Source organism: Pseudomonas qingdaonensis (genome assembly GCF_018398475.1).
Taxonomy (GTDB): domain Bacteria; phylum Pseudomonadota; class Gammaproteobacteria; order Pseudomonadales; family Pseudomonadaceae; genus Aquipseudomonas; species Aquipseudomonas palmensis.
Genome location: NZ_CP074676.1, coordinates 57,672 through 114,103 on the forward strand (window position 1 = coordinate 57,672; position 56,432 = coordinate 114,103).

A 56,432-nucleotide genomic window follows, 5' to 3' on the forward strand; every position below is an offset into this window, starting at 1 on the left:
GCTGATTCTGATCCTGCTGGTGGTGGTGGGGCCGATGATGCTCGCCACCGGCATGTACAAGCTGCAGTTCTGGGTGCCGGAAAGCCGCAGCTACCACGGCGAACTGATCGGCAACGGCCAGGGCCGCGCCGAGCTGGGGGTCTCGACCGACGAGGCGCGCTGGCAACTGCTGGTCAGCACCCCTGGTGACTGTGACGCAGACTGCCAGCAACTTGTGTACCTGGCGCGCCAGGTACAGATCGGCCTTGGCCGCGACGCCGCCCGTGCCAGCCACGCGCTGGCCGCCGGGCAACCGCTGAGCGAGGCGTATCAGGCCAGGCTTGCGCGCGAGTACCCGCAACTGCAGCGCTATGCGCTGGAGCTGGCGCAGTACAGCAGGGCCGCCGGGAGCCTGAAGGGCGCGCAGCTGTGGATCGTCGACCCCCACGGCAACCTGGTGTTGCGCTACGACGCACGGGTCAAGGGCAAGGACCTGCTCAACGACCTGCGCCATCTGCTCAAGCTGTCCAACATCGGCTAGGAGGCACGCACCATGGCCAGACCCGGATACCGCCTCGCCGTGTTCGCCACCTTCCTCGCGCTGGTGGTGGTGCTGCTGGGGGCCTATACCCGCCTGACCCACGCCGGCCTGGGCTGCCCCGACTGGCCGGGCTGCTACGGCTTCATCAGCGTGCCCAAGACCGAGGCGCAACTGGCACATGCCGAACGCCACTACCCGGACACGCCGGTCGAGGCCCACAAGGGCCGCAACGAGATGGTGCACCGTTATTTTGCCGGCACCCTGGCGCTGGTGATCGCCATGCTGGCGGTGCAGGCGCTGCGTCGGCATGGGCACAACGGCCAGCCGTACCGCCTGCCGCTGCTGCTGTTGGCGGTGGTGTTCTTCCAGGCCGCGTTCGGCATGTGGACGGTCACCCTCAAGCTGTGGCCGCAGGTGGTCACGGCGCACTTGCTGGGCGGCTTTGCCACCCTGAGCCTGCTGTTTCTGCTGAGCCTGCGCCTGTCGCGCGCGTTCATGCCCCTGCCCGGCCTGCCGCTGCGGCTAAGGCGCCTGGCGGCACTGGCGTTGCTGCTGGTGATCGGGCAAGTCGCCCTGGGCGGCTGGGTGAGCGCCAACTATGCCGCGGTGGCCTGCGTCGACCTGCCGACCTGTCACGGCCAGTGGTGGCCCGAGGCGGATTTTGCCAACGGCTTTCACCTCACCCAGCACATCGGCCCCAACTACCTGGGCGGACAGCTCGACAGCGAGGCGCGCACCGCCATCCATATCACCCACCGCCTGGGGGCGCTGCTGGTCACGCTGGTGTTGCTGACCCTGGCCTGGCAGCTGCACGCTATCGGCCTGCGGCGCCTGGCCAGGCTGGTGCTGCTGGCGCTGGCGGTGCAGGTGGGGCTGGGCATCAGCAATGTGGCATTCGGGCTGCCGCTGGCGGTGGCGGTGGCGCACAACGCCGGTGGCGCGGCGCTGCTGCTGACGCTGGTGCTGGTCAACTACCGCACGCGCCTGGCTACGCAGCCCAAGGCGCGCAGGGTCAGCCAGGGCTGGCGCCTGACGCCGCTGCGCCCGGTGGGCGTGATGCATTATCTGAGAGAGAACCCATGGCAACGCTTCTGAACCCCGCGCGCCAGCAGGCGCTGTGGCGCGACTACCTGGAGCTGACCAAGCCCAAGGTGGTGGTGCTGATGCTCATCACCTCGCTGGTGGGGATGTTCCTGGCCACCCGCGCGGGCGTGCCATGGACGGTGCTGGTGTTCGGCAACCTGGGCATCGGCCTGTGTGCGGGCGCAGCGGCGGCGGTCAACCATGTGGTGGACCGGCGCATCGACGCACTGATGGCGCGCACCCACAAGCGGCCGCTGGCCGAGGGGCGCGTCGCACCGCTGGCGGCGCTGGCGTTCGCCTTGCTGCTGGCGGTGCTGGGCATGGTGCTGCTGCTGAGCTTCACCAACGCACTGACCGCCTGGCTGACCCTGGCCTCGCTGCTGGGCTATGCGGTGCTCTACACCGGCTTTCTCAAGCGGGCCACGCCGCAGAACATCGTGATCGGCGGGCTGGCCGGGGCGGCGCCGCCGCTGCTGGGCTGGGTGGCGGTGACCGGGCATGTGGGCGCCGAGCCCCTGTTGCTGGTGCTGATCATTTTCGCCTGGACCCCGCCGCACTTCTGGGCCCTGGCCATCCATCGCAAGGAGGAGTACGCCAAGGCCGATATCCCGATGCTGCCGGTGACCCACGGCGAGCACTACACCAAGCTGCACATTCTGCTGTACACCGCCGCCCTGCTGGCGGTGAGCCTGTTGCCTTACGTGATCCACATGAGCGGGCCGCTGTACCTGGCTTGCGCCGTGGTGCTGGGCGGGCGCTTCCTGCACTGGGCCTGGGTGTTGTACCGTGGCAGTCGGCCGCACGCGGCGATCAGGACCTTCAAGTACTCTATCGCGTACCTGTTCCTGCTGTTCATCGCGCTGCTTGTTGACCATTACCTACTGTTGAACCTATGACTCGAACCCAGAAAACCGTTTTCATCCTCGTTGCCCTGGTCGCACTGATTCTCGGGCTTACCATCAACAAGGTGCTGAGCAATCGCAGCCAGGGCGACCCCACGGCGCTGATCGATGCCGGGATCATCCTGCTGCCGAAGAGCCGCCAGGTGCCGGCGCTGCAGATGACCGACGAGAACGGCCAGCCGGTGGTGCTGGACCAGCTCAAGGGCAAGTGGTCGCTGCTGTTCTTCGGCTACACCTTCTGCCCGGACATCTGCCCGACCACGCTGGCGCAACTGCGGCAGGTCAAGAGCGAGCTGCCCAAGGAGGCGGTGGACCGTCTGCAGGTGGTGCTGGTGAGCGTCGACCCGAACCGGGATACACCGGCGCAGTTGAAGACGTACCTGGGCTACTTCGACAAGGATTTTCGCGGGGTGACGGGGTCGCTGGAGGATACGCAGAAGCTGGCCAATGCGGTGAGCATCCCGTTCATTCCGGCCGATACCAGCAAGCCGAACTACACGGTCGATCACAGTGGCAACCTGGCGCTGCTCGGGCCGGATGGTACCCAGCGCGGGTTCATTCGGGCGCCGTTCAACAACCAGAAGCTGGTGGCGCAGTTGCCGGGGCTGGTCAAGCGCGACTGAAAGCTTCGCGGGTCAAGCCCGCTCCCACAGGTACAACCCTGGTTTCAAGGGCGGTGGAGAACTTGTGGGAGCGGGCTTGACCCGCGATGGGCTGCGTAGCAGCCCTTGGCATTTCTGAATCAGAACGCTGGCTTGACCGCGCCCTTGTACTTCTCTTCGATGAACTTCTTCACTTCAGGCGTGTGCAGTGCTGCTACCAGCTTCTTCACCGCGTCCGAATCCTTGTTGTCCTCGCGGGTCACCAGGATGTTCACATAAGGCGAATCGCTGCCTTCGATGACCAGGGCGTCCTTTTCAGGGTTGAGCTTGGCTTCCAGCGCATAGTTGGTGTTGATCAGCGCCAGGTCGACCTGGGTCAGTACGCGCGGAATGGTGGCAGCTTCCAGCTCACGGAATTTCAGGCCCTTGTCGTTACCGGTGATGTCCTTCACGGTCGACAGGATGTTGGTGTTGTCCTTGAGCTTGATCACGCCAGCCTTGTCCAGCAGCAGCAAGGCACGGCCGCCGTTGGTGGCGTCGTTGGGGATGACCACGGTGGCGCCCGATGGCAGTTCGTCGAGCTTCTTGAGCTTGTTCGAATAGGCGCCCAGCGGCTCCAGGTGCACGCCGGCAACGCTGACCAGGTGAGTGCCCTTGGCCTTGTTGAACTCGTCCAGGTACGGCTGGTGCTGGAAGAAGTTGGCATCCAGGCGCTTCTCGGCCACCTGCACGTTGGGCTGGACGTAGTCGGTGAACACCTTCACCTTCAGGTCCACGCCTTCCTTGGCCAGCGCCGGTTTGACGAACTCGAGGATCTCGGCGTGCGGTACCGGGGTGGCGGCAACGGTCAGGGTCTCGGCCGCGTGGGCAGAGAAGGCCGCGACGGCGGCAACAGCAGCAAGCAGTCTTTTCATCTAATCGCTCCTTGTGAGGGCCGTTCCGGCCCCCGGCGCGTCGGCGTGGCCGACCCTTGGTTACTTACGGGAAAAATGCACAACCAGTTTGTCGCCGACACTCTGCAGAACTTGAACCAGCACCAGCAGCAGTACCACGGTGACTACCATCACGTCGGTCTGGAAGCGCTGGTAGCCGAAGCGGATGGCCAGGTCACCCAGCCCGCCGGCACCCACCACACCCGCCATCGCGGTGTACGACACCAGGGTGATGGCCGTCACGGTGATGGCTGCGAAGATGCCCGGCCGCGCTTCGGGCAGCAGGGCGTTCATGATGATCTGGCGCGTGGTGGCCCCCATCGACTGGGTGGCCTCGATGATGCCGCGGTCGACCTCGCGCAGGGCGGTTTCCACCAGTCGCGCGAAGAACGGCGTGGCACCGACCACCAGTGGCGGGATGGCCCCGGCCACGCCCAGCGAGGTGCCGGTGATGAGCACGGTGAACGGGATCATCACGATCAGCAGGATGATGAACGGCAGCGAACGCAGCACGTTGACCACCAGCGACAGCAGCGCATACACACGCTTTTCTTCGAACAGCTGGCGCGGGCCGCACAGAAACAGCAGCACGCCCAGTGGCAGGCCAAGCAGTACGGTGAACAGCAGCGAGCCGAACAGCATGATCATGGTATCGATCGTGGCCAGCCAGATTTCGGCCCAGTCGATGTTGGCAAAGAAACTCAGGGCGTCCATCAGCGCAGTACCTCCATATGAACATCTGCCGCAATGAAGCGGGCAAATGCCGCCTCGATGTCGCCACCGGTGATGGCCAGGGTCAGTTGACCGTAGGGGGTGTCCTTGATGCGGTCGATACGCCCGGCGAGGATGCTGTAGTCCACCCCGGTTTCACGGGCCACGGTGCCCAGCAGCGGCGCATAGGTGGCGTCGCCCTGGAAGGTCAGGCGCACGATGCGCCCCGGTACATGGGCAAAATCGTCGCGCTGTTCGCTTTCGTCGACCTGCTCGTCTTCCTGCACGAAACGCTTGGTGGTCGGGTGCTTGGGGTGCAGGAACACCTGCGCCACCGGGCCCTGTTCGACGATCTGCCCGGCGTCCATCACTGCCACCTGGTCGCACACGCGGCGGATCACGTCCATCTCGTGGGTGATGAGCACGATGGTCAGCTTCAGCTCGCGGTTGATCTCGGCCAGCAATTGCAGCACCGAGGCGGTGGTTTGCGGGTCCAGGGCGCTGGTGGCTTCGTCGCACAGCAGGATCTTGGGCTTGGTGGCCAGGGCGCGGGCGATGCCGACGCGCTGCTTCTGGCCGCCGGACAGCTGTGCCGGGTATTTCCTGGCATGCTCGCTCAGCCCTACGCGGGCCAGCAGCTCGCCGACGCGCTGGTCGATCTCGGCGCGCGACATGCGCCCGGCCAGGGTCAGCGGCAGCGCCACGTTGTCGGCCACGGTCTTGGAGGCCAGCAGGTTGAAGTGCTGGAAGATCATCCCGACCTGCTGGCGAAAGCGGCGCAGGTCGTTGGCGTTGAACGCCGTGACGTCTTCGCCGTCGACGATGATCTTGCCGCCGCTGGGGGCCTCGAGGCGGTTGATCAGGCGCAGCAGGGTACTTTTGCCGGCACCGGAATGGCCGATCAGACCGAACACCTGGCCGTCTTCGACGCGCAGGCTGGTCGGGTGCAGTGCGGGGATGTCCCTACCGGCGACGCGGTAGGTTTTATGGACTTGTTGAAACTCGATCACGTAGCGAACCTTGTGGGGCGCATGAAATAGGGTCAGCTGTTAGCCGGGGGGCGCATTTTAGCCTGTTCGTATATAGGTTCTTAGCATTTATTTCGTGTTTGACCAACGCTTGAGGAATAACGCGATCAGTGGTTGCTCGCTGGTCATTCGAAAGGAACGCCCGGCACTCCTGTCAGTCACTACCTGAAGAGCCCCATCCAGGGGCCCCGCGTACGATGATGAGGAGTTGCAGACCCATGCCCAGCAAGAAGAATGCGCCCCAGGAAAGTCAACTCGCCGGCGCCCAGACGCCCGACAAGGCCAACACCAACGCCAAGCTGCAGAGCCTGGAGCCGTTTCGCAGCGATGCCACCGGCCAGGCGCTGCGCACCAACCAGGGGGTCAAGGTTGCCGACAACCAGAACACCCTCAAGGCCGGTGACCGCGGCCCCTCGCTGCTTGAAGACTTCATCATGCGCGAGAAGATCACGCATTTCGACCATGAGCGCATTCCCGAGCGCATCGTGCATGCCCGCGGCACCGGCGCGCATGGCTACTTCCAGGCTTACGAGTCGCATGCCGCACTGACCAAGGCCGGCTTCTTGCAGGACCCGGACAAGATCACCCCGGTGTTCGTGCGCTTCTCCACCGTGCAGGGGCCGCGTGGCTCGGGTGACACGGTGCGCGACGTGCGCGGCTTTGCCGTCAAGTTCTTTACCGATGAGGGCAACTTCGACCTGGTTGGCAACAACATGCCGGTGTTCTTCATTCAGGACGCAATCAAGTTTCCCGACTTCGTGCATGCGGTCAAACCCGAACCGCACAACGAGATCCCCACCGGCGGTTCGGCCCACGACACCTTCTGGGACTTCGTCTCGCTGGTGCCCGAGTCGGCGCACATGGTGATCTGGGCGATGTCCGACCGCGCGATACCGAAAAGCCTGCGCACCATGCAGGGCTTTGGCGTGCACACCTTCCGCCTGATCAACGCCGAAGGCGTGGCCAGTTTCGTCAAGTTCCACTGGAAGCCCAAGCAGGGTGTGCATTCGCTGTTGTGGGACGAGGCGCAGAAGCTGGCGGGCAAGGACACTGACTATCACCGCCGCGACCTGTGGGAAGCGATCGAGACCGGCAACTACCCGGAATGGGAACTGGGCGTGCAGATCGTGCCCGAGGCCGACGAGCATAAGTTCGAGTTCGACCTGCTCGACCCGACCAAGATCATCCCCGAAGAGCTGGTACCGGTGACGCCGCTTGGCAAGATGGTGCTCAACCGCAACCCGGACAACTTCTTTGCCGAAATCGAGCAGGTGGCGTTCTGCCCCGGTCATATCGTGCCGGGCATCGACTTTTCCAACGACCCGCTGCTGCAGGGCCGGCTGTTCTCCTACACCGACACGCAGATCAGCCGCCTGGGTGGCCCGAACTTCCACGAGATCCCGATCAACCGGCCCGTGGCACCCAACCACAACGGCCAGCGCGATGCCCAGCACCGTACCACCGTGCACAAGGGCCGGGCTTCCTACGAGCCCAACTCCATCGATGGCGGCTGGCCGAAGGAAACCCCGCCGGCGGCGCAGGATGGCGGCTTCGAGACCTACCCCGAGCGCATCGAGGCGCACAAGGTGCGCCAGCGCAGCCCCTCGTTCGGCGATCACTTCTCCCAGGCGCGGCTGTTCTTCCAGAGCATGAGCCCGACCGAGCAGGAGCACATCATCAGTGCCTACAGCTTCGAGCTGGGCAAGGTGGAGCGCGAGCATATCCGTGCCCGCGAGGTGAACGAGATTCTTGCCAACATCGACCTCAAGCTGGCGGCGCGGGTAGCGCAGAACCTTGGCCTGCCGGCGCCCAAGGCCGGCACCGTGGACGTCAAGCCACAGTCGCTCAAGGCTTCGCCGGCGCTGAGCCAGATGAACCTGCTGGGAGAAGGCATCAAGGGGCGCAAGGTGGCGATTCTGGTGGCCGATGGCGTGGATGCCACGCTGGTGGACCCGCTGGTGAAGGCGTTGCAGGCCGAGAGCGCCCAGGGCGTGCTGCTGGGGCCGACCTCGGCGCCGGTGAAGACCGCTGCCGGCAAGACCCTGGCGGTGGATGCCTCGATGGAAGGCATGCCGTCGGTGGTGTTCGATGCGGTATGGATCGCCGGTGGCAAGGCCAGCCTGCAGGCCCTGAGCGGCGATGGCGTGGCGCTGCACTTCGTGCTGGAGGCCTACAAGCACCTCAAGCCGCTGGGTACCGACAGCGATGCCAAGGCCGTGCTCGACAAGCTGGGCCTCAAGGCGGATGAAGGCATGGTGGTGGGCAGCGATCAGAAGGCCTACAAGGCGTTGATCGCGGCGATTGCCAAGCACCGGGTGTGGTCGCGGGAAGCGGCCGCCAAGGCCATTCCGGCGTAGTCAAAAAGGCCGGCTCCTGCAGGAGCCGGCCTTGCCGGCGAAGAAGGCACCGCCGACATCACTCGGCGCGCCGCGGCGTAAGCACCACCTGCGCCGGCTGGTTGCGATGAATCTCGTGGGCCTGCTGCAAGGCGAAGCTCGCATCGCGCTTGCTTACCCGCTTGGCCAGCAAGGTCTGTAGCCACGGCGCGTCATCACGGCGCGGCACCTGGAACACCACGTCACACTGGTAATTCACTACATCGGTGGCGATGTCATCCAGTTGTCGGCGAAGTTCTTCTATTTTCGTGATTTTCAACGCCACTACGGTGCTCGGCGCCGTGGGGTCGATGACTTTTGCCGGCGGCTTGGCTTCCGCCGCCTTGAGCGCGGCCTCGGCCTTGTCCAGCTCGGCCTTGCGCGCCTGGGTGATGGCACCATTCACGCCGCCGGTCAGCGCCGGGGCCTTGGGCATCAGCGCACGGGCACGTGCCAGCGCGGTGGCTGCGGCATTCACATCGCCCTTCTGCAGCACGATCTGGCTGCGTTGCAGGTAGGCTTCGGCCAGCTGGCGCTGCATGGGTTCGAGGCGTGCATCGTCCGGCGACTGGGCCTGCAAGGTGGCCAGCTGGTCTTCGGCGGTGGCCAGCTCGCTGCTGGCGATGTTCTGCTCCAGCAGCTGCCAGGCATCGGGCTGCGCGGGCGGCGGCGGGTCGACCGGCGCGCTGGAACAGGCGGCCAGCAACACGGAAAACGCGGCAAGGAGCAGATAACGGGAGGCGAACGGCTTCATTCCTGCGACTCTCTATTTGCGCAAAAAGCGAGCAAGTCTACACCCAGCGCGCTGGCGCGAAAATAACTCTTCAGGATGTAGCGGCGATTAAAATGTCGCAGGGCGCGACCCTGTCGGCCGCACCCTGCCCATGGGGCTGCGCGCTCAGCGCCGGGGCAGCGCCAGGCTCACCAAGAATAGCACTGCCGCACACACCACGATGGATGGGCCGGCCGGGGTGTCCTTGAACCACGACAGGGCCAGCCCGCCACACACCGCCACTACGCCGATCAGGCTGGCGCCCAGGGCCATCTGTTCCGGCGAGCGCGCATGCCGCTGTGCGGCTGCGGCGGGGATGATCAGCAGCGAGGTGATCAGCAGCACGCCGACGATCTTCATCGCCACCGCGATCACCACCGCAATCAGCAGCATCAACGCCAGGCGCAGCGCAGCCACCGGCAGGCCTTCGACCCGGGCCAGTTCCTCGTGCACGGTCACCGCCAGCAGCGGGCGCCACAGCGCCACGATCAGCAACAGGACCAGCGCACTGCCGCCCAGGATCCACGCCAGGTCGCCCGGGCTGATCGCCAGCAGGTCGCCGAACAGGTAGGCCATCAGGTCGATGCGCACATCGTGCATGAAGCTCAGCACCACCAGGCCCAGCGACAGCGTGCTCGGCGCGAGAATCCCCAGCAGGGTGTCGGAGGCCAGCGGCTGGCGCTGCTGCAGGGTCACCAGCAACAGCGCCAGCAACAGGCAGCCGACGGTCACCGCCAGCGTCGGGCTGACGTCCAGCACGAAGCCCAGGGCCACGCCCAGCAGCGCCGCGTGGGACAGCGTGTCGCCGAAATACGCCATGCGCCGCCACACCACGAACGAGCCCAGCGGGCCCGCCACCAGCGCCAGGGCCAGGCCTGCAAGCAGGGCATACAACAGAAAATCAGCCATGCTTGCAGTGGTCTCCGTGCACATGCCCGCCAGGGGCCGGGGTGACCACCGACCCGTGCAGGTCGTGGGCGTGGTCGTGATGATGGTGGTAGATCGCCAGGCTTGGCGCGTTGTTGCCGAACAGCTCGACGAAGGCCGGGTCGCCGCTGACCTGCTCCGGGTGGCCCGAGCAGCACACGTGGCGGTTGAGGCACACCACCTGATCGGTGGTGCTCATCACCAGGTGCAGGTCGTGGGAGACCATCAGCACGCCGCAGCCGTAGCGGTCGCGCAGGCGCGTGATCAGGCTGTAGAGCTCGGCCTGACCGGCCACGTCGACGCCCTGTACCGGCTCGTCGAGCACCAGCAGTTCTGGCTTGCGCAGCAGCGCGCGGGCCAGCAGCACCCGCTGCATCTCGCCGCCGGACACGGTCTGGATGGGGCTGTCGATGACGTGTTCGGCGCCCACTTCGTTGAGGGCCGCCAGTGCTGTCTTGCGGTCCACGCCCGGCACCAGGCGCAGAAAGCGCAGTACCGACAGCGGCAAGGTGGCGTCCACCTGGATCTTCTGCGGCATGTAGCCGATGCGCAGTCGCGGCTTGCGCCATACGCTGCCGGTATGCGGCGCCAGCAGGCCGAGTACGGCGCGCACCAGGGTGGTCTTGCCGGCGCCGTTGGGGCCGATCAGGGTCACGATCTGCCCGGGCTCCACGCACAGGTCGATGCTGTCGAGCACGGCCTGGCCGCCGAAGGTGACGCCCACCTGCTCGAGGCGGATCAACGCGTTGCTCATCAGGCGCTCCGGCAGGTGCCGCACAGACCGACCACTTCGACGGTCTGGGTCTCGACACTGAAACCCACATCATTGGCGCTGGCCACGATGGCGTCGCTGATGGAGGCTTGCTCCAGTTCGATTGCCACGTGGCATTGGCGGCAGATCAGGAACTGGCCCTGGTGGGCATGCTCGGGGTGGCTGCAGCCCATGAAGGCATTGAGCGACGCAATGCGGTGCACCAGGCTGTTTTCCAGCAGGAAATCCAGTGCGCGGTACACGGTGGGCGGTGCGGCGCGGCGGCCGTCCTGCTCGCTGAGCACGGCAAGGATGTCGTAGGCGCCCAGCGGCTTGTGGCTTTGCCATACCAGCTCCAGCACGCGGCGGCGCAGGGCGGTCAGGCGCAGGCCCTGACGCGCGCACAGCGCATCGGCCTCGGCCAGCGCGCTGTGCACGCAGTGGGAGTGGTCGTGGGGACGGTTGGCCAGCGGGGTATTGGGCATGGGCAGCGACGGTTCTGTTGAGAGACGTTATTATGTTACCCGTTCCTGCCCCGATGAGTGCCTATCGTGTCCCGATTTTTTGCCCTTTTTGTCGCTTTTGTCACAAGCAGCCTGTTGATGACCCCGGCGCAGGCCGAGGTTCAGGTGCTGACCAGCATCAAGCCGCTGCAGCTGATCGCCGCAGCGGTGCAGGACGGTGTCGGTACGCCGGATGTGCTGCTGCCACCGGGCGCTTCGCCGCACCATTACGCCTTGCGCCCTTCCGATGTGCGCAAGGTGGGCCAGGTGGACTTGCTGTACTGGATCGGCCCGGACATGGAGGGTTTTTTGCCCCGTGTGCTGGGTAGCCGCAGCAAGCCGACGGTGGCGGTTCAGAGCCTGCCGGGCCTGACCTTGCGCCATTTCGGCGAGGACAGCCATTCCCACGCGCAAGACGCCGACGAGCACGACCATGACCACCGCCCAGGCAGCCTGGATGCGCACCTGTGGTTGTCGTCGGTGAACGCGCGGGTGATTGCGGCGAAGATGGCGGCGGACCTGGGCGCGGCCGATCCGCAGAACCAGGCGCGCTACACCGCCAACGCCAAGGCATTCGGCGAGCGCCTGGATGCCTTGGATGCGCGGCTCAAGGCGCGGGTGAGCGCTGTTGCGGGCAAGCCGTACTTTGTCTTTCATGAAGCCTTCGATTACTTCGAGGCGGCCTACGGGCTCAAGCACACCGGCGTGTTCAGCGTGGCGGCGGAGGTGCAGCCGGGCGCGCAGCACGTGGCCGCGATGCGCAAGCGCCTGCAGGAAGTGGGCAAGACCTGTGTATTCAGCGAGCCGCCGCTACGCCCGCGGCTGGCCGAGACGCTGACAGCGGGGTTGCCGGTGACGCTGGCCGAGCTGGATGCGCTGGGCGGCACGATGCCAGCGGATGCCAATGGCTATGAGCGGTTGCTGGAGAACCTGGGCAATGGGTTGGCGGGGTGCCTGGAAAAGCTCTGACCCACCGATCTGTAGGAGCCGGCCTTGCCGGCGAAGGGCTGCGCTGCAGCCCAACGGCTCCGCCGGCAAGGCCGGCTCCTACCTGGAGTGGCTCAGTTACAACGCGAACGGCAGGGCGATGTCCACCTGCTGACGCGCCGCCAGGCGCACCTCGAAATCCGCCGGGTCGTGAATCAGCACGTCCATCCCGGCAAACGACTCGGCCGCAATCAGCCGCGACAGCCAGAACCGCACGCAGGCCACCCGCAACATCACCGGCCACAGGTGTGCCTCGGCTGCGGTGAACGGGCGCAGCGCCGCATACGCACCCAGCAACGCCCGCGCCCGCGGCGGGTCGATCTGCCCGGCATCGTCGCAGCACCAGTCGTTCAGGGTGATCGCCAGGTCATACAGCATCGGCCCGGAGCACGCATTGTAGAAATCGATCAGCCCGGTCAGGTGGGTGCCTTCGAACAAGGCGTTGTCGCGGAACAGGTCGGCGTGCAGGTTGGCCCGCGGCAGCGCCATGATCTGGCCCTGGTGCGCGACGATCTCGTCCAGGCAGCCCTGCAGCAGCGCCTGTTGCGTCGGGTTCAGGCGCGGCATCAGTTCGGCGCCGGTCGCCAGCATCCAGTCCAGGCCACGGTCGGTCTTGCGCTCCAGCACCTTGTGCTGGGTCGCGGTGTGCAGGTGGCCGAGCAGTTCGCCCACCTGTACGCAATGCTGGTTGTTCGCCACCTTGATGTGCTTGCCCGGCAGGCGCGGCTGCAGCAGCGCCGGCTTGCCGGCCAGCTCGCGCAGGGCCACGCCGTCGCGGGTGCGCAGCGCATAGGGCACCGGCAGGTCGGCCTCGTGCAGCACGTCGAGCAGTTCGATGAAGAACGGCAGGTCCTGGATCGGCCCGCGTTCGACCAGTGTCAGCACGAACTCACCCTGTTCGAGGCTGACGAAGAAGTTGCTGTTCTCGGTGCCGGCGGCAATTCCCTGGAAGTCCCGCAGGCGACCCAGTCCATAGGGCGCCAGAAAGGTTTCCAGCTCGGGCCGGGTCAGTGGGGTGAAGACAGACATGGTCAAAAACTGCTCATTCGGGCACTTCCCACAGGAAGTGCCAGGTGGATGGTAGGGGCCCGCATTACCACTCGAAGATTTTCCAGGAAGGAATCAGCATGTCGGGTTGGTCGGAACGGATGAAGTTGCCTTCCGAGCCGTCTGCGCGCACCAGAAAGTAAGGCTTGCCCCCTTTGGGGGTGACCTTGATGGCATACAGGAAACCGTTCTGGCGGTATTCCTGGATGGTCTTGTCGCCTTCCGTGCGAATGGTTACATCCGGATCGGCCGAAGGCGCTTCATCCGCCGCATTGGCTACCAGTGGAGCGGCAGCCAACACACCGAGCAGCAACAGGCGATTTAGTCTACGCATGATAACCTTGTCCCTTTGTCGTCAATGTTCCGGACATTCTAGCGCCGGGCCCGTTGAAAAGGTTGATTCTGCTCATGAGCCAAGCTCCCCTCGTCCTGGTGGACGGTTCGTCCTACCTGTACCGCGCGTTCCACGCGCTGCCACCGCTGACCAACTCCAAGGGCATGCCCACCGGCGCGGTGAAGGGTGTGCTGAACATGCTCAGGAGCCTGCGCAAGCAGTACCCGGACAGCCCCTTCGCGGTGGTGTTCGACGCCAAGGGCGGCACCTTTCGCGACGAGATGTACGCCGAGTACAAGGCCAACCGGCCGAGCATGCCCGACGACATGCGTGTGCAGATCGAGCCGCTGCACGCCAGCGTCAAGGCGCTGGGCTTCCCGCTGCTGTGCGTGGAGGGGGTCGAGGCCGACGACGTGATCGGCACCCTGGCCCGCAGCAGCGCCGCGGCGACCCGCCCGGTGGTGATCTCCACCGGTGACAAGGACATGGCCCAGCTGGTGGATGCGCACATTACCCTGGTCAATACCATGTCGGGCTCGTCGATGGACATCGAGGGCGTGAAGGAGAAGTTCGGCGTCGCACCCGAGCAGATCATCGACCTGCTGGCGCTGATGGGCGACTCATCCGACAACATCCCCGGGGTCAAGGGCGTGGGCGAGAAGACCGCCGTCGGCCTGCTGGTGGGCGTCAATGGCGGTATCAAGGAGCTGTACGAGAATCTCGACCTGGTGCCGAGCCTGCCGATCCGCGGGGCCAAGACCCTGCCGGCCAAGCTGCTGGAGCACAAGGAGCTGGCGTTCCTGTCGTACCAGCTGGCCACGATCAAGGTCGACGTGCCGCTGGAGGTCGGGCTGGACGACCTGCACCTGGGCGAACCTGACCGCGAAACGCTGCTGCAGCTGTACACCGAACTCGAGTTCAAGGGCTGGATCGACGAAGTTCAGCGCGAGAACAAGCGCCTGGAGCTCGCCCCGCCCCCTGCCGCCACACCCGACGCCGAGGCGCCCCCGGTGGCCGTTGCCGAGCCGGTAGCCCCTGTCGAGGCCGCCTATGAAACCATTCTGGACAAGGCACGTTTCGACGTGTGGCTGCAAAAGCTCAAGGACGCCGAGCTGTTCGCATTCGATACCGAAACCACCGGGGTCGATGCACAGCAGGCCCAGCTGGTCGGCCTGTCGTTTGCGGTCAAGCCCCATGAGGCCGCCTACATCCCGCTGGCACACGACTACGAAGGCGCTCCGCAGCAGCTGGACCGCGAGCTGGTGCTGAACGCGCTCAAGCCGCTGCTGGAAGACCCGAACAAGGCCAAGGTCGGGCAGCACGCCAAGTACGACATCAACATCCTGGCCAACTGCGCGGGCATTACCGTGCGTGGGGTGGCCTTCGACACCATGCTCGAATCCTATGTGCTGAATTCCACGGCCACCCGCCACGACATGGACAGCCTGGCCAAGAAGTACCTGGACCACACCACCATCGGCTTCACCGACATTGCCGGCAAGGGTGCCAAGCAGCTGACCTTCAACCAGATCCACCTGGACAAGGCCGGCCCCTACGCCGCCGAAGATGCCGACATCACCCTGCGCCTGCACCACAAGCTGCACGCCGAGCTGGCGGCGCTGCCAAGCCTGGCCAGTGTGCTGAGCGATATCGAGATGCCGCTGGTGCCGGTGCTGGCGCGTATCGAGCGCGAGGGCGCGCTGGTGGATGCCGACCTGCTCAAGATCCAGAGCGGTGAGCTGGGCGACAAGATGGACGCGCTGGAGCGCGAAGCCATCGAGCTGGCGGGCGAGCCGTTCAACCTGGGTTCGCCCAGGCAGCTGGGCGCCATCCTTTATGACAAGTTCGGCCTGCCGGTACTGAAGAAGACCCCCAGGGGCCAGCCGTCGACGGCTGAAGAAGCCCTCGAGGCGCTGGCCGAGGAAGGTTTCCCGCTGCCCAAGGTGCTGATGCAGTACCGCTCCATGAGCAAGCTCAAGAGCACCTACACCGACCGCCTGCCCGAGCAGATCAACCCGCGTACCGGGCGTATCCACACTTCCTACCAGCAGGCGGTGGCTGCCACCGGCCGCCTGTCGTCTAGTGACCCGAACCTGCAGAACATCCCGGTGCGTACCGCCGAGGGCCGGCGCATTCGCCAGGCCTTCATCGCGGCGCCCGGCTACAAATTGCTGGCGGCGGACTACTCGCAGATCGAGCTGCGCATCATGGCCCACCTGGCCAAGGACGAAGGCCTACTCAGCGCCTTCCGCAACGGCCTGGACGTGCACACTGCCACCGCGGCCGAAGTGTTCAAGGTGGAGCTTGGCGACGTGACCTCCGACCAGCGGCGCAGCGCCAAGGCGATCAACTTCGGCCTGATCTACGGCATGGGTGCAAAGAAGCTGGGCAAGGACATCGGCGTCGACAGCAAGACGGCCAAGGCCTACATCGACGTGTACTTTGCCCGCTACCCGGGCGTGCGCGACTACATGGAGCGCACCCGCAAGCAGGCGGCCGACCAGGGCTACGTGGAAACGCTGTTCGGGCGGCGCCTGTACCTGCCGACCATTCACTCCAACCGTCCGCAGGAGCGCGCTGGCGCCGAGCGTACCGCGATCAACGCGCCGATGCAGGGCACCGCAGCTGACATCATCAAGCGCGCCATGGTCACGGTGGACAACTGGCTGGCGAGCACTGCGCTGGATGCCCGGGTGATCCTGCAGGTGCACGACGAACTGGTGCTGGAAGTGCGCGAGGACCTGGTGGAACAGGTGGCGCAGGAGATTCGCGTGCACATGAGCGGTGCCGCGCAGCTGGATGTACCTCTGGTGGTGGATGTGGGCGTGGGGGCGAACTGGGACGAGGCGCACTGAAAAGCGTGCTTGGCGCCTACCAAAAACAGAAATTTGCTGCGGCATAAGGTCGCGGCAATTTCTGCTTTTTCGGCCTATGGAAAATAGTTTCCCGCGCCGAGGAACTAAACCGGTGAACCACGACTCAGAGTAACTGAATGGCTGGTGAAGCCCTTCGATGCTCCTATGTTGTGTTAAGTGTTGGCAGATATCTGGACCCCGCCCTAGCGGTCCGGAACTTGAACCCCGAACTTCCCCCTCCCCATACGAAGTCCGGGGTTTTTTTTGCCCGGCATTTGCCGGGCAGCCCTTATTCTGCGGGCTTGTCCGGCAGTTGCAGCCAGCGAGCCAGTACCGTGTAGGCCTCTTCCAGCCCCTGGCGCTTGGGCGCCGAGAACAGCTGGATGGTCACGCTGTCGCCCCACCCCTTGCGGATTTCGGCCTGTACCTTGAGCAGCGTGCCCTTGGCCGCGCCGAAGGTCAGCTTGTCGGCCTTGGTCAGCAGGATGTGCATCGGCATGCCGCTGGCCACGGCCCAGTCGAGCATCATCTTGTCGAAGTCGGTCATGGGATGGCGCACGTCCATCATCAGGATCAGGCCCTTGAGGCTCTCCCGGCTGCCCAGGTAGGCCTCCAGGTGGCGCTGCCAGTGCTGCTTGAGCGGGATCGGCACCTTTGCATAACCGTAGCCCGGCAGGTCGACCAGACGCCGATCGTCGTCCAGACTGAAGAAATTCAACAGCTGGGTACGCCCCGGGGTTTTCGAGGTGCGCGCCAGGCTCGCGTGGGTCAGGGTGTTGAGGGCGCTGGACTTGCCGGCGTTGGAGCGGCCGGCAAAGGCCACTTCGAAACCTTCGTCGTCCGGGCACTGGTCGACTTTGGCGGCACTGAGGGCGAATTTGGCCTGCTGGCAGAGTCCGAGGATGGGGTTTTTGACTTGCATGGTATTTCCGATTGGGCGTTGCTCGAGGGGGTCTCGGCAAGCGGTGTCGTTTCCGTTTCAGGCACGGGAGTATATAATGCCCCAGTTTTTGTGTGCGCATTATCCCAGCGTAGGAGGATGTGCACGGGAGCTGCTTGACCAAGCTTGCGCAGTAGACGCAGTGCAGCCCCAACCCTGAAAGGGTCGTATTCGGCGCTCAGGCTACACAGGATCCCTACAGCGTGGAAGTCACGCCTGACATAAGGGACCGCAGAGGCTGTCGAAACAGCTCCCCAGGGTTTCAAGGCTATGCCGCCGCGTGGTTTGTGCATGGACTGCAGTAACGAGGACGATCAGACCACCCTGACCGGGTGAGTCAACAAGACAGGTTGCCTCGATACATAACTCTTTCACCCTTAGCCGTAGTTGGATTAGCTGATGAACAAACTATTCGTGAGTCTGCTGTTGACCTTAGGCATCACCGGGGCTGCCAACGCTGCCGGCAATATCGTTGGGGATGCTGCTGCCGGTCAGGCAAAAACCGCTGTATGTGGCGCGTGTCACAACCCCGACGGCAACAGCATGGCGCCGAATTTCCCGAAACTGGCCGGCCAGGGCGAGAAATACCTGGAGAAGCAACTGCACGACATCAAGTCGGGCAAACGTACCGTGCTGGAAATGACCGGCATGCTGGCCGCGTTCAACGATCAGGACCTGGCCGATATCGCGGCCTATTTCGCCAGCCAGAAAGGCAGCGTGGGCGCCGCCGACCCGGCGCTGGTCGAGCGTGGTCGCGCACTGTTCAACGGCGGTGATCTGGAAAAAGGCCTGCCGGCCTGCACCGGTTGCCACTCGCCCAACGGCGCAGGCATTGCCGCCGCCGGCTTCCCGCACCTGGGTGGTCAGCACGCAAGCTACGTGGCCAAGCAGCTGACGGACTTCCGTGAAGGCAATCGCACCAACGATGGCGATGCCACCACCATGCGCACCATCGCCAGCAAGCTGAGCAACAAGGACATCGACGCGTTGTCCAGCTACATCCAGGGCCTGCACTGAGCCCCGTTTTAACGCTGGGTTAATACAGCGGCGCAAAAATGAAAAGGGTGGCCCGGGCCACCCTTTTTTGTGCCCGCTGCCGTTACACTAACGAACTCGGGCCTGCCCCGGCCTGTCTGAACCCAGGTCGCGACGAGGCGACACATCACTGCTCAGGAGTAACGCATGCGTAATCTGATTCTCGGCGCCGCGCTGGTCGCCGCCAGCGCCTTCGGTATGACGGTCCAGGCCGCAGACCCTGTGATCGCCGGCAAGGAATATGTCGAGCTGAGCAACCCGGTACCGGTGTCCCAGCCTGGCAAGATCGAAGTGGTCGAGCTGTTCTGGTATGGCTGCCCGCATTGCTACAGCTTTGAACCGACGATCAACCCGTGGGTCGAAAAGCTGCCTGACGACGTGAACTTCAAGCGTATCCCCGCCATGTTCGGCGGCCCATGGGACGCCCACGGGCAGATGTTCCTGACCCTGGAAGCCATGGGCGTGGAGCACAAGGTGCATGCGGCCGTGTTCGATGCCATCCAGAACCAGCGCAAGCACCTGACCAAGCCTGAAGAGATGGCCGACTTCCTGGCCACCCAGGGTGTGGACAAGGACAAGTTCCTGGCCACCTTCAACTCGTTCGCCATCAAGGGACAGGTCAACCAGGCCAAGGAACTTGCCAAGCAGTACAACATTAAGGGCGTTCCGAGCATGGTCGTCAACGGCAAGTACACCTTCGACCTGGGCACCGCAGGTGGCCCGAACGGCGTACTGAACGTTGCTGACCAACTGATTGCCAAGGAACGCGCCGCCAAATAAGAGGCGAAACTATGCGCCGCTGGAAATCCGAGCGCCTCGTCGGCCTGCACGAACCGCAGGTCAACGAGCACCATATCGATGCAAGTGGTCTACCGTCCGACGGTCGCTTGCGTCTGCTCAGCTTCAATATCCAGGTAGGCATCAGCACCGAGCGTTACCGGCACTACCTGACCCGCAGCTGGCAGCACCTGCTGCCGCACATGGGGCGTGCCGGCAACCTGCAGAAGATCGGCAACCTGCTGGGCGACTTCGACCTGGTGGCCCTGCAGGAAGCCGACGGCGGCAGCCTGCGCTCGGGCTACGTCAACCAGGTTGAACACCTGGCGCAACTGGGTGCTTTCCCCTACTGGTACCAGCAGCTCAACCGCAACCTCGGGCGCCTGGGCCAGCACAGCAACGGCGTGCTCAGCCGCCTCAAGCCGCAACTGCTCGAAGACCACCCGCTGCCCGGCCCGGCCGGCCGCGGTGCGATCCTGGTGCGGTTCGGTGAAGGCGAGGATGCGCTGGTGGTGGTGATGATGCACCTGGCGCTTGGCGCGCGAACCCGTGCCCTGCAACTGGGCTACATCCGCGAGCTGATCGGCGGCTATCGTCACCAGGTGCTGATGGGCGACATGAACACCCATGCCACCGACCTGCTGCAGCACTCCCCGCTGCGCGACCTGGGCCTGATTGCGCCGCAGGTCGAAGCGACCTTCCCCAGCTGGCGACCACAGCGTTGCCTTGATCATATTCTGCTCAGCCCGAGCCTCACCCTGGAACGGGTCGAGGTGCTGTCCCAGCCGATTTCCGACCATCTCCCCGTGGCGGTCGAGATTCGTTTGCCTGATGCCCTGACTGTCGATACCCTTCCGGCCTTGCGTTAGTCCCCTTATCTGCGGACCTTGGCATGACCGACGAAGCTCAACGCTGGAAAGAAAAATACCTCAAGAGCATCGAGCAGCAGGAAAAGCTCGAACGCCGGTGGGACGCCCGTCTCGACCTGCTGCGCCGCGGCCTGGTGCGCAGCACCCTGGCGGCCGAAGGCAGTGACCGCGCGGTAGACCAGTGCATGAAGGAAATGCGCGAGGTCATCCGTACCGACAACATGGACGCCGCCCTGGCCGGGTTGATCCCGCGCCTGGAAAAGGCCGTGCTCGATTCCGAGCAGCGCCGTGAAACCCGGATCGCCCAGGTAGGCACCGCGCTCAACGCGCTGGTGGCCCAGTTGCAGAAGCTGCCGTTGCCCAGCGAGGTCAGCCGACCGCTGAAGAAATTTGCCAAGCAGCTGGATGCGCGGGCCAGCCAGTCACGCGAGATGCCGTTGCTGCTGAGCGAGCTCAGTGGCTTGCAGGGCAAGGCGCTGGCGGTGCTGGAGCACCCAGAAGAGGCGAGCAAGCCGGGGTTTCTGCAGCGCTTGTTTGGCGGGCGTGAAGAAGAGACGCAGGTCGCTCAACCCGAGGCGCAGGCCCTGGAGCCGGTGGCGCAAGCAGCGGTCGAACCTGTGCATGAGCAGCCTGCGCCGGCTGCGGCGGATGTGGATGAACTGCAGCCGTTGCCCGAGCCCCAAACCTTGGTCGACACAGAGGACGCCGAGGCTGCTGCGCAGCCCATCGCCGGCAATGCCGGCTCCTACACTGTAGGCGCCAGCCTTGCTGGCGAAGAGGCCCCAGCGCTCACACCGCCACCCACGCCTGCCCCGGTGCTGACCGAGCAAGCGGACGCTGTCGAAGTCGATGGTGCACCCGAACCCACCCCCGAAGAACTCCTCTACGCCCTCCCCGACGGAACCGAGCCTTCCTATAGCTCCGTCGCCACCCATATCGAGCAGACCCTGCTCGGTTTGCTCGACGACCTGACCCTGCCCGAACGCCACAAGCCCCAGGCCCTGGCGGTGCGTCAGCGCTTGGAGCACGGGCTGAACTGGTACGAGCTGCTGCCGGTGCTGGATGACCTGGCGGTACTGATGCTGGCCATCACCGACAGCGGCCAGCATGAATTCGAAGCCTACCTGCAACAGCTCAACGAGCGCCTCGAGACGTTCCAGAGCCACCTGCAGGAGGCCAGCGAAGGGCATGCCGACAACAGCTCCGTCGCCCGCGACCTCAATACCCAGCTGCGCGAACAGGTCGACGGCCTGCAAAGCAGCGTGCAGGGCGCTGCCGACCTCGACAGTCTCAAGCACATCCTCGAGAACCGCCTCGAGGGCCTGCTCGGCACCATGGACGAGCACCAGCATCAGCGTGACCTGCGCGAGCAGGAACTGGCCAGCCGCCTGCAAGGCCTGGCCGAGCGGGTCGCGAGCATGGAGCAGGAAGCCCTGGGCTACCGCGAGCACCTTGAAGAACAGCGCCAGAAGGCCCTGATCGACCCGCTCACCGGCTTGCCCAACCGCGCCGCCTGGGCCGAGCGCCTGGAGCAGGAAATGCTCGCCTGGCAGGAAAACGGCGGCCACCTGCTGATGGCCATGCTCGACCTCGACCACTTCAAGCGCATCAACGACAGCTACGGCCACCAGGCCGGCGACAAGGTGCTCAAGATCGTTGCCAACGAGCTGCGCAAGCGTCTGCGCAGCCGCGATTTCATCGCCCGCTTCGGCGGCGAGGAGTTCGTCCTGCTGGTGCCGCAGACCGCGCTGGGTAGCGGTATCGAGCTGGCCGAGACGCTGCGCGGCGCCATCGAAGCCTGCCCGTTCCACTTCAAGGGCGAACGGGTGACCATCACCCTGTCCATCGGCATCACCGCGTTCCGCTCCGGCGAGCGCAGCGACGCAGTGCTCAAGCGCGCCGACGAGGCGCTGTACCGCGCCAAGCACCTGGGTCGCAACCGCGTCGAACAGGGGTGAACGGGTTTGCGCAGGATACGTTATGCTATTGCATTACCGACTGCCCAGGCCCTGCCCCATTTCCATGAAAGCCTTCCTTACCGCGCTTGTGATGCTGACATTGGCCGGTTGCGCCACCGGCCTGAAGATCGACCGTAGCCACCCCTCGGTCAACCAGGACAACCGCATCCAGTTCGTGGTGCTGCATTACACCAATGCCAACCTCGAGCGCTCGCTGGCCCTGCTGACCCACGGTGAGGTCAGCAGCCATTACCTGATCGGCGACAACCCGGCAACCATCTATCAGCTGGTGGATGAAAGTCGTCGCGCCTGGCATGCCGGCGACAGCCAGTGGGAGGGCCGGACCTGGCTCAACTCCACTTCCATCGGCATCGAGATCGTCAACCCGGGCTTCACCGACACCCCCACCGGGCGCGTGTGGCACCCCTACAGCGAGGCGCAGATCCAGGCGCTGATCGTACTGCTCAAGGATATCGTGCAGCGCAACGGCATCCAGCCGCGACACATCATCGGCCACAGCGACATCGCGCCCCTGCGCAAGCTCGACCCGGGCCCGATGTTTCCCTGGAAACGCCTGGCCGACGCCGGCCTTGGCGTCTGGCCCAACGCTCAGGCGGTGGCGCAGCAGCGCGCGCGCTTTGACGTCAACCCGCCAAGCATCACCTGGTACCAGCAGCAACTGGCGCGCTTTGGCTACGCCATCGAGCAGACCGGCGAGCTGGACGTGAGCACCCGGCATGTACTGGCAGCGTTCCAGATGCGCTTTCGGCCACAGCTGTTCGACGGCCAGCCGGATGCCCAGACTGCCGCGATTCTGCAGGTGCTGAACAGCCAGCGCTGAGCGGTACCGCCCAACGGGCAGGCTGATTCGTCCGGCAGTTGCTATACCTCATGGTATTCAACGGGATGATTCTTGATGTCGCCTGCCCTTGCCACGTTGCGTCGCCTCCTCTATCGACCCTGGCTGCTGGCCACGCTTGCGGCCACGGCGAGTGCAACCCTGTTGCTGCTGGCCAGCCTCGGCGTGGCCATGCACCAGGTGCAGCAGCGCGAAAGCGCGCAGATGAACGCCAAGGGCGAGCGCTTTCTCGAACGCCTGGAGCAGATCTTCGGCCAACTGCGCGAAAGCGTCGACGCCCTTCAGGCACAGCCCCTGCGCGGGTGCAGCAGTGCGATGCAGGCAGCCTTGCAGCAGGTGACCTTCGACAACCGCTTCGTGTTCGAGGCCACTTACCTCGACGGCACGCAGTCGTGCTCCAACCGGCTGGGCAGCAGCAACTTCGACCCGCTGCGGGCACCGGACATCCAGGGCCCCACCTACAGCTACTGGCTCAATACCACCACCGAACCCGACGACAACCGCGCCGCACTGGTGCTGGGGCGTGGGCACTTTCGCGTGTCGACGTCGCGCGGGCACCTGACCGACGTGGTCGACCTGCCGCCCGGTGGCAGCCTGCTGGTGGTGCTCGACCACGGCGCGCGTGCCGTGCCGGTACTGGGCCCGGAGCAGCCGTGGCCGCCCGGCGACCAGTGGCCGCCACCGCCCAGAGTGGACCTGATGGAACTGCCCGATCGCCTGGTATACCGCATGCCCACCAAATCGCCTGACTACCAGCTGGTGCTGATCACCCCGCGCGAAAGCCTGTCGCTGAAGATGAACGGCGTGCTCTGGCTGCTGTTCCCCGGCAGCCTGCTGTTGGCCTGGTGCATCGGCTGGCTGGTGCTGCAGCTGGTGCGCCAGAGCCGTTCGATGAGCTCGGAGCTGCAGGGCGCGCTGCGCCGTGGCGAAATGCAGGTGCTGTATCAGCCGATCTTCGAGCTGGCCAGCCGGCGCTGCGTGGGCGCCGAGGCCCTGGTGCGCTGGCGTCGCCCCGACGGCACGCTGACCAGCCCCGACCTGTTCATCCCGCTGGCGGAGAACACCGGGCAGATCCGCCAGATCACCGACTTCGTGCTGCAGCGTGTGCTCGAACAGCTGGGCCAGCTGCTGCGCGCCAACCGCCAGTTGTATATCTCGGTGAACCTGGCGGCGTGCGATGTGATGGTGCCGCGCATCGGCCGGGTGGCGGCGCGCCTGCTGGCCTTGCACCATGTGTCGGCCAGCCAGATCGCCTTCGAGGTCACCGAGCGCGGGCTGATCGACGTGGTGGTGGCGCGGGACAACCTGCAGGCATTGCGGGCGGTGGGGCACCAGGTGCTGATCGACGACTTCGGTACCGGCTATTGCAGCCTGGCCTACCTGCAGACCTTGCCGGTGGACTGCCTGAAGATCGACAAGGCGTTCATCGATGCCCTGGGGCACGACGCGGCCAGCAGCGGCGTGGCCCCGCACATCATCCGCATGGCCCACGCCCTGCAGTTGCGGGTGATCGCCGAGGGTATCGAGTACGAGGACCAGGCGTTGCTGCTCAACAGCGAGGGGGTCAACTATGGCCAGGGCTGGTTGTTCGCGCACCCGCTCAGTGCGCGCCAGTTCGTCGAGCTGGTGACCCGGGGGCGGCGGCTGGGGCCGCGGCGGATCGATGACGAGGCGTAGCGCCCCTTCGCCAGCAAGGCTGGCGCCTGCAGGCGAAGGCGGTTACACCGGCAGCGCCATGTAGAACTGCGTGCCCTGCCCTGGCCGTGAGTACACGCCCATGCGCCCGCCATGCAACTGCACGATCTCCTTGCACAGTGCCAGGCCCAGCCCGGCACCGCCTTTCTTGCGCCCAACCTGCACGAAGGGCTCGAAAATCCGCCCCTGCTGGCCATAGGCAATGCCTTCGCCATTGTCCTCGATACTGATGATCACCCGTTCGGCATGCCGCCGGGCATTGAGGCGGATACTGCCCGCCACCGGCGTATGGCGGATGGCATTGTCCAGCAGGTTGTCCAGCACCCGGTCCAGTTGCGCCGGGTCGGCCTGGATGCGCGGCAGTGGCGCGGCAAGCTCCACGCGCAACTCGATCTGCTTGTCGGCCAGCGCCGTTGCGAAGCGCTCGCGGGCCCGCGACAGCAACTCGTCGATCGCGCAGGGTTGCAGTTCGAGCTTCTGCAAGCCGCTCTGGTAGCGCGAAAAGTTGAGCAGGTCGTTGATCAGCTGGGTCAGCCGCTGCATCTCCTCGCCAATGGTGTCGAACAGGTCCGCCTCGCGGCTCTCGGCTGGAAACGTCAGGCGCTCGCGCAACAGGCCGAAGGCCATGTGCATGCCGGTCACCGGGGTGCGCAACTCGTGGGAGGCGCGCAGCACGAACTCGCTGCGCACCCGTTCGAAGGCGCGCTGTTCGGTGACGTCGTGCAGCACCATCACCGCGCCCAGGATCTGCCCCTGTGGATGGCACACCGGGGTCAGGCTGTAGGCCAGCAGGCGGGTTTCTTCATCTATTTCCAGGCTCAGGTCGTCCGGCACGCGGTCCAGGCTGCCGCCACGCAATATCAGGCGCAGCTGATCGTCCAGCTCCGGGCGTTGCAGCGCCTTGCCCAGGCCCTGGCCCAGGCGGCTGGCGTCCCAGCCCAGCTGGCGCTGGGCCACCGGGTTGAGGTGTTCCAGATGGCCTTCGCGGTCAATGATCAGCAGGCCGTCGTCGATGCTGTCGAGCACCGCCTGCAGGCGCTGCTGGCCGGCCAGCAGTTCGTCGACATTGGTGGCCTGATGCTTGCGCAGTGCCTCGGCCATCAGCCCGAAACGGCGGGTGAGCTGGTTGATCTCCACGGCCGGGGTTACCGGCAGGGTGACCTCGAAGTTGCCCTGGCCGATCTGGTCGGCGGCCTTGGCCAGCGCCTCGATCGGCTGGCCGAAGCGGCGTGCGATGCCGTGGGCAGTGATGAAACCCAGCACCAGCACGGCAAGCCCGAGCAGGCCCAGCATGCTGGAGACCAGCAGGGCACGTTCGCGGGCCTTCTGTTCACTGTGGTTGATATGCGCCAGGGCCTGCTTGTGCGAGTCGATCAGGTCGGTGCGCAACTGGTTGAAGGCTTCGCCCAGGGGTTGGTCCGGGCCCAGGTTGCGGCTGGGCTCGGGGCTGTCGCGAAAGGCCTTGAGGAAGGCCTGGTAATCACGGTTGGCGGTACTGAAACCCGCAAACCCCTCGGCCTGGCGTTCATGGCTCAGGCCCTCGTCGAGCAGTTGCTGAAACTTGTCCTGCAGCGGTTGCAGCGCCTGCACCTCGCTGTCCGGGTCCAGCAGCAGGGACAGCTGTTCACCCAGGTTCTGACGCAGCTTCAGGCCCAGGTCGAGGATGTAGGAGTTGTCGCTGATCAGCTTCTGCTGCGAGCTGGCCATCTGCTGCACGCTGACCAGGCCCAGAATCAGGCCCAGCAGGGCCACGGTGATCAGCGCCGAGATGCTGAGAAAAAGCCGCGTGCGCAGCTTCATTGCCAGCTTCACAGGTTGTACTGCTTGCGCTTGCGGTACAGCGTCGAGGCATCGATGCCCAGTGTCTTGGCGGCCTGGTCAAGGGTGTCGCTGGTGGCCAGCACTGCACCGATGTGCGCGCGCTCCAGCTCGTCGAGGCTCAATGCAGCCCCCACCCGCGGCGCGTTGCTGGTGGGTTGTTCGGCCATGCCCAGGTGGCTGACCTCTACCCGCTCCTGCGGGCAGATGATGCTCGCCCGTTCGATCACGTTGCGCAGCTCGCGAATGTTGCCCGGCCAGCGGTAGTTGAGCAGCGCGGCGCGGGCCTCGTCGCTGAAACCGCGGGCGGGGCGCGCGTATTCCTTGACGAAGCGGGCCAGGAAGCGGTCGGCCAGGGTCAGGATGTCTTCGCTGCGTTCGCGCAGCGGCGGCAGGTGCAGGGTAATCACGTTCAGACGGTACAGCAGGTCTTCGCGAAAACGCCCGTCGCGCACCATGTCCTCTAGGTTGAGGTTGGTGGCTGCCAGAATCCGCACGTCGGCGCGGCGCGTGACCGGGTCGCCGACCCGCTCGTACTCCTTGTCCTGGATGAAGCGCAGCAGCTTGGGTTGCAGGGTCAGCGGGAAGTCGCCGATCTCGTCGAGAAACAGGGTGCCGCCGTCGGCCTGGTTGACCCGGCCCAGGGTGCTTTCACTGGCCCCGGTAAATGCCCCGCGACTATGGCCGAACAGCTCGCTTTCCATCAGTTCGGCCGTCAGCGAAGGGCAGTTGATGGTCACGCAGGCCTTGCGCGAGCGTTTGCTCCAGCCATGAATGGCACGTGCCAGCTCGCCTTTACCGGTACCGGACTCGCCAAGGATCAGAATGTTGGCGTCGGTGTTGGCCACCTGGCGCGCGGTTTCGAGTACCACCATCATGGCCGGGCTGTGGGAATCCAGGCCGTCCTTGGGTTTGCGCACTTCCCCTTCCAGGGCCTCCAGACGCGCCGAGAGCTGGCGCACCTCCAGTTGTTTGGCAGTGGCCAGGCGCAGCTGGTCGGGGCTGCACGGTTTGACCAGGTAATCGGCGGCGCCGGCCTGGATCGCATCGACTGCGGTGTCGACCGCCGAATGCGCGGTCACTATGACCACGCGCATCCATGGCGCCTGGATACGCATCTGCGCCAGTACGTCCAGGCCGTTGTCTTCGCCCAGGCGCAGGTCCAGAAAGCACAGGTCGAACACCTGGCGCTGCAACAGGGTTTCGGCCTGGGCGGCGCTGTTGGCCGTGGCCACGCTGTAGCCTTCATCTTCCAGGCAATAGCGGAAGGTACGCAGGATTGCGGACTCGTCGTCTACCAGCAGAATGCGGCCCTGATGTTCCGTGGCAGATTCCATTTTCCTACGCTCCTTTAAGAATGTTCTTGGTTAGTCTCGGAAAAATCGGGCAAGTTGCATGGTCGATTCTGATTGATTCCGCGCCCTGCATGCTAGCTCCCTGCTGCGAATATGACTAACTCATTGAAAATAATGAGTTTGTTTATTTTTTGAGCACTGGCACAACGATTGCGATGATGTTCCTTCTGACCAACAGGAGGCTTCATCATGCGTGCAATACGCCCGTTGGCAGTTCTGACTGCCGCACTTCTGCTCACCCCGCTGGGTGTCACCAGCGCCTCGGCGGCCGAACCCGGCCTACAGCAGGCCCGTCAGGAAGGCGCCTTGCAGACCGCCCTGGCGCTCAACCGACTGCTCAACCCGTTCAAGATCGAAGTGGCCATCCAGGGTCAGACCGCCCGCCTGCAGGGCGAGGTGGAAAACGAGGTGGAGCGCGAGCTGGCGGCGCAGGTGGCACTGGCCACCGCCGGCATCGAGCAGGTCGACAACCAGTTGCAGGTCAACCCCGAGCTGGTGGATGAAACCCTGCAACGGCGCGCCTATGCCCAGCGCCTGGAGGACGCCACCCTGGGGGCGGTTATCCGCGCCCGCCTGCTGTGGAGCAGCCAGACCCAGGGCCTGCCCATCGAAGTCGACAGCCGGGCCGGGGTGGTCACCCTGCGTGGCCGGGTGACCAGCGCAGAGGCCAAGCAGATGGCCGGCAGCGTGGCGGCCTCTACCGATGGCGTGTACCTGGTCAACAACCTGATCAGCCTGGGCGTGAGCGACCCGGCCCAGGCCCGCGAGCAGGCCGCTGCGGCAGCGGCCGAGGTGCAGAGCGACGCGTGGATCAACGACAAGGTGCAGACCAGCTTCTTATATAGCCGCAACCTGGACGGGCCCAACATCAAGGTGGCGACCCAGGAGGGCGTGGTGCGCCTGTCCGGGGAAGTCATGAGCAACGAGCAGAAGACCATCGCCCAGGAGATTGCCCGCCAGATCCGCGGCGTGCGCGGGGTGGACGCCGACATGCTCAAGGTGGCGATCAAGGTGGAGGGCTGATCGTGCAAATCGCACGAGGCCCTGGGGGGCATCGTGCAGGATGCGTCCTGCAGCTGCCCTCAGTACATACCTAAGATGTTGATTTATAAGCGTTTTATTTGATTTCAAAAGCTGGCATGCAGGCTGCAATGACTCTATCAGTCAATAACAACGATGCAGCAGAGGAGCCCGGCATGAACCTGTTAACCGCCGCCCTAGTGCAGATTTCCCCGCTTCACGTACGCCAGTTGCTGTTTCTCTGCCTGGCGGCGCTTCTGACCCTGGTTGCAGGGCAGATGTACAGCATCTGGCAGTCCAAGCAGATCGCCAACCAGATGTCCGTACAGGCTTATCACGTGGCCCATGTGCAGGCCACGCGTGCTTCGATGCTGGAAGCCAGGACCGCGCCACGTACCCACTCGGTCGATGCGGCCACCGTGGAAACCGTCGTGCCGCAGGAACGCTGGGTGTTCTGACCGAGCAATGCCCCACATCTGACACAACCGCTTTCAAAAACGGTAAGGAGAAACACCATGTTAAGTTGGGCCATCACCTTCCTGATCATCGCCATTGTCGCTGCCGTACTGGGCTTCGGTGGTATCGCCGGCGCCGCTACCGGTATCGCGAAGATTCTCTTCATTGTCTTCCTGGTACTGTTCGTCGCTTCCTTCTTCTTCGGTCGTCGCGGTAGAGGTTGACTATGAAAGGGACGCTCTACAGAGCCCTGGCAGGCGCCCTGATGGTGGGGGCCTGTACAGCGGCGATGGCGGCCAATGACGGCCAGGTCCGGACCAGCCAACTGCTTGGTTCGGACCCCGAGTACCGGGAAACCTGGCAGAAAGTGGTCAAAAAGCAGGAGCGGCTGCCCGATTGGGTCATCAACCTCAGTGGTGCTTCCACCGAGCAGATGACGGCGATCGAGGAAGACGGCGTCAAGTATCTGGTCGGCCCCTTGTGTGAGACCGAGCAGAGCTGCGACAGCAGCCGTCTTATCGTGGCCTTCAGCTGGGACAAGGATGAGGCATACGCGCTGTGGGTCCAGGTACCCGCCGGCCTGCCTGCCGACAAGTCACCCAGCCGTCACACCGACAAGCGTTGGTTGGGCGAGCCGAATGACGGCATGAAACAGATGCTCGAAGAGCAGCTGAAGAAAGACCCGAACTACTACTGAGTGTCGCCGGACGCATCAGTATCACCATGGAAGCTGAACCTTTTGCCTGTTCCAGTTTCTATGCTGCGCCCGCTCGAGGAGAGCGGACGCATGACCAGGGGGCCGGGCTGCTCTGATTGCTACAGGATCGGAGGGGCCTAGGGGTACAGGGAGTACCTCCTTCATGGGCCGGGTCAGGGTGGTAAACGGCAACACAGTCGTGGACCGGGTCGCATGCCGCCAGGGCAGCCCCCGGTCAGACTTGTGCACCCGGCGCAAGCCTGATGCATTTCCCCGCTTGAAAGTGACAGATCGGCCAGACGGCTGACCACCCATCAAAAAAATTCCTGACTTCTTTGACCTGCCAAATGACGTTTTTCACGCATTCGGATTGTCGAACAACGCTGTTTTGCCGGTTTGTGGATACCGCTGTATCGGCCTAATCATGGCGCTTTGGCCTTATTCGGGATTCCGAACGGGTAGGTTTTCTGCCGCTGGGACGTCCGTTTCATGCCAAAAAGATCATGCCGATTCGGCATAGGGTAGTCATTTACGGCATTAGACTCAGTGCGCCTGCATCGGAATAGTTGCGCCTTTTTCGCTGGTCCGAGCGCCCCTTGCGCTCACTTGCGGTGACCTTCTACGGCGCATTGCCTGCACCATGAAAACTCCAGGGAATCGCTTTCAGCGGCTCTAGAATGCAGGTTTCAAGGCAGTGACCGTGTCCACTTGAACAAAGGGTAACGACATGAAGAAGGCAAAACTAAGCCTCGCCTGGCAAATCCTCATCGGTCTGGTATTGGGGATCGCCATCGGGGCGTTGCTGAACCATTTCAGTGCAGAAAAGGCATGGTGGATCAGTAACGTCCTGCAACCGGCAGGTGACATCTTCATTCGCCTGATCAAGATGATCGTCATCCCGATCGTGATTTCGTCGCTGGTCGTGGGTATCGCCGGGGTTGGCGATGCGAAGAAACTTGGCAGTATCGGCCTCAAGACCATCATCTATTTCGAGGTGGTGACCACCATCGCGATCGTGGTCGGCCTGGTGTTGGCCAACCTGTTCCACCCGGGCGCCGGCATCGACATGAGCACCCTGGGCACCGTGGATATCTCCAAGTACCAGGCCACCGCCGCCGAGGTGCAGCATGAGCATGCGTTCATCGAGACCATCCTCAACCTGATCCCGTCGAACATCTTTGCAGCGCTGATGCGTGGCGAGATGCTGCCGATCATCTTCTTCTCGGTGCTGTTCGGCCTGGGCCTGTCGAGCCTGCAGGCAGACATCCGCGACCCGCTGGTGAAAACCTTCCAGGGCGTGTCGGAAGCCATGTTCAAGGTCACCCACATGATCATGAACTACGCCCCGATCGGCGTGTTCGCCCTGATTGCGGTGACCGTGGCCAACTTCGGTTTCGCCTCGCTGCTGCCGCTGGCCAAGCTGGTGCTGCTGGTGTACTTCGCCATCGCCTTCTTCGCCTTCATGGTGCTGGGCCTGATCGCCCGCCTGTTCGGTTTCTCGATCCTGAAACTGATGCGCATCTTCAAGGACGAGCTGATCCTGGCCTATTCCACCGCCAGCTCCGAGACCGTGCTGCCGCGCGTGATCCAGAAGATGGAAGCCTACGGTTCGCCCAAGGCCATCTGCAGCTTCGTGGTGCCGACCGGCTACTCGTTCAACCTGGACGGTTCGACCCTGTACCAGAGCATCGCGGCGATCTTCATCGCCCAGCTGTACGGCATCGACCTGTCGATCAGCCAGCAACTGCTGCTGGTGCTGACCCTGATGGTCACCTCCAAAGGCATTGCCGGTGTGCCGGGCGTATCGTTCGTGGTGCTGCTGGCGACCCTGGGCAGCGTGGGCATCCCGCTCGAAGGCCTGGCGTTCATCGCCGGTGTCGACCGCATCATGGACATGGCGCGTACCGCCCTGAACGTGATCGGCAACGCCCTGGCGGTACTGGTCATCTCGCGCTGGGAAGGCATGTATGACGATGCCAAGGGCCAGGCGTACTGGAACTCGCTGCCGCACTGGCGCAGCAAGACCCCGGCGCCGGCTGGCGAGACCGCTCAGCACTAAGCTGCTGACGGCTTGAAACACAAGAGCCCCGACCCGTCGGGGCTTTTTGTTGCCTGCCAGAAGCTTCGCCGGCAAGGCCGGCTGCTACAGACGATGCCGAACCTGTAGGAGCCGGCCTTGCCGGCGAATGGGCCGCCGCCGTTTATGGCGTCTGCCTACCCACCCCGCTATCATGCGCTCCAACTTGCAAGGGAAACGACCAATGCTCAACGGCCTCTGGCTCGGCTTTTTCGTGGTGGCCGCCCTCTCCGCACTGGTGCAGTGGCTGGTGGGTGGCAACGCGGGCATCTTCGCCGCCATGGTCGAGAGTATCTTCGCCATGGCCAAGCTTTCGGTCGAAGTCATGGTGCTGCTGTTCGGTACCCTGACCCTGTGGCTGGGCTTTCTGAAGATCGCCGAAAAGGCCGGTATCGTCGACTGGCTGGCCAAGGTACTCGGCCCGCTGTTCCGTCGCCTGATGCCCGAGGTACCGCCCGGCCACCCGGCGCTGGGCCTGATCACCCTGAACTTCGCCGCCAACGGCCTGGGCCTGGACAACGCCGCCACGCCTATCGGCCTCAAGGCCATGCGCGCCCTGCAGGAGCTCAACCCCAGCTCCACCACGGCAAGCAACGCGCAGATCCTGTTCCTGGTGCTCAATGCCTCGTCACTGACCCTGCTGCCGGTGACCATCTTCATGTACCGCGCCCAGCAAGGCGCTATGGACCCGACCCTGGTGTTCCTGCCGATCCTGCTGGCCACCAGCGCCTCGACCCTGGTGGGCCTGCTGTCGGTGGCGGTGATGCAGCGCCTGCGCCTTTGGGACCCGGTGGTGCTCGCCTACATGGTGCCCGGCGCGCTGCTGCTGGGCGGCTTCATGGCGCTGCTGGCGGGCCTGTCGGCCACCGCGCTGGCCACCCTGTCGTCGATCCTGGGCAACCTCACGCTGTTCGGCCTGATCATGCTGTTTCTGCTGGTCGGCGCATTCAAGCGGGTGCCGGTGTACGAAACCTTCGTCGAAGGTGCCAAGGAAGGGTTCGACGTGGCCAAGAGCCTGCTGCCCTACCTGGTGGCGATGCTGTGCGCGGTCGGCGTGCTGCGCGCCTCGGGGGCGCTGGAGTTCGGCCTGGACGGCATTCGTCATGTAATCGAATGGCTGGGCTGGGACACGCGTTTCGTCGATGCCCTGCCCACCGCGCTGGTCAAGCCGTTCTCCGGCAGCGCGGCGCGGGCCATGCTGATCGAGACCATGCAGACCCACGGGGTGGACAGCTTCCCGGCACTGGTGGCCGCGACCATCCAGGGCAGCACCGAAACCACCTTCTACGTGCTGGCGGTGTACTTCGGCGCCGTGGGTATCCAGCGCGCACGCCACGCCGTGGGCTGCGCGCTGCTGGCCGAGCTGGCCGGGGTGCTGGCGGCCATCGCGGTGTGCTACTGGTTCTTCGCCTGAGCCACGGTCCAGTCCACCAGTTGCGCCATCAGCCGGTCGGTGGCCTGGCCGAAGCCGCCGACCACCGCCGGTACCTGGGTCTGCGCCACCGGCTGGCGCACCTCGAAGCTGTGGCTGGCCAGCACGCGCTGGGTACGCCCCTGCACCAGTCGCGCATCCAGGCGCACCACTACTGCCAGCCCGGCATCGCTGTACTCGCTCTGGAACGCCTGCAGTTCGCCGACGATCTCGTAGTCGGCCTGCAGGTTGGCGTCGTCGGCACTTACCCGCTGTACCCGGCCATCGCGCTGGAAGGCGTCGAGCATGCGGTTGCGCAGCAGTGCCGGCACCGGGTCGGCCCAGCGTGCGCCCTTGTAGCTGCTGATCAGGTCGCCTGCCGGCACCACGGCAATGCGCGGTGTGCCGAGGATCTCGCTGGCCAGCGGCTTGTTGATACGCAGGGTCCAGGCCACGGGTGCGGAGTTGCTGCGCACCGGTTGCGCCGCCGGCAGGCGGTACACGTCGGCCGGCTCCGCCTTGGGCAGGATCGAGCAGGCGCTGCTCAGGCTCAGCAGCGCGGCCAGGGCGAGGGTGCGGCAGGGGCGGCTCATGGGGTGAACTCCTTGTTTTTGTCGCGGCCCAGCAGGTAACCGCTGGGGTTGGCCTCCAGGCGCTGGGAGATGCCCTTCAAGGCAGTCAGGGTATCGCGCAGTTCGCGAATCGCCGGGGCCAGTTCGTTGAAGCCCTGGGCGCCGCTGGTGATCGCCTCGCGGTTGTCGGTGAGCAACGCGTCGATGGTGGCGGTGCTGCGCGCCAGCGACTGCATGGCCTGGTCGGCGCTGTTGACGATCTGCTTGCCGTCGCTGCCGAGCAGGCTGTTGGCGTTGCGCATCAGCTGGCTGGTCTGCTCCAGCGCCGCGCCGGCCTGCTTGCCCACCTGGGCCATCTGCTGGATGGCCAGGCGGATGTCGTCGCGCTGCCCGGCGATCGCGCCGGTGGTCTGCTCCAGGTTGGCCAGGGTGGCGCCCAGGCGGGTGGCATTCTCTTCGGAGAACAGCCGGTTGGCGTTGTGCAGCAGCAGGTTGATGTTGGTCACCAGGTCGCTGCTGTTGTTGAGCAGGCGCGCAATCGGCGATGGCGAGGCGACGATCACCGGCAGCCGGCCGCCCTTGCCTTCCAGCGGCGGGCTCTGCGGGGTGCCGCCGCTGAGCTGGATCAGCGAGGTGCCGGTGACGCCGGTCAGGGTCAGCTTGGCCTGGGTGTCCTGCTTGATCGGGGTCTCGGCGCTCAGGCGGATCTGCGCCAGCACCCGGCGGGGGTCGTTGGGGTCCAGGCGCAGGCTGATCACATCGCCCACCTTGATCCCGCTGTACTGCACCGCACTGCCCTTGGACAGCCCGGTGACGGCCTCGTTGAACACCACCTCGTAGTCCTTGAAGGTGCTGTCGACGCTCGACTTGGCCAGCCACAGGCCGAACAGCATGGCGCCGGCCACCACCAGCACGGTGACCAGCCCGATCAACACATGGTGCGCGCGGGTTTCCATTTCAGTTCTCCTTGAGCGCTGTGGCGGCCTGGTAGGCCGCACGGCCGCGCGGGCCATGAAAATAGTCGTGAATCCACGCGTCGTCGGTTTCCGAGACCTGGTCGATGGGGCCGGCCACCAGCACCTTCTTCTGCGCCAGCACGGCCACGCGGTCGGTGATGGTGTAGAGGGTGTCCAGGTCGTGGGTGATCAGGAACACGCTCAGGCCCAGCGCATCGCGCAGGGTCAGGATCAACTGGTCGAAGGCGGCCGCGCCGATCGGGTCGAGCCCGGCGGTGGGCTCGTCGAGAAACAGGATGTCCGGGTCCAGCGCCAGGGCGCGGGCCAGGGCGGCGCGCTTGATCATGCCGCCCGACAGCGACGCGGGGTATTTGTCGGCCGCCGACAGCGGTAGCCCGGCCAGGGCCAGCTTGACCCCGGCCAGATGCTCGGCGTCGGCGCGGCTCAGGCCGGCATGTTCGATCAGCGGCAGTGCGACGTTCTCGGTGACGGTCAACGACGAGAACAGCGCGCCCTTCTGGTACAGCACGCCGAAGCGACGCTCCACCTGCGAGCGCTGCTGGTCGCTGGCCTGGCTGAGGTCCTGGCCGAAGATCCTCACCGTGCCCTCGTTGGGCCGGCGCAGGCCGACGATGCTGCGCAGCAGCACCGACTTTCCACTGCCCGAGCCGCCGACCACGGCGAGGATCTCGCCGCGGTACAGGTCCAGGTCGAGCTGTTCGTGCACGCTCTGGGTGCCGAAGCGGTTGCACAGGCCCCGCACCTCGATGACCTTCTCGCGGCTTGCCTCACTCACCAGCTCATCTCCATGAAGAACAGTGCGAACACCGCATCCAGCACGATCACCACGAAGATCGACTGGACCACCGCCGAGGTGGTGTGGGCGCCGACCGATTCGGCGCTGCCGGTCACCTTGAAACCTTCCAGGCAACCGATGGCCGCGATCAGGAAGGCGAAGAACGGCGCCTTGGCCAGGCCCACCAGGAAGTGCTGCACGCCGATGTCGCTTTCCAGCAGCGACAGGAACATCGCCGGCGAGATGTCCAGCGACACCGCGCACACCACGGCGCCACCGATGATGCCGCACAGCATCGCGACGAAGGTCAGCAATGGCAGCGCGATCAGCAGCGACAGCACCCGCGGCACCACCAGCAGCTCGACCGGGTCCAGGCCCAGGGTGCGGATCGCATCGATTTCCTCGTTGGCCTTCATCGAGCCGATCTGCGCGGTGAAGGCGCTGGCGGTGCGTCCTGCCATCAGGATGGCGGTAAGCAGTACGCCGAATTCACGCAGGAACGAGAACGCCACCAGGTCGACGGTGAAGATGCTCGCGCCGAAACTGGCCAGCACCGTGGCGCCGAGAAAGGCCACTACCGCACCCACCAGAAAGGTCAGCAGCGCGACGATGGGCGCCGCGTCCAGGCCGGTCTGTTCGATGTGCGCGACCACGGCGGTCATGCGCCAGCGCCTGGGTTGCAGCAGGCGCCGGGCCAGGGTGGCGATGATCAGGCCGATGAAGCCGAGCAGTTGCCGGGTGTCTTGCCACAGCACGTCGACTGCCCGGCCGATGCGGCACAGCAGTTGGGTCAGCACGGACGTTTCGGGCTGGCGCTCTGGCAGGCAGTAGTCCTGTAGCGAGCAGTACACGGTGTGCAGCAAGGCGCGGTCGGCGGCCGACAGCGGGCTGGCGTGGTCATCGGCCAGTTGCCCCAGGCGCTCGGCACCCAGCAGTTCGACCAGCAGCGAGGCGCCGGCGGTGTCCAGCTTGCCCAGCTGGGCGAGGTCGACCTGGGCGCTGGCATCGTACTGGCCGTGCAGGGCCTCGGTGCTGCGCTTGAGCGGCGTGTAGTTGGCCAGGGTCCAGTCGCCGGCGATGCGCAGGCAGGCCGGGCTGCGCGTGGTATCGAGGGTGGCGCTGGCGGGGGTGACGGTGGTGGTCATAGGCTCCAGACAGTCCGGCAGGCGCTCCAGTGCGCCGGGTCAGAGCATAGCGTCACTTGGCGACGGATGCTTGACCGTCATCAACCACCTCGAAGCGCAGCACGCCGATCACCTGGCCGTCTTCGGTGAGCACGCGCACCTGCCAGTGCCCGACCGGGTTGCTGGGGAACACCTGCTTGTGGGTCCAGGCGCGGTAGCCTTCCTTGCGCCCGCCATTGATGTTCAGGGCAATGCGATCGACCTCTTTGCCGTCCTGTTTCCATACGTGGTAGATGCGTTCGTTGAGGCCGCGCGGGGCCTTGATCGCGGTATAGGCATAGAGCCCGGCGCTGCGGATCTGGCTGGCGCTGACCTGCTCCAGGCTGTCGCCGGGGGTGCGGTTCTGCAGCTGGGTGCTGATGGCCACTTCGGTCATCCACAGTGTCGCCGGCGGCACCCACGAGCGCAGCAGCCAGCCGCTGCCGCCAACGGCCAGGGTGACCAGCACCAGCATGGCGGCACGGCGCCAGTGATTGATCGGGAAGCTGCTGGCCAGGCTCGGGAACGACAGCAGCATGGCGATGCCCAGCGCCAGCTTGAAGCTCTGCGACGTGGTCAGGTGCAGGATGATCGGCAGCGCCGTGAGCAGCGCGGCGAACAGGGTCAGGGTGTGCAGGGCCAGGAACAGCCAGCGGCGCGGCGCCAGCCAGCGGTAGTACAGCGGGTCGACGATCGACACCAGCCCGGCGCCGGCCAGCAGGCCGGTGAACACCAGCTGGCCGCTGTTCCAGGTGGTGGTGACGAAGAAGAACGGCAGCACGAAGAACAGGCTTTCCTGGTGGATCATCTGCGTGGCGTAGCGCAGCAGCGGCTGCGGGATCTCGCGCTTGAACAGGCGGGTGAACAGCTGGGTGAAGGTGTTCTCGAACATCAGCCACAGCCAGCTCACCAGCAGCAGGATCGCGACCCAGCTGGCCAGGCCTTCCTGACGGTCGACCAGGATGAAACTGCCGATACCGGAAATGAAACCGCCGAGGGCGATGACCCCCGGGTAGCGCTTTATCAGGTCGATCAGGCGCAGGAGAAGTGCGGGCATGGTGGGGCGTTCGCTGGGTGAGGTAAAAATCTGTTACAGGATACGCTGCTTGCTGCGCTTGTAGGAGCCGGCGTTGCCGGCGAAGGCCGTTGCGCGTTCGGCGTGGCTGCGCGGTGCGGCATTCGCCGGCAACGCCGGCTCCTACATCCGCGGTAGCGTCAGCGGCGTCGCCGCCATAGCAGCATGCCCGCCAGCAACACCCCTAGCCCCAGTGCCCCCAACCCATACAGCTGGTCATACCCCAGCAACGGCTTCTCTACCCGCACATACCCAGGCTCGGCGAACAGCGCCTGCAGCGCCGCATCCGCATCCTCCAGGCTGACCTCGCGCAACCGGGTCTTCGCCTCGCCGACCCGACCGTCGGCATAGTCGTTCAACGCTCCCCAGTAGTAGTCGGCCAGCGCGCTGTTGCCCTGGCTGGTCCACGCTTCGCGGGCGATTGCCGCGGCCTTGATGCGCTCGAACGTGGCGCGGTCCAGTCCGTCCTTGCGCAGGCGCTCGATCATCTGCCCCAGGATCTGCTCGGCCGCCTCGACCTGATCGCTGTCCAGGTCGGCATTCAGGCTCAACAGGCCGGTGTCGCCAAAACGCTCGCGCTGCGCCGACGGCCCGTACGACAGGCTGTGCTGCAGGCGCAATTCGCGATACAGCGCCCAGTCCAGGTAGCGCTGCAGCAGGTCGTAGGTGGCGTCGTGGTTTTCATCCAGCACCGGCTCCAGGAACATCCAGTGCAACCGCGCACTGTCGCCCAGCCAGCCGCGGATCAGCTCGCGGCGCGCCTGGGCCTTGTGGGTCACGCCATCGAGTACCCGGCGCTCGCCCGGTTCCACCGGCTCCAGCTGGCCCCAGGTGCGCTCCAGGTAGGCGGGCAGCACGCGATCCAGGCCGCCGACCACGATCAGGCTCATGTTGTTGGGGGCGTACCAGTGCTGGCGCAGTTCATTCACTTCTTCCAGGGTCATGTCCTGCACCGAGGAGCGCTCGGCACACTTGAGCCCCAGCTCCACCGCCAGCTGGTCGCTGGCGCGGTGGCCGAGGTCCTGGCGGTCCAGCCAGCGCTGCAGGTGGGTGTAGTGCCCGCCATCTTCACGCTCGACGATGCTCTTCGACACCTGCAAGGCGTCGGCATCGATACGTGTGTCCTGGAGCACGGCCAGCAGCAGGTCGAGCACCTTGCGCTGGTTGCGCGCCGGGGCCTCGATGACGAAGGTGGTGTCGGCGCTGCTGGTGTAGGCGTTCCATTCACCGCCAAGAGCCTGCATGCGTTCTTCCAGCCCGCCTTCGCCCGTGTCGTCGATACCGCTGAACAGCAGGTGTTCGAGCAGGTGCGGCAGTTCCTGGCGCACGCACGGGAAGTCGTCGAAGCCGATGCCCACCACCAGTCGGATCGACACATGGTCGCGCTCGTAGCCGGGCTTGAGCAGCACCTGCAGGCCGTTGGGCAACAGGTAGCCCTCGACCTGGGTGCGGTCGAGGGCAAAGCTTGAAGGGGCGCCCAGCAACAGGCAGATGAACATCAGGCAACGCATCACAGGCTTCCTTGCACGGGTTCGGGGCAGCGTCGGGTCAAGGCGAATGGGCATCGTCCGGTACGCTGTCGATCATCAGGGCGCCGGTATCGCTGCCGCCCAGTACCGCATAGGCACTGCTGCAGAACAGCGAGTTGAGACGTTTCATGTCGGCGATCAGTTCCAGGTGCAGCGAGCTGGTCTCGATGCTCTGCACCACCTTGCGCTGCAGGCGGCTGACGTGGGCATGGGCCAGGCGCCGCTCCTGGGCGCGGAAGCGGCGCTTCTCGCGCAGCAGCTGGCGTGCGCTGTGCGGGTCGCCACTGAGGAACACCGACAGGCCCAGGCGCAGGTTGGACAGCAGCTGGGTCTGCAGCACGGTCAGCTCCTCCAGGCCCACCTGGGAGAACTCGCGGCGCTGCGACGTCTTCTGCTGCTGCACCTTGCGCAGCATGCGCTCGATCAGGTCGCTGGCCAGCTTGAGGTTGATCGCCAGCTCGATGATCTCGGCCCAGCGCTGGCTGTCGTGCTCGCCGAGGTCTTCGCGGGGCATCTGCGCCAGGTACAGCTTGATGGCGTTGTACAGGCCCTCGACGTCGTCGCTGAGGGTGCGCACCTGCTGGGTCAGGGCGGTCTGGCTGCCGCGCAGCACGTTGAGCATGGCATCGAGCATGCTGTCGACCAGGTCGCCCAGGCGCAGGGTCTCGCGCACCGCGTTGGCCAGTGCCAGGCTCGGGGTGTCCAGCGCGGCAGGGTCCAGGTGGCGGGGCTTGGCGTGGCCGTTGGTTTCCTCGCGTTCGGGCAGCAGCCAGCGGCACAGGCGCCCCATTGGCGTTGCGGTGGGCAGCAGGGCCAGGCAGCGCAGGGTGTTGTAGATGAGGTGGAAGCCGATCACCAGCTCTTGCGGGCTGAAGGTCAGGCTGTCCATCCAGTGCACCAGCGGGTCGAGCACCGGGATGACCACCAGCAGGCCGATCAGCTTGTACAGCAGGCTGCCCAGCGCCACCTGGCGCCCGGCGGCGTTCTGCATGCTGGTGCTCAGGAACGCCAGCAGGCCGCTGCCGATGTTGGCGCCGATCACCAGGCCGATGGCCACCGGCAGGCTGATCATTTCGGCGCCGGCCAGGGTGGCGGTGAGCAGCACCGCGGCCAGGCTGGAATACGAGATCAGGGCGAACAGCGCGCCCACCAGGGCGTCGAGCAGGATGTCGCCGGTCAGCGAGGCAAACAGCACCTTGACGCCCTGGGCCTGGGTAATCGGTGCAGCGGCCTCCACGATCAGTTGCAGGGCCAGGATGATCAGGCCCAGGCCGATGCCTACGCGCCCCAGTTGCCCGGCGCGGGTCTGCTTGCGCGAGAGGAAGAAGATCACCCCGAGGAAGATCAGCAGCGGCGACAGCCACGACAGGTCCAGGGTCAGCACCCGCGCCATCAGCGCGGTCCCCACGTCGGCGCCGAGCATGATGGCCAGGGCCGGGGTGAGGGTCATCAGGCCCTGGCCGACGAACGAGGTCACCAGCATCGCGGTGGCGTTGCTGCTCTGCACCATGGCCGTGACCAGGATGCCGGCGATGAACGCCAGGGGCCGCTTGGCCATGTTCTGGCTCAGCAATCGGCGCAGGTTGGAACCGTACACCCGCAGGATGCCGGTACGTACGATATGTGTGCCCCAGATCAGCAGGGCCACGGCCGAGAGCAGGTTGAGCAGGGTCAGCATACTTACGGCCCCCTGTTAAGGCGCCCCAGAGGGGCAAGTGGATGACGCGGTGAGCCTGGCCTGGTGACCGGCGGTTTTTTCCAGTGCTCACTTAAGCTGTAGTCGGCCAAGGGCCGTGGCGCCAGCATGGCATGCATGCACAGGCTTTGAAACCTCGCGCGCCGGTTCGGGCATCTTCGCTGGCGCGTTGCCGTCGCAAAAGACAAAAGGCCCCATTCGGGGCCTGTTGTTCAGCGCAGCCAGTGTTACTGACCCGGAATGTCCTTGCGAAGTTTCACCGGGTCGCTCTGCTGTTTCTTTTTCGCCGCCGCGGTGCGCATCTTGATGTTGATCGCCTCCACCGCCAGCGAGAAGGCCATGGCGAAGTAGACGTAGCCCTTGGGCACGTGCACGTCGAAGGCTTCTGCAATCAGCACGGTGCCGACCACGATCAGGAACGACAGCGCGAGCATCTTCAGCGACGGGTGCTTGTCGATGAACTCGCTGATGGTCCTGGCGCACAGCATCATCACCAGCACCGCGACGATGATCGCCGCCACCATCACCGGCACGTGGGACACCATGCCCACTGCGGTGATCACCGAGTCCAGCGAGAACACGATGTCGATGATCGCAATCTGGATGATGGTGTACAGGAACTTGCCAGCGGCCTTGCCGGAAGACGGCTCGTCGTGGGTTTCGTCCTCGCCTTCGAGGCCGTGGTAGATCTCCTGGGAGCTCTTCCACAACAGGAACAGGCCACCGAAGAACAGGATCAGGTCACGCCCGGAAATGCCCTGGCCGAACACATGGAACAGGTCGGCGGTCAGGCGCATGACCCAGGCGATCGATAGCAGCAGCAGGATGCGCGTGACCATCGCCAGCGCCAGGCCGAAGATCCGGGTGCGCTGCTGCATGTGCTTGGGCATGCGGCTGACCAGGATCGAGATCATGATGATGTTGTCGATGCCCAGGACGATCTCGAGAGCCGTCAGGGTAAAAAAGGCAACCCAGATTTCCGGGTTGGTCAGCCATTCCATGTGTGTTCCTTCGAGCGTGTGGGGCGTTGCGCGCCGCAGGGGTCGACGCGCAAGCGTTGGGATGAAACGGATGAATTATAGGCTGCTGAACAGCGGGAAAATTCCCATCAGCAGCGCCGCGAACATGATGCACAGGCACACCAGCACCGCCCATTTGAGGGTGAAGCGCTGGTGATCGCCGAATTCTATACCGGCCAGGGCTACCAGCAAGTAGGTCGAGGGTACCAGCGGGCTCAGCAGGTGGACCGGTTGCCCGACGATCGAGGCACGGGCCATCTCCACCGGGCTGATGCCGTAGTGGCTGGCAGCTTCGGCCAGCACCGGCAGCACGCCGTAGTAGAAGGCGTCGTTGGACATGAAGAAGGTGAACGGCATGCTCACGATCGCGGTGATCACCGCCAGGTACGGGCCCATCGCTTCGGGGATCACCGCCAGCAGGCTCTTGGACATGGCCTCGACCATGCCGGTGCCGGACAGGATGCCGGTGAAGATGCCCGCCGCGAAGATCAGCCCCACCACCGCCAGCACGCTGCCGGCGTGGGCCGCGACGCGGTCCTTCTGCTGTTGCAGGCACGGGTAGTTGACCACCATGGCGATGCTGAAGGCGATCATGAACAGCACCGGCAGCGGCAGCAGGCCGGCGATCAGCGCGACCATCAGGGCCAGGGTCAATGCGCCGTTGAACCACAGCAGCTTGGGCCGGCGTGCGTCGGGATATTGCGATACGCTGATTTCACTGTGGTCGATTTCATCGCCCGGCAGGTGCAGTTCGCCCAGGCGGGCACGTTCGCGCTTGCCGTACATATAGGCGATGGCCAGTATGGCGAACACGCCGAAGGCCATGGCCGGGATCATCGGCACGAAGATGTCCGACGGGTCGACGTGCAGCGCGCTGGCGGCGCGGGCGGTGGGGCCGCCCCAGGGGGTCATGTTCATCACCCCGCCGGCCAGGATGATCAGGCCGGCCATGATCCGCGGGCTCATGCCCAGGCGGCTGTACAGCGGCAGCATGGCGGCCACGCAGATCATGTAGGTGGTGGCGCCGTCACCGTCCAGCGATACCACCAGGGCCAGCGCGGCGGTGCCCACCGAGACTTTCAGCGGGTCACCCTTGACCAGCTTGAGGATCTTGCGCACGGCCGGGTCGAACAGCCCGGAGTCGATCATCAGGGCGAAGTACAGAATGGCGAACATCAGCATCACGCCGGTGGGTGCCAGCTTGCTGATGCCCTGCAGCATCATCGGGCCGATCTCGCCCGAGAAGCCGCCGAACAGGGCGAAAATGATCGGTACCAGAATCAGCGCGATCAAGGCCGACAGGCGCTTGGTCATGATCAGGTACATGAAGGTGATGACCATGGCGAAGCCGAGGAAGGTCAGCATGGGGCAGTTACTCCAGGCGAGGCGCGTCGAGAAAGGGACGAACGGATCAGCGCAAGGTGCGCGGTGCTGGGAGTGACGGCGGGAGGGCAGGCAGAACGCGGGCGTGGAAGGACATCAGTATCACCATTGTTGTTGTTGATTGGGCCGGGCACTGCAGTAAAGTCAGAGCCCTGGCTGACCGGTCTTTTGCCGGAGGTGAGGCGATGCTAAGTGCCCAAGCTTTCAGCCAGCTTTCGGCGGCACAAAGGCGACAGAAGGTTTCATCAACCAGTGCGGGTCTGCAGGAGCGACGAGGATGGGCGAAGTGCATGAAGGCGGCTGCCATTGCGGCGCCGTGCGGTATCGGGTGGCGGGTGCGCTGGAGGATGTCGCGCACTGCCATTGTTCGGTGTGCCGGCGCGTGACCGGCGGGTTGCTGGTGACCTGGGCGACGGTGCGCTGCGAGGACTTCCAGTGGCTGCTGGGCACGCCGCAGCGCTACGACTCGTCGGCCAGCTGCGTGCGCTACTTCTGCAGCCGCTGTGGCGCGCACATGGCGCTGACCACCGACCTGAGCCCCGAAAGCATCGATATCACCATCACCACCCTGGACGCACCGGAGCAGGTGCAGCCGCGCCGGCATATCTGGACCGACAGCCGGCTGCCCTGGGTGCACCTGGACGAGCAGCTGCCGGGCGAGCCCGGCGAGACGCTGTAGCGCGGGCTACTCGATGATCACCCCGCCCAGGCCCTTTGGCGTGTTGAACGACTGAGCGCGCAGTTGCTCGGCCTGGCGCAGGATGATCTGCGCCTGGCGGTTGCCAGGGTCCTGGCTGAGCACGCTGTTGGCCAGCGAACGGGCGGTGGCACCGTCACGACGGGCCAGGGCGCTGCGTGCCTGGCTCAGTTGCTGGCCCACCAGCCCGGCATTGGCTGCGCTGGCAGGTCGTTGTACGGGCGGGCGCGGGGTGGTGAGCGGACGCTGCTGCGCCGGCTGCACGACGCGAGCCTGTTGTTCCAGCTGTTGCTGGCGCTTGGCGAGCTGGGTTTGCTCGTCGCGTAGCTGCTGCTCCTTGGTGGCCAGCTCACGGGCCTGCTGCTCGCGTTGCGCCCGTTCGGCCGCAGCCTGACGAGCGGCTGCCGCACTGGCCGCGGCGGCTGCCGCCTGGGCCTTGGCCTGCTGGTCGCGCTGCTGGCCCTCGAGCCCGGCCTGGGCGCGTTGCAGCAGGCTGATGGCGCGGTGGTCCTTGCTCTCGATGCGCAGCGCGCTTTCGGCTTTTTCCAGCGCACAGTCGAACTGGCTGCTGCGCAGGCACGCCTGGCCGGCGGCCAGTTCGGCTTCGAACTGCTGAAGCGACTGGCGCTGGCTGGCCTGGTAGGCACCGTAGCCGAGTACCGCCACAACCACACCGGCGGCCAGGGCAAGCTTGCGCCCGAGGTTGCGCGACTTGGCAGCCGGCGCCCCCTGCACTACCGGCGGTACGGGCGGCGGCGTCACTACCGGTGTGCTCACGATGCCTGCCGGGGCCAGCATGTGCACCGATTCGATCACCGGCGCGGGCGCCGCTGCGGGCATGGGGGGCGGGGCCGCGCTCACCACGACCACCGGCGCCGGCGCGGCGGGTGCAGCGGCCACAACCTGGCTGCTGGCGCCGCAGTACGGACAGAACGCCACCGGGCCGCTCAGAGGCTGGTTGCACGCGCTGCTGGCGCAGTTGAGCGGGAAGGCCGGATTTTTCGCGGATGCGGACATGGGGCCTTCCTCAGTTCACAGGCGGTGGCGCCATCGGCGCAACGGGCGGTGGGGTACCGACAGGCGGCGCTGCGGCGGGCGTCGGGGCGAACAGGTGGGCCAGCTCGGCGATCTGCCCGGCGCCCAGCCAGGCGGCCATGCCTTCGCGCCACAACAGGCTGTCGCGGGTCACCTGGCCGGTCTGCACGTACTGCTGCAGCTGGCTGGTGGTGTACGGGCCATAGTTGGTGCCGGCCACGCTCAGGTGGTAGCTGTACTGCGGTGCGGCCACCGGCGGTGGCACCATGCCGGCTGCGCCTGGTGGCGGCGGTGGCGCCATGCCCGGCATGGGGGCGGCAACTGGCGCTGTGCTGGCGGCCGGCTGGAACAGGCTGTCGAGCCAGCCGCTGGTGAAGAAGTCCTTGAGCAGGGTGCGCTTCTCGCTGTGCTCGTCGTGCACTTCGTCGCGGTACACATCGGCGCGCGAGCCGCTGACCGGCTCGGTGAACTGCTGCAGCAACGCGCGCGCCTGCTCGACAAGGCGCTCGGCGTTGTCCGGGGCCTGGCGCTTGAGGCGGTTGTCGTACTCGTTTTTCAGCAGCTCGGCGATCTTGTACGGGAAGGTCTGGTACAGCGACGACACGCCGATTTCGTCCTGGCGCATCTGCGGCTTGTAGGCGCCGCGGCGCAGGTCTTCGAACAGCGCGACCATGGCTGCCAGTTGCTGCGGGCTGCGCAGTTGCTCGTAGCGTTGGCGCAGTTGGTCTTCGATGTCCTTGCGCTGCAGCTGGTTCAGGCCGTTCTGGCGGATCGCGAACTCGTCACCGACGCTGAAGTAATCCTGGTCGATCATCAGTTCGTAGCGTTCCGACGGGTTGCGGCGCAGTACCCCCATCACGACCGCGTGCAGGTACAGCTTGAAGTCCTCGGCGAACTGGCGGTACTGCTCCTGGGTGAACTGGATCGGCTGCACGAACTGGCTGATGCGCTTGTGGCTGTGCAGCGGGATGGTGGTGCTTTCCTTGCGGTAGCTGGCCAGGTAGGTCGGCAGCGGGGTCAGCGCCGGCAGAGGGAAGCCGCTGAGCTCGGTAAAGCAGATCAGCTTGCCCGGGGTGCCCGACTCGACGAACTGGATCTGCCCGGCGGTCATGCCGGTGCCCTGTGGCAGGCACTGGCCGAGCATGGCGCCATAGGTGCGCTTGAACTCATTGGCGTCCTGCACGCCGACCAGGCAGGTGTAGCGGTCCTTGCCGATGCCGAAGCCGCCGGTGAGGTTGAGCGGGGTCCACGGCATGGCACGTTGCAGCAACTGGCGGAACTTCTCGCGCTGCTCGTCCGGGGTCAGCGCGGCCAGCGCACTGAGCAGCGGGTCGGTGCCCTGGGTCTGGCGCGGCAGTTGCTGTACGGCCTTGGCGCGCAGCTTGGACAGCAGCTCTTCCTGGCCCTCCTCGTCCTGCAGCTTGCCGAACAGGGTCTTGGAACCGCCGAAGTCCTTGAATGCGTCCTTGGCCCACTCGCGCACCTGGGCGCCGTCCACCGGTTGCTCTTCGTTGTTCTGCACCAGCGCCAGGGGGATCAGCGTGGCGTGTTTTTCCTTGATGCTGGCGTCGATCTTGCTGATGTCGGTCTCGATCCGGCGCAGCAGCTGGTCGACTGCGTTGCGCCCGTCCTGCAGACGACCGACGAAGCCGTTCCACACCGCACGACCGCTCTGGTCCACCGACTCCTTGCGGCCCAGCCAGTCGGACAGCTCGCGCAGCAACTGGGCCGCCTCGCGCGCGGCCACATGGCGCACGTAGAACAACAGGCTGTCGCGCAGGGTGTCCTTGACCTGGGTGAGCACGGTCTCGGCCTGCTTGTCCTTGCCGCTGAGGCGGGCCATCAGGCCGCCGCCGGTGGTTTCCTTGAGGCGCTCGAATTCGCGGGCCAGCTCCGAGGACTCCAGCTTCTCGGCCAGTTCCTTGAAGCGTGCGGCGTTCTTTTCCAGCGCCGGGATGATGCCGCTGCCTTCGTTTTCCAGGCGGTCCTTGAGCATCTCGACCAGGGCCAGGGTGTAGTCCAGGCCACCGCGCTCATCGTCGTCCAGGCGACGGAAGAGTTTTTCCGGCAGGGCGTCTTCGCGCACCAGTTCGGCCAGGCGGCGCTGGCGGTTTTCCTTGATGCGCACTTCGTGGTTGCGCTCGGCACTGTCGATGTTGCTGCCCTTGGTGTCGCGTTCCAGCTGCTGCTGGATCTCGCGCACGTGGGTCAGCCACTGGTCCTTGTCGGCGCCGCCGCTGTGCAGGCGTTCGAACAACGCTTCGACCTTCTGCTCGATCTGGGCGGTGATGCTGTTGTCGCCTTCCACCAGCAGCAGGTCGTCGGCGATCTGGTAGTGGGTGAACTCGCCGGTGGCCAGGGTCAGCTCGACCTTGGACAGGAAGTCCGGCAGTTCGGTGAAGGTACGCGGGGTGACGTTCAGCTGCTCGCGCAGGAAGTCGTCACGCTCGCGGTCGGTAGGACGGTTGTCGTTGGCCGAGGCGTTGGCGATGCCGAAGAACGCCTTGAGCATCTGCTGTACCTGACGGCTCAGGCGCACGTTCTGGCGCGCATCGATCTGGGTGTCGAGCACGGCCTGGCCGAGCGAGGAGTACGAGCACGGGAAGCGCAGCTCGGTGTCGTCGCCGTAGTCCTGGGGCAGGCGCACAGTGTAGGAGCGGATCTTGTGCTGGTTCTGGTTGACCGCGATCGAGCGCTTCTTGTTGGCGAAGTCCTGCGAGGTGAAGTCGGTGAACAGCACGTCCGAGAGCATCTCGTAGACGTCTTCCTGGTCGCTGGTCTTGGCCTGGGCGACGTTGCTGTTGTCGATGATGTAGACGTCATCGTACGGGCGGTTGTCGATGAACAGGTTGTCGGTGGCGTCCCAGTGCTTGACCAGACGGTTGCCGCGCATGCTGGTTTCCAGCTCCATAAGCGCCGCATAGCCGTTGGCCTGCACGCGCTCGGTGTTGTAGGCATGGAAGCCGCCGGGCAACACGAAGAACAGGTCGACCTTGCCGGCGATGTTGTGTTCCTTGAGGATCGCCTTGGCCAGGTAGCCCATGTCCAGGAACGAACCGGACCCGGTGCCGCCGGCCGCCGAGCCGCTGATGACGATACGGATCTTGCCGGGGTCGATTTCCAGGCCGAGCTTCTTGAGCTTGTCGGCGTTGCCGCCGATGTTGGCCAGCAGGCGCCCGACCTTGTCGCGCAGCTTGTCGCGGATCACCGGGTACTTGTCGTAGAAGTACAGGCGCGACAGCGCACGGATCTGCCCGGCGCCCTTGGAGGGGTCGATGCCTAGGGCGCGGATCTTGTCCGGGGTCAGCGGGAACCATTCGGCCACTTCACGGTGGCGGTTGAGCTCGTCCATCGAGTGGGTGTACTTGCTCAGGTTGAGCGGCTCGATGATCTTCTCTTCGGAGGTGAAGGCCACTTGCTCGGCCAGCACGTCGGTCTTGATCGACTTGCCGTCCTGGGTGACTTCACCAGCATCCAGGTCGAAGTTGATGAACTGCACCAGGGGGAAGTCGGCAATCTGCTGCACCTGGTTGTTGCCGCCCCAGATGGCATTGAGAATGCGCCGGCGCAGGCGAATGTTGACCTTCATGCCGGTACCGCCCAGGGCGATGAACAGCGTCGGGTGGATCTTCTCGCTGACCATGTTCAGCGCTGCCGGGCCGGAAGGTTGTGCATTCTCGTTCATCTGAAACTCCATGAGCCCTGGCTGGGCTGGCCGAGTCGGGTCGGCGGGCTAAATCCGTGGATCAAATTGAAGCGTCAGGCCAGGCCTGACGCGGGCAGTGCAGGCCGGGCTCAGCGCTTGGCCGAGAAGGTCATCAGCCAGGCCACCAGCGAAATGCCGGCCACGCCAGCCAGTGGTGCAAGGTACAGCGGGGTGAGGAACTGACCGGAGTTGATCACCGCCAGCACGGCCATGGCCGAGACCAGCAGCAGGCCCAGGAACAGGAACCAGCCCGAGGCGTTGGCGCGGCTGGGGGCCACGCGCTCGCGCACGCGCCAGTTGGCGTAGGCGTTCTTGATCACGAAGAAGATCAGCGCCAGTACTACCAGCACGGCCACGCCGATCAGAGCGTCACGGCTGTCGACCTTTTTCGGGCCCAGGTCCATCAGCGGCGCCGGAACGCTCAGGGTGGAGGTGGTGGTGGCCGGTGCGGCGTCGTTTTCTACGGGGGCTGGCAGGGAGCTGGTCTGGGTCATGATCGGGGTCCTGGGTTATTTGAGGCGCACGGCGACGTCGGCGGCGAGTTTTTCGAGGGTGGCGCCGAACAGGCCGCGCTTTACGGTCGCGACCTTGTTCTGCCGGGCGTCATAGACGCTGGCGCTGCTGAACGGCTTGAGCGGGTATTGCTGGGCGATGCCTTCGACCATCACCGTGACCGGCTTCTTGCCGCCGATCAGGGCCTTGGCCAGCAACAGGCCGATCAACGCCAGCACCAGCAGGGCCAGCAGCAACAGCACCGGGCCCAGCGGGTAGCTGATCTGCAGCACGATCGGCAGGCGGGTGGCCGAAGCGCTGGCTTCGCTGGACGGCAGGAACACATCGGGCAGTGCATCGTTGGGGAACAGCTCGTTCATGCGCTCGATGAACTGCTGGGAAATCTGCAGTTGCTGCTCGCTCAGGCGCACTTCGATGGCCCCGGCACGCTGGTAGCCGCTGGACAGCAGCACTTCGCTGGACCACTGCGACGGCAGCGGCGGCAGTTGCAGGCTGATCGACAGCTCGTCGGAGCGGGCGCCGGGTTCGAGGTTCTCGATGCGGTCCATCGAGATCGCCGACTGCAGGGCTTCGCCGGGCATGTCCAGGCTCATCGCGACCTTGGCCGAGTGGATCTGGTAGGGGTTGAACTGGTTCTCGAAGCGGCCCAGCAACACCGCGGTCTTGGGCGAGCCGTCGACGTTGATGTTGAGCACCACGGTCTGCTGGTCGGGGGCCAGCTCTGCACTGACGTCGGGGGTGTCCTTGACGCCGGTCGGGATGAAGCGCACGGCGGCCTGGGTCAGCGGCTTGAGGCGTACACGCGCGTCGTTCAGCAGTTTGGCCAGGGCCGGCTGGGCCAGCACCTGTTCCAGCGCGGCACCGGCATTGGCGCCGTAGGCCAGGGCGTAGATCATCAGGCCGTTGGCTTCGAAGTTGCTGCTCTTGACCGGCATCTTCTGCGGGAAGGCGGCGATGCGGCTGATCACGTCTTCCTTGTGCAGCAGGTCGTAGAACTCGCGGTTCTTGAGCTGGGTTTCGCTGCTGTTGTTGGGGCTGTTCTTGTTGTTGGTGACGATCCAGATGATGCCTTCGCGCCCTTCCAGGCCGGTCTTGATCGCGGCCAGCAGGGCTTCCTTGAAGTCGGTGTCGGCATAGGCGCCACTGGCCTTGCGTGCCAGGGCCAGGGCATTGACGCTGTCACCGAGCTTGGCGTGGGTGCCGGGGCCGCGGTAGGTCCATTGCGGCGAGGGGTGGCTGCTGTCGGCCTGGTTGAAGGCGCCGATCACCGCTTCGCCGTTGCCGGCGGCGGTGGCGGCCAGTTGCGTGATCAGCGGTTTGAAGCCCGAAGCCGGGTCGAGGTAGAACGGCTCCATCCAGCCGGAGTTCTGTACCAGAAACACCTGGCGCAGCGGTTGCGCCTGGGCGCTCAGGCACACCAGGCTCAGGGCCAGCAGCAGGCCACGGCGCAGCAGGCGGTTCATGCGTTCCATCGGTAGAGCGCTCCAGTCGAATCGATGTACAGCCACAGGGCGTAGTCGTGGAAGAACCACTGGGCGTTCCAGGGTTGGGCCACTTTGAGGGTGATGCTCAAGGGCGGCTGGCCCACACGTTCCAGGCAGAACTGGCTGTCGATGGCCTGGTCGTTGCCGAAGAACTGTTGCAGGCTCGACGGCCATTCGACGCGCACCGACAGCAGGTACTGGCTGTCGATGAACTCGATGAAGGGGTAGACCACTTCGCGCCGGGTGGGGGTGTTGTCGACGTCGTGCTCGCCCCAGGGCGCATCCAGGCGCACGTTGAACATGTAGTTCAGGTGCCCGGTGCTCAGGCGCGAGCCTTTGACTTCCTTGCGTTCGTCCGAGTCCAGGCGCAGGCAATACTGCTCGCTGCCCTCGAACAGTTGCTGCCAGATGCCGTAGCCGTTGACGAACGGCGGGCCGTATTCGGGGCGGGCCTGGGCACCGGCGGGCCAGCTCAGCCACTGGGCGTCCAGCTGGGCGCCGAGCTTGACGCTGAGGTAGCCGTGGGCGCCGATCCACAGCAGGCGCCGCGAGGCCGGGTCGCGCAGTGGCGCGGACAGGCCCTGCAGGTGCGCCGGGTTGGCGTTGGCGATGGGGTGCAGGGTCCACTGTTCATTGTGGCGTGCCACCAGGCTGAAGCTGCCGTCGGGCATCTGCTGCGGGATCAGTACCTGGTCGTCGAGATCGCCGGGGGCGGCGATGGCACGGCCCGGGCAGCGGTCGACATGGTAGCGGCCATCGAGCGGGTCGACGCGCACCTCGGTGGCACCCTCGTCACAGGCCAGCAGCAGGCGTTGCTGTTCGCCCACCTCGCGCAGGCTCACGCCCCACGCCCAGCTGGGCAGGCTGCAACGGCCGATCGGGGTGCTGTGCGGCAACAGCGCCGCCCACTCCTGGGCCTGGCGCTGCCAGCGGAACAGGCTGCCGTCGCGGGCCAGCGCAAACAGCGCCTCGCGATGACCGCCCAGGTTGGCGACGAGAAAATTCAAGCCGTTCTTGCGTGGCAGCTGGTCGTACTTGTGCGCGGTGTTCAGGCTGCGCGGGGTGGCGCCGTCCAGCTTGCGGTACAACGCGGCGAGGGTGTGCTCGGCACCGTCGAGCCGGCAACTGCCCTCCACCACCCGGCGTCCGCTGCCGTTGCCATAGGGCGGCAACCAGCGTTGCTGGCGGTCGAAGCGCACGGGCGTGAGGGCTGTACCGGTCTGCGGGCAATGGCGGAAGCTGGCCGGCAGCCAGCCCTGCGCACCGGGCGCCTGCTGCGCACCGACGAGAAAGTCCAGGTCGGGCTGCGCGTCTTCCAGCGCCTTGCCGGCGACGTGGGTCAGGGAGAACCTGCCATGGGCATCCTGCAACCAGCGTTGCCCATCCAGCGACCACTCGTACTCGCGGTCGTCTCCGACTACGTCCATATAATCCCACCATGCCAACGGTCGTCCGTGCGCGGCAGTGCCTGCTTGAGGTCAGGCCGTCACGTCGAAAGAAAGAGGTTCTGCGAAATGTCCCGGCGCCTTTCGGCGGGGCGCAATGGCAGCCAAATGCCATTTTTCAAGCTGCGAAATAGTGGCACAGGCAGTTACAAAGTCAACTACCGACTCAGGGCAATTGCAGCCCGCCAGCGGCCTTGTGCAATGCGCGCAGGTGTTCGCCGAGCTGCTTGAGGTTGGCTTCGACGGCGGCGATTTCGGCGGCGCGCTCGGGGCCGAGCAAGGCGCGTACTTCCTTGTCCAGGTCGCCGGTCAGGCGCTGCAGTTGCTGCTGGCGCTGGCTGCTGGCCTGCTCCAGCTGCTGGCGTTCGCTGGCCTGGGGCAGCCCGTAGCCGCTGCCGCTCAGCAGTTCGGCCGGTTTGCTGAGAAAGCCGCTGTTGGCGAGGATCTGCTGCAGGGTGCTGTTGGCCTGGGCCACGTTGGTGTCGTTGAGCTCGCGACCGCTGAGGTAGCGCTGCTTGACCTCGTCTTGGGCCAGCAGCAGCTGGCGGCGCAGGCCGGCCTGTTCCAGCAGCAACAAGGCCGCGCTGGTGCGCAGGTCGGCCTGGGCGAACCATTGCTGGCGCTGGGCGGGTGGCTGTTCGAGCCAGGCCTCCACGCTGGCCTGCGGCACCGGCAGGTGCTGCTTGAGCACCTGGAACATGGCCTGGTAGCGGTCGCGGTAGGAGTCGAAGCGGTAGCCCAGGCGCAAGGCTTCGCGCGGGTCGTCGAGCACGCTCATGTCGGCCAGGCCACGACCCTGCAGCACCTCGAGCAGGCCATTGGGCATGATGCTGTCGAGCCCGGCCAGGCGCGGGTTGCCGGTGCCGCTGCGCAGCAGCTTGAGGGTTTCGACCGCGCAGTTGTTGGACAGGAAGTAATAGTGGCCGTCGTAGTTCCAGTGCATCTCGGCAGCCTGGCGCACCAGGTCTTCGATTTCGTCCCGGTCGAGCTTGAGCGGGATCGAAGCCAGGCTGCGCAGTTCGGTCTTGGTGTACTCGTCGATCACCTGTGCCAGTGGCAGCACGAACAGGCGCGAGGGGTAGGCGCCGGTCAGGCCGTCCCAGCTCGATAGCTGCACGTCGTTGACGAAGGCACGGTACGAGAGCACCAGGTGCTGGTCCAGGTCCAGGCGGCAGTCCGGACCGCGCGGGCGCCCCGGCGCGCAGATCACCAGGCGCAGCATGCTGTGGCCCCAGCGGCTGACCCAGTTCTGGTTGGCTTCGGCCAGCAGGAAGTCCACGGCGTACACGCGTTCGGGGTCGACCTGGCCCAGCGGCTGCTTGTCGAAGTCGTTGCCGGCGTTGAGGAACGGCAGCCCCGGCGCGCACTCGGCAGCGGCAGGCGCCCAGTCGAAATGCTCGCGCAGGTACTTGTAGAGGGCCGGGCGGCGACAGGCGTAGCTCGGGTCGAGGAGGAAGTACTCCATGTTGACCGCGATGAATTCCTTGGGGCTGCTCAGCTCGTAGCTGTCCGGGGTGCGTGCGATCTGGCGGTTGTGCTGTTCGCGCTCGCCACGCCGGCCCACGTATTGCGGCCAGCCGGCGAGGTCGAGCAGGCGCGGGTCGTCGCTGAGGGTGAAGCGGCGTTCGGTCTGGCCGCGGCATTCATCGGGCAGCCCCACCTTGCCCAGGCTGGTGTTCTGGCGCACGCAGCGGCTGATCAGCCGGCGCTCGGGCGCTGGCCACAGGCGGGCGCGGTCATACAGGTGGGTGAGCTCGTGGAGAACGGTAGCCAGCAGCTCCTGGCGCACCGTGCCATGCGGCCGGCCGGTCTGCGCGGTGGCAGCGCTGCCATCGGTGAGGCCCGGCAGCAGGTGCCGGTTGAGCTCCAGGCTCGATACCAGCGACGCCTGGCCATAGGCGTCTTCGGGCATGCGGGTGGTCCAGGAGACGTCGACGCGGCGGTCCAGCTCAGCCTTCAAGCGTGGCGGCAGGGCCTGCAGGGCTTCGTCGAGCAATGCCTGGCTGGCCCGCTGCTGTTGCGGGTCGAGGCCGTCTGCCTGCAGGTGCAGTTGCAGGTCGGCCAGCGCAGGGGCGCCGAGCAGCGTCAGTACGCTGCCCAACAGCCAGGCAAGGGGTTTCACAGCGACAGGATGGCTTCGGCCAGCACCTGGTCGCTGGCGTCGCGTGCTTCGGGGACGCGCTGGCGCAGGGTATCGAAGGCAGCTTCCAGTTGCGCGCCACGGATATCGCCACGGCTGGCGACGAAGCTGGCGGCATCGTCACGGGCCTCGCGCACGACCTTGGAGTCGCGGATCGAGGTGGTGGTGTCGGAGGTGAAGTCGATCGAGCGGCCAAAGGCACGCACGATGATATTGCTGGTGGCCACCAGGGTTTGTGCCTGGACCACGTCGGCCAGCAGCATCAGGCCGAGGGTGGCGGCAATCAGCGGTTTACGCATGGAGCATCTCCGGAAAATCGGTTGTGATCATTGGACGAGAATTGCCTGCGCCAGTTCAAGGTCGCTGGCATGAAGTTCGGGGGTGTGCTGTCGCAGTGCGTTCAGGGCGGCTTCCAGCTGTGCGCCACGCAGGGCGCCGTCGCTGGCGACGAAGGCGGCGGCATCGTCGTGGGCGGCCAGGATCAGCTTGCGATCGAACGGGGCGGTGGTCACCTTGCTGGTGGCGTAGCCCGCAATCACAAGGCTTTGAGTGGTCAGGTCGAAGGCCTGGGCGGCAGTCGACGCGCAGAGTGCGAGCAGCAGCGGTAGCAAATAACGCATGAGGTCTGGTTGGCTGTGAAATCAGGCGGCAAGGCTATCCCAATGCGCGGGTGGGGACCAGCGCAGGGTACCCGGCTTTTACACGTTGTTACGTGTACCGGGCCCTTGCGCGGTTCAGATGGCCAGGATCGCCTGGGCCAGTTGGGCGTCGGAAGCCTGCAGGGTCGGGGCCTGCTGGCGGATGTGGGCGAAGGCGCTTTCCAGTTTCACACCGCGGATGGCGCCCTGGCTGGCGACGAAGCTGGCGGCGTCGTCACGGGCGGCGCGCACGATCTTGTCATCGCGCAGCGATGAGGAGGCATCGGAGGTCGCGTTGGTGGAGGCGGCAACGCCACGCACCACGGTATCGGTGGTGACCACGAAGCTGGATGCGTGGGCAGTGGAGGCCAGGGCCAGCAGCATTGCGGCGCCAAGCAGGCGGGTACGGGACATGATCGATCTCCTGAATATGGGCCCGGCTATTATGCAGCAGGTGGTGCAGTGGCGTCTGCTTCGCCGGCTCGTGCAGCGCAACTGTACGATTGTACTGGTGATACTTTGGTTTATAAAAACTGTACTGGTATTGGGTTCGAATGCTCTGGCGCGGGCCTTTCAAACAAAAAAACCCGTCAGCAGTCACCTGCGACGGGTTTTTGAATTCGGGGTGCCGGCGTTGGCCGGCGGGCCCTGCATCAACGCCAGAAAGGCTTGCTCAGCTCTTCGTAACGTTGCGCTTCGCTGATACCGGCATCAGCCAGCAGACGCGAGTCCAGGCGAGCCAGTTGGTGGCGGCTGGCGATGCGGCGTTGCCACAGCATCAGGTTGGCCAGCAGGCGCAGTGGCAGCGAACCCTGGGATTGTTGAGCGTTGTTTTCAAAAGCCAGATCGGAACTGAGTGTACGTTCCATGGTGTCATCCTTCCGCTTGTGGCGGCATTAGGTAGTGATTTAACTGATGCCAATGATCCTCCTGTGTCGTCCATAACAGTAGATACAGTTCACCTGCATTGTGATGGGCCAGTTAACTGTTTATGCAGACTGTTGCACTCGGATTGGACGCAACTGTACCGGTCCGCACTGAAATGGTGCAATTTAGGGTCAATAAGGGGATTTTGCGTAGGAAGGTACCGTCAAAACACCGGTACAGTAGAACAATTTGTGTAACGGTTGAATGGGGCAACTGTACAGCCGGTGCGCATTGCGCGCCACCGGCTGTACAGGGACGGCCTCAGCTGGCCAGCATGCGCCCGGTTTCTTCCAGGTTTTCATGCCACTGCAGGGCTTCGCGCAGGATGTGTGGGGTGTGCCCACCCTTTTCGCAGGCGCGGG

Annotated in this window: 52 protein-coding genes (2 of these 52 cut by a window edge); 20 read left to right on the forward strand and 32 right to left on the reverse strand. The window is 65.2% G+C overall.

What is annotated here, in order from left to right; genetic code table 11:
• The 4 genes in view from KH389_RS00290 to KH389_RS00305 are tightly spaced (at most 12 nt apart) and all read left to right on the forward strand, a layout consistent with a single transcriptional unit that may run on beyond the window.
• Window positions 1-520: the 3' portion of a hypothetical protein gene (locus tag KH389_RS00290; RefSeq protein ID WP_078481277.1), read on the forward strand. Its footprint begins 68 nt before the window's first position; only the last 520 of its 588 coding nucleotides appear in the window; the start codon falls outside the window, past its left edge; it ends in the stop codon at window positions 518-520.
• Window positions 521-532: 12 nt separating this feature from the next.
• Window positions 533-1,615, forward strand: a complete 1,083-nt coding sequence (locus tag KH389_RS00295; protein ID WP_213606655.1) for a COX15/CtaA family protein — start codon at window positions 533-535, stop codon at window positions 1,613-1,615.
• Window positions 1,600-2,499: a heme o synthase gene (gene cyoE / locus KH389_RS00300; RefSeq protein WP_043862285.1), complete on the forward strand. Its 900-nt coding sequence runs from the start codon at window positions 1,600-1,602 to the stop codon at window positions 2,497-2,499. Before KH389_RS00295 ends, cyoE begins: the two co-directional genes overlap by 16 nt.
• Window positions 2,496-3,128, forward strand: coding sequence for an SCO family protein (locus KH389_RS00305; protein WP_213606657.1), 633 nt, complete (start codon window positions 2,496-2,498; stop codon window positions 3,126-3,128). The genes cyoE and KH389_RS00305 overlap by 4 nt, the downstream gene beginning before the upstream one ends.
• 119 nt (window positions 3,129-3,247) lie before the next feature.
• On the opposite strand, the gene KH389_RS00310 is transcribed toward KH389_RS00305, so the two are convergent.
• Genes KH389_RS00310 through KH389_RS00320 form a run of 3 tightly spaced genes read right to left on the reverse strand, consistent with a single transcriptional unit; the run spans window position 3,248 to window position 5,760 of the window.
• Entirely contained in the window at window positions 3,248-4,021 is a 774-nt protein-coding gene (locus KH389_RS00310) for a MetQ/NlpA family ABC transporter substrate-binding protein (protein ID WP_043862287.1), read from the reverse strand.
• A 60-nt stretch (window positions 4,022-4,081) separates the two neighbouring features.
• A complete protein-coding gene (locus KH389_RS00315; RefSeq protein ID WP_043862288.1) occupies window positions 4,082-4,753 on the reverse strand; it encodes a methionine ABC transporter permease in 672 nt (223 codons plus the stop codon).
• The gene (locus KH389_RS00320) at window positions 4,753-5,760 is read right to left on the reverse strand and encodes a methionine ABC transporter ATP-binding protein (RefSeq protein WP_054916029.1); all 1,008 of its coding nucleotides are present in this window, start codon (window positions 5,758-5,760) and stop codon (window positions 4,753-4,755) included. The genes KH389_RS00315 and KH389_RS00320 overlap by 1 nt, the downstream gene beginning before the upstream one ends.
• A gap of 236 nt (window positions 5,761-5,996) precedes the next feature.
• Between KH389_RS00320 and katE the strand changes: the two genes are divergently transcribed.
• Window positions 5,997-8,135, forward strand: a complete 2,139-nt coding sequence (gene katE, locus KH389_RS00325; protein ID WP_043862290.1) for a catalase HPII — start codon at window positions 5,997-5,999, stop codon at window positions 8,133-8,135.
• A 58-nt stretch (window positions 8,136-8,193) separates the two neighbouring features.
• Here the strand turns inward: katE and KH389_RS00330 are convergent, their stop codons facing one another.
• The 4 genes from KH389_RS00330 to zur form a co-directional block, all read right to left on the reverse strand.
• The gene (locus KH389_RS00330) at window positions 8,194-8,907 is read right to left on the reverse strand and encodes a PA5502 family lipoprotein (RefSeq protein WP_043862291.1); all 714 of its coding nucleotides are present in this window, start codon (window positions 8,905-8,907) and stop codon (window positions 8,194-8,196) included.
• Window positions 8,908-9,051: 144 nt separating this feature from the next.
• Window positions 9,052-9,834, reverse strand: coding sequence for a zinc ABC transporter permease subunit ZnuB (gene znuB / locus KH389_RS00335; RefSeq protein ID WP_043862292.1), 783 nt, complete (start codon window positions 9,832-9,834; stop codon window positions 9,052-9,054).
• On the reverse strand, window positions 9,827-10,606 hold the full coding sequence (znuC, locus tag KH389_RS00340) for a zinc ABC transporter ATP-binding protein ZnuC (protein ID WP_043862293.1): 780 nt from the start codon (window positions 10,604-10,606) through the stop codon (window positions 9,827-9,829). Before znuC ends, znuB begins: the two co-directional genes overlap by 8 nt.
• Window positions 10,606-11,088 (reverse strand): zinc uptake transcriptional repressor Zur, encoded by a 483-nt coding sequence (gene zur, locus KH389_RS00345; RefSeq protein ID WP_043862294.1) that lies wholly within the window; start codon window positions 11,086-11,088, stop codon window positions 10,606-10,608. Before zur ends, znuC begins: the two co-directional genes overlap by 1 nt.
• 66 nt (window positions 11,089-11,154) lie before the next feature.
• On the opposite strand from zur, the gene KH389_RS00350 reads away from it, so the two are divergent.
• Window positions 11,155-12,075, forward strand: a complete 921-nt coding sequence (locus KH389_RS00350) for a zinc ABC transporter substrate-binding protein (RefSeq protein WP_088514213.1) — start codon at window positions 11,155-11,157, stop codon at window positions 12,073-12,075.
• 96 nt (window positions 12,076-12,171) lie between these two features.
• On the opposite strand, the gene KH389_RS00355 is transcribed toward KH389_RS00350, so the two are convergent.
• Together KH389_RS00355 and KH389_RS00360 are read right to left on the reverse strand one after the other, a co-directional pair.
• A complete protein-coding gene (locus tag KH389_RS00355; RefSeq protein WP_043862339.1) occupies window positions 12,172-13,122 on the reverse strand; it encodes a homoserine kinase in 951 nt (316 codons plus the stop codon).
• A gap of 64 nt (window positions 13,123-13,186) precedes the next feature.
• Window positions 13,187-13,474 carry a DUF2782 domain-containing protein gene (locus KH389_RS00360; RefSeq protein ID WP_043862296.1) on the reverse strand — a complete coding sequence of 96 codons (288 nt, stop codon included), beginning with the start codon at window positions 13,472-13,474 and terminating at the stop codon, window positions 13,187-13,189.
• Window positions 13,475-13,548: 74 nt separating this feature from the next.
• On the opposite strand from KH389_RS00360, the gene polA reads away from it, so the two are divergent.
• Window positions 13,549-16,329 carry a DNA polymerase I gene (gene polA / locus KH389_RS00365; protein WP_213606660.1) on the forward strand — a complete coding sequence of 927 codons (2,781 nt, stop codon included), beginning with the start codon at window positions 13,549-13,551 and terminating at the stop codon, window positions 16,327-16,329.
• Window positions 16,330-16,618: 289 nt separating this feature from the next.
• Here polA and yihA read toward each other — a convergent pair whose 3' ends face one another.
• A complete protein-coding gene (yihA, locus tag KH389_RS00370; protein ID WP_054916024.1) occupies window positions 16,619-17,251 on the reverse strand; it encodes a ribosome biogenesis GTP-binding protein YihA/YsxC in 633 nt (210 codons plus the stop codon).
• A 417-nt stretch (window positions 17,252-17,668) separates the two neighbouring features.
• Between yihA and KH389_RS00375 the strand changes: the two genes are divergently transcribed.
• From KH389_RS00375 to KH389_RS00400, 6 genes are all read left to right on the forward strand, one after another.
• Window positions 17,669-18,286 carry a c-type cytochrome gene (locus KH389_RS00375; protein ID WP_043862299.1) on the forward strand — a complete coding sequence of 206 codons (618 nt, stop codon included), beginning with the start codon at window positions 17,669-17,671 and terminating at the stop codon, window positions 18,284-18,286.
• Between the two features lie 165 nt (window positions 18,287-18,451).
• Entirely contained in the window at window positions 18,452-19,084 is a 633-nt protein-coding gene (gene dsbA / locus KH389_RS00380) for a thiol:disulfide interchange protein DsbA (protein ID WP_043862300.1), read from the forward strand.
• A gap of 11 nt (window positions 19,085-19,095) precedes the next feature.
• The gene (locus KH389_RS00385) at window positions 19,096-19,950 is read left to right on the forward strand and encodes an endonuclease/exonuclease/phosphatase family protein (protein WP_043862301.1); all 855 of its coding nucleotides are present in this window, start codon (window positions 19,096-19,098) and stop codon (window positions 19,948-19,950) included.
• Window positions 19,951-19,973: 23 nt separating this feature from the next.
• Window positions 19,974-21,908: a GGDEF domain-containing protein gene (locus KH389_RS00390; protein ID WP_213606662.1), complete on the forward strand. Its 1,935-nt coding sequence runs from the start codon at window positions 19,974-19,976 to the stop codon at window positions 21,906-21,908.
• A gap of 64 nt (window positions 21,909-21,972) precedes the next feature.
• Window positions 21,973-22,749 carry an N-acetylmuramoyl-L-alanine amidase gene (locus KH389_RS00395; protein WP_043862303.1) on the forward strand — a complete coding sequence of 259 codons (777 nt, stop codon included), beginning with the start codon at window positions 21,973-21,975 and terminating at the stop codon, window positions 22,747-22,749.
• A 75-nt stretch (window positions 22,750-22,824) separates the two neighbouring features.
• Entirely contained in the window at window positions 22,825-24,444 is a 1,620-nt protein-coding gene (locus KH389_RS00400; protein ID WP_043862304.1) for an EAL domain-containing protein, read from the forward strand.
• Between the two features lie 42 nt (window positions 24,445-24,486).
• On the opposite strand, the gene KH389_RS00405 is transcribed toward KH389_RS00400, so the two are convergent.
• Together KH389_RS00405 and algB are read right to left on the reverse strand one after the other, a co-directional pair.
• Window positions 24,487-26,262 (reverse strand): KinB sensor domain-containing domain, encoded by a 1,776-nt coding sequence (locus KH389_RS00405; RefSeq protein WP_173925029.1) that lies wholly within the window; start codon window positions 26,260-26,262, stop codon window positions 24,487-24,489.
• Window positions 26,263-26,270: 8 nt separating this feature from the next.
• A complete protein-coding gene (gene algB, locus KH389_RS00410) occupies window positions 26,271-27,617 on the reverse strand; it encodes a sigma-54-dependent response regulator transcription factor AlgB (RefSeq protein ID WP_043862306.1) in 1,347 nt (448 codons plus the stop codon).
• 207 nt (window positions 27,618-27,824) lie between these two features.
• On the opposite strand from algB, the gene KH389_RS00415 reads away from it, so the two are divergent.
• The 6 genes from KH389_RS00415 to KH389_RS00440 all read left to right on the forward strand — a co-directional run bounded on the left by KH389_RS00415 (window position 27,825) and on the right by KH389_RS00440 (window position 33,299).
• Window positions 27,825-28,658 carry a BON domain-containing protein gene (locus tag KH389_RS00415; protein ID WP_043862307.1) on the forward strand — a complete coding sequence of 278 codons (834 nt, stop codon included), beginning with the start codon at window positions 27,825-27,827 and terminating at the stop codon, window positions 28,656-28,658.
• 173 nt (window positions 28,659-28,831) lie between these two features.
• Window positions 28,832-29,113: a hypothetical protein gene (locus KH389_RS00420; RefSeq protein WP_043862308.1), complete on the forward strand. Its 282-nt coding sequence runs from the start codon at window positions 28,832-28,834 to the stop codon at window positions 29,111-29,113.
• A gap of 57 nt (window positions 29,114-29,170) precedes the next feature.
• A complete protein-coding gene (locus KH389_RS00425) occupies window positions 29,171-29,335 on the forward strand; it encodes a DUF1328 domain-containing protein (protein WP_009401691.1) in 165 nt (54 codons plus the stop codon).
• A gap of 2 nt (window positions 29,336-29,337) precedes the next feature.
• Complete coding sequence (locus tag KH389_RS00430) at window positions 29,338-29,808, forward strand: inhibitor of vertebrate lysozyme family protein (RefSeq protein ID WP_213606663.1); 471 nt, start codon at window positions 29,338-29,340, stop codon at window positions 29,806-29,808.
• A gap of 727 nt (window positions 29,809-30,535) precedes the next feature.
• Window positions 30,536-31,867 (forward strand): glutamate/aspartate:proton symporter GltP, encoded by a 1,332-nt coding sequence (gltP, locus tag KH389_RS00435; protein ID WP_054916020.1) that lies wholly within the window; start codon window positions 30,536-30,538, stop codon window positions 31,865-31,867.
• 202 nt (window positions 31,868-32,069) lie between these two features.
• A complete protein-coding gene (locus KH389_RS00440; RefSeq protein WP_123753538.1) occupies window positions 32,070-33,299 on the forward strand; it encodes a nucleoside recognition domain-containing protein in 1,230 nt (409 codons plus the stop codon).
• Here the strand turns inward: KH389_RS00440 and KH389_RS00445 are convergent.
• From KH389_RS00445 to KH389_RS00485, 9 genes are all read right to left on the reverse strand, one after another.
• Window positions 33,281-33,889 carry an ABC-type transport auxiliary lipoprotein family protein gene (locus tag KH389_RS00445; protein WP_213606664.1) on the reverse strand — a complete coding sequence of 203 codons (609 nt, stop codon included), beginning with the start codon at window positions 33,887-33,889 and terminating at the stop codon, window positions 33,281-33,283. The genes KH389_RS00440 and KH389_RS00445 overlap by 19 nt on opposite strands.
• Window positions 33,886-34,824: an MlaD family protein gene (locus KH389_RS00450; protein ID WP_043862313.1), complete on the reverse strand. Its 939-nt coding sequence runs from the start codon at window positions 34,822-34,824 to the stop codon at window positions 33,886-33,888. Before KH389_RS00450 ends, KH389_RS00445 begins: the two co-directional genes overlap by 4 nt.
• 1 nt (window position 34,825) lies before the next feature.
• Entirely contained in the window at window positions 34,826-35,620 is a 795-nt protein-coding gene (locus KH389_RS00455) for an ABC transporter ATP-binding protein (RefSeq protein WP_043862314.1), read from the reverse strand.
• A complete protein-coding gene (locus KH389_RS00460; protein WP_173925070.1) occupies window positions 35,617-36,774 on the reverse strand; it encodes an ABC transporter permease in 1,158 nt (385 codons plus the stop codon). Before KH389_RS00460 ends, KH389_RS00455 begins: the two co-directional genes overlap by 4 nt.
• Window positions 36,775-36,817: 43 nt before the next feature.
• Window positions 36,818-37,840 carry a DUF5924 family protein gene (locus KH389_RS00465; RefSeq protein WP_054916017.1) on the reverse strand — a complete coding sequence of 341 codons (1,023 nt, stop codon included), beginning with the start codon at window positions 37,838-37,840 and terminating at the stop codon, window positions 36,818-36,820.
• Between the two features lie 158 nt (window positions 37,841-37,998).
• Window positions 37,999-39,369 (reverse strand): M16 family metallopeptidase, encoded by a 1,371-nt coding sequence (locus KH389_RS00470; protein WP_213606665.1) that lies wholly within the window; start codon window positions 39,367-39,369, stop codon window positions 37,999-38,001.
• 37 nt (window positions 39,370-39,406) lie between these two features.
• Window positions 39,407-41,065: a Na/Pi cotransporter family protein gene (locus tag KH389_RS00475; RefSeq protein WP_043862318.1), complete on the reverse strand. Its 1,659-nt coding sequence runs from the start codon at window positions 41,063-41,065 to the stop codon at window positions 39,407-39,409.
• Between the two features lie 245 nt (window positions 41,066-41,310).
• Entirely contained in the window at window positions 41,311-42,084 is a 774-nt protein-coding gene (locus KH389_RS00480; protein WP_213606666.1) for a TerC family protein, read from the reverse strand.
• A gap of 75 nt (window positions 42,085-42,159) precedes the next feature.
• Window positions 42,160-43,467, reverse strand: a complete 1,308-nt coding sequence (locus tag KH389_RS00485) for a CitMHS family transporter (RefSeq protein ID WP_043862320.1) — start codon at window positions 43,465-43,467, stop codon at window positions 42,160-42,162.
• 295 nt (window positions 43,468-43,762) lie between these two features.
• Here KH389_RS00485 and KH389_RS00490 point away from each other — a divergent pair, with 295 nt between their 5' ends.
• A complete protein-coding gene (locus KH389_RS00490) occupies window positions 43,763-44,164 on the forward strand; it encodes a GFA family protein (RefSeq protein ID WP_043862321.1) in 402 nt (133 codons plus the stop codon).
• 6 nt (window positions 44,165-44,170) lie between these two features.
• On the opposite strand, the gene KH389_RS00495 is transcribed toward KH389_RS00490, so the two are convergent.
• The 11 genes from KH389_RS00495 to KH389_RS00545 form a co-directional block, all read right to left on the reverse strand.
• Entirely contained in the window at window positions 44,171-45,199 is a 1,029-nt protein-coding gene (locus KH389_RS00495; RefSeq protein WP_213606667.1) for a hypothetical protein, read from the reverse strand.
• 10 nt (window positions 45,200-45,209) lie between these two features.
• Window positions 45,210-48,902: a tubulin-like doman-containing protein gene (locus KH389_RS00500; RefSeq protein ID WP_210015320.1), complete on the reverse strand. Its 3,693-nt coding sequence runs from the start codon at window positions 48,900-48,902 to the stop codon at window positions 45,210-45,212.
• Window positions 48,903-49,012: 110 nt separating this feature from the next.
• A complete protein-coding gene (locus KH389_RS00505; protein ID WP_054916013.1) occupies window positions 49,013-49,417 on the reverse strand; it encodes a hypothetical protein in 405 nt (134 codons plus the stop codon).
• A gap of 15 nt (window positions 49,418-49,432) precedes the next feature.
• Window positions 49,433-50,908 carry a hypothetical protein gene (locus KH389_RS00510; RefSeq protein ID WP_213606668.1) on the reverse strand — a complete coding sequence of 492 codons (1,476 nt, stop codon included), beginning with the start codon at window positions 50,906-50,908 and terminating at the stop codon, window positions 49,433-49,435.
• Window positions 50,896-52,347 carry a hypothetical protein gene (locus KH389_RS00515; protein WP_213606670.1) on the reverse strand — a complete coding sequence of 484 codons (1,452 nt, stop codon included), beginning with the start codon at window positions 52,345-52,347 and terminating at the stop codon, window positions 50,896-50,898. Before KH389_RS00515 ends, KH389_RS00510 begins: the two co-directional genes overlap by 13 nt.
• A 184-nt stretch (window positions 52,348-52,531) precedes the next feature.
• A complete protein-coding gene (locus tag KH389_RS00520) occupies window positions 52,532-54,487 on the reverse strand; it encodes a DUF7844 domain-containing protein (protein ID WP_213606671.1) in 1,956 nt (651 codons plus the stop codon).
• Entirely contained in the window at window positions 54,484-54,804 is a 321-nt protein-coding gene (locus KH389_RS00525) for a DUF2388 domain-containing protein (protein WP_043862327.1), read from the reverse strand. Before KH389_RS00525 ends, KH389_RS00520 begins: the two co-directional genes overlap by 4 nt.
• Window positions 54,805-54,831: 27 nt before the next feature.
• A complete protein-coding gene (locus KH389_RS00530) occupies window positions 54,832-55,125 on the reverse strand; it encodes a DUF2388 domain-containing protein (RefSeq protein WP_054916009.1) in 294 nt (97 codons plus the stop codon).
• A 114-nt stretch (window positions 55,126-55,239) separates the two neighbouring features.
• Window positions 55,240-55,557, reverse strand: a complete 318-nt coding sequence (locus KH389_RS00535) for a DUF2388 domain-containing protein (protein WP_043862329.1) — start codon at window positions 55,555-55,557, stop codon at window positions 55,240-55,242.
• A 239-nt stretch (window positions 55,558-55,796) separates the two neighbouring features.
• Window positions 55,797-56,012 carry a DUF1127 domain-containing protein gene (locus KH389_RS00540; RefSeq protein WP_043862330.1) on the reverse strand — a complete coding sequence of 72 codons (216 nt, stop codon included), beginning with the start codon at window positions 56,010-56,012 and terminating at the stop codon, window positions 55,797-55,799.
• Between the two features lie 319 nt (window positions 56,013-56,331).
• Window positions 56,332-56,432: the 3' portion of an acetyl-CoA hydrolase/transferase family protein gene (locus KH389_RS00545; RefSeq protein WP_043862331.1), read on the reverse strand. It continues 1,393 nt past the right edge of the window; 101 of the gene's 1,494 nt are visible here — the last part of the coding sequence; its start codon lies off the right edge, out of view — the gene reads right to left on this strand; the stop codon is at window positions 56,332-56,334.

Excerpts from the sequence above, each read along its gene's own strand:
- KH389_RS00295 (WP_213606655.1), top strand. The coding sequence starts at position 533 with ATGGCCAGACCCGGATACCGCCTCGCCGTGTTCGCCACCTTCCTCGCG.
- cyoE (WP_043862285.1), top strand. The coding sequence starts at position 1,600 with ATGGCAACGCTTCTGAACCCCGCGCGCCAGCAGGCGCTGTGGCGCGAC.
- KH389_RS00305 (WP_213606657.1), top strand. The coding sequence starts at position 2,496 with ATGACTCGAACCCAGAAAACCGTTTTCATCCTCGTTGCCCTGGTCGCA.
- KH389_RS00310 (WP_043862287.1), bottom strand. The coding sequence starts at position 4,021 with ATGAAAAGACTGCTTGCTGCTGTTGCCGCCGTCGCGGCCTTCTCTGCC.
- KH389_RS00315 (WP_043862288.1), bottom strand. The coding sequence starts at position 4,753 with ATGGACGCCCTGAGTTTCTTTGCCAACATCGACTGGGCCGAAATCTGG.
- katE (WP_043862290.1), top strand. The coding sequence starts at position 5,997 with ATGCCCAGCAAGAAGAATGCGCCCCAGGAAAGTCAACTCGCCGGCGCC.
- KH389_RS00330 (WP_043862291.1), bottom strand. The coding sequence starts at position 8,907 with ATGAAGCCGTTCGCCTCCCGTTATCTGCTCCTTGCCGCGTTTTCCGTG.
- znuB (WP_043862292.1), bottom strand. The coding sequence starts at position 9,834 with ATGGCTGATTTTCTGTTGTATGCCCTGCTTGCAGGCCTGGCCCTGGCG.
- znuC (WP_043862293.1), bottom strand. The coding sequence starts at position 10,606 with ATGAGCAACGCGTTGATCCGCCTCGAGCAGGTGGGCGTCACCTTCGGC.
- zur (WP_043862294.1), bottom strand. The coding sequence starts at position 11,088 with ATGCCCAATACCCCGCTGGCCAACCGTCCCCACGACCACTCCCACTGC.
- KH389_RS00355 (WP_043862339.1), bottom strand. The coding sequence starts at position 13,122 with ATGTCTGTCTTCACCCCACTGACCCGGCCCGAGCTGGAAACCTTTCTG.
- KH389_RS00360 (WP_043862296.1), bottom strand. The coding sequence starts at position 13,474 with ATGCGTAGACTAAATCGCCTGTTGCTGCTCGGTGTGTTGGCTGCCGCT.
- polA (WP_213606660.1), top strand. The coding sequence starts at position 13,549 with ATGAGCCAAGCTCCCCTCGTCCTGGTGGACGGTTCGTCCTACCTGTAC.
- yihA (WP_054916024.1), bottom strand. The coding sequence starts at position 17,251 with ATGCAAGTCAAAAACCCCATCCTCGGACTCTGCCAGCAGGCCAAATTC.
- KH389_RS00375 (WP_043862299.1), top strand. The coding sequence starts at position 17,669 with ATGAACAAACTATTCGTGAGTCTGCTGTTGACCTTAGGCATCACCGGG.
- dsbA (WP_043862300.1), top strand. The coding sequence starts at position 18,452 with ATGCGTAATCTGATTCTCGGCGCCGCGCTGGTCGCCGCCAGCGCCTTC.
- KH389_RS00385 (WP_043862301.1), top strand. The coding sequence starts at position 19,096 with ATGCGCCGCTGGAAATCCGAGCGCCTCGTCGGCCTGCACGAACCGCAG.
- KH389_RS00390 (WP_213606662.1), top strand. The coding sequence starts at position 19,974 with ATGACCGACGAAGCTCAACGCTGGAAAGAAAAATACCTCAAGAGCATC.
- KH389_RS00395 (WP_043862303.1), top strand. The coding sequence starts at position 21,973 with ATGAAAGCCTTCCTTACCGCGCTTGTGATGCTGACATTGGCCGGTTGC.
- KH389_RS00400 (WP_043862304.1), top strand. The coding sequence starts at position 22,825 with ATGTCGCCTGCCCTTGCCACGTTGCGTCGCCTCCTCTATCGACCCTGG.
- KH389_RS00405 (WP_173925029.1), bottom strand. The coding sequence starts at position 26,262 with ATGAAGCTGCGCACGCGGCTTTTTCTCAGCATCTCGGCGCTGATCACC.
- algB (WP_043862306.1), bottom strand. The coding sequence starts at position 27,617 with ATGGAATCTGCCACGGAACATCAGGGCCGCATTCTGCTGGTAGACGAC.
- KH389_RS00415 (WP_043862307.1), top strand. The coding sequence starts at position 27,825 with ATGCGTGCAATACGCCCGTTGGCAGTTCTGACTGCCGCACTTCTGCTC.
- KH389_RS00420 (WP_043862308.1), top strand. The coding sequence starts at position 28,832 with ATGAACCTGTTAACCGCCGCCCTAGTGCAGATTTCCCCGCTTCACGTA.
- KH389_RS00425 (WP_009401691.1), top strand. The coding sequence starts at position 29,171 with ATGTTAAGTTGGGCCATCACCTTCCTGATCATCGCCATTGTCGCTGCC.
- KH389_RS00430 (WP_213606663.1), top strand. The coding sequence starts at position 29,338 with ATGAAAGGGACGCTCTACAGAGCCCTGGCAGGCGCCCTGATGGTGGGG.
- gltP (WP_054916020.1), top strand. The coding sequence starts at position 30,536 with ATGAAGAAGGCAAAACTAAGCCTCGCCTGGCAAATCCTCATCGGTCTG.
- KH389_RS00440 (WP_123753538.1), top strand. The coding sequence starts at position 32,070 with ATGCTCAACGGCCTCTGGCTCGGCTTTTTCGTGGTGGCCGCCCTCTCC.
- KH389_RS00445 (WP_213606664.1), bottom strand. The coding sequence starts at position 33,889 with ATGAGCCGCCCCTGCCGCACCCTCGCCCTGGCCGCGCTGCTGAGCCTG.
- KH389_RS00450 (WP_043862313.1), bottom strand. The coding sequence starts at position 34,824 with ATGGAAACCCGCGCGCACCATGTGTTGATCGGGCTGGTCACCGTGCTG.
- KH389_RS00465 (WP_054916017.1), bottom strand. The coding sequence starts at position 37,840 with ATGCCCGCACTTCTCCTGCGCCTGATCGACCTGATAAAGCGCTACCCG.
- KH389_RS00470 (WP_213606665.1), bottom strand. The coding sequence starts at position 39,369 with ATGCGTTGCCTGATGTTCATCTGCCTGTTGCTGGGCGCCCCTTCAAGC.
- KH389_RS00475 (WP_043862318.1), bottom strand. The coding sequence starts at position 41,065 with ATGCTGACCCTGCTCAACCTGCTCTCGGCCGTGGCCCTGCTGATCTGG.
- KH389_RS00480 (WP_213606666.1), bottom strand. The coding sequence starts at position 42,084 with ATGGAATGGCTGACCAACCCGGAAATCTGGGTTGCCTTTTTTACCCTG.
- KH389_RS00485 (WP_043862320.1), bottom strand. The coding sequence starts at position 43,467 with ATGCTGACCTTCCTCGGCTTCGCCATGGTCATCACCTTCATGTACCTG.
- KH389_RS00490 (WP_043862321.1), top strand. The coding sequence starts at position 43,763 with ATGGGCGAAGTGCATGAAGGCGGCTGCCATTGCGGCGCCGTGCGGTAT.
- KH389_RS00495 (WP_213606667.1), bottom strand. The coding sequence starts at position 45,199 with ATGTCCGCATCCGCGAAAAATCCGGCCTTCCCGCTCAACTGCGCCAGC.
- KH389_RS00500 (WP_210015320.1), bottom strand. The coding sequence starts at position 48,902 with ATGAACGAGAATGCACAACCTTCCGGCCCGGCAGCGCTGAACATGGTC.
- KH389_RS00505 (WP_054916013.1), bottom strand. The coding sequence starts at position 49,417 with ATGACCCAGACCAGCTCCCTGCCAGCCCCCGTAGAAAACGACGCCGCA.
- KH389_RS00510 (WP_213606668.1), bottom strand. The coding sequence starts at position 50,908 with ATGGAACGCATGAACCGCCTGCTGCGCCGTGGCCTGCTGCTGGCCCTG.
- KH389_RS00515 (WP_213606670.1), bottom strand. The coding sequence starts at position 52,347 with ATGGACGTAGTCGGAGACGACCGCGAGTACGAGTGGTCGCTGGATGGG.
- KH389_RS00525 (WP_043862327.1), bottom strand. The coding sequence starts at position 54,804 with ATGCGTAAACCGCTGATTGCCGCCACCCTCGGCCTGATGCTGCTGGCC.
- KH389_RS00530 (WP_054916009.1), bottom strand. The coding sequence starts at position 55,125 with ATGCGTTATTTGCTACCGCTGCTGCTCGCACTCTGCGCGTCGACTGCC.
- KH389_RS00535 (WP_043862329.1), bottom strand. The coding sequence starts at position 55,557 with ATGTCCCGTACCCGCCTGCTTGGCGCCGCAATGCTGCTGGCCCTGGCC.
- KH389_RS00540 (WP_043862330.1), bottom strand. The coding sequence starts at position 56,012 with ATGGAACGTACACTCAGTTCCGATCTGGCTTTTGAAAACAACGCTCAA.